Annotated in this window: 62 protein-coding genes (1 of these 62 cut by a window edge); 22 read left to right on the top strand and 40 right to left on the bottom strand. The window is 66.7% G+C overall.

The window, feature by feature from the left end:
- The 9 genes from HNP55_RS17930 to HNP55_RS17890 all read right to left on the bottom strand — a co-directional run.
- A protein-coding gene (locus HNP55_RS17930) for a helix-turn-helix domain-containing protein (RefSeq protein ID WP_184302471.1) crosses the window boundary here: on the bottom strand, positions 1 to 358 show its 5' portion. 605 nt of this gene lie to the left of the window's left edge; only the first 358 of its 963 coding nucleotides appear in the window; its start codon is at positions 356 to 358; its stop codon lies beyond the left edge, outside the window.
- Between the two features lie 186 nt (positions 359 to 544).
- Positions 545 to 2,005: an NAD-dependent succinate-semialdehyde dehydrogenase gene (locus HNP55_RS17925; RefSeq protein ID WP_184302469.1), complete on the bottom strand. Its 1,461-nt coding sequence runs from the start codon at positions 2,003 to 2,005 to the stop codon at positions 545 to 547.
- Positions 2,006 to 2,015: 10 nt separating this feature from the next.
- Positions 2,016 to 2,828, bottom strand: a complete 813-nt coding sequence (gene hpaI / locus HNP55_RS17920) for a 4-hydroxy-2-oxoheptanedioate aldolase (RefSeq protein ID WP_184302466.1) — start codon at positions 2,826 to 2,828, stop codon at positions 2,016 to 2,018.
- A 16-nt stretch (positions 2,829 to 2,844) separates the two neighbouring features.
- A complete protein-coding gene (hpaH, locus tag HNP55_RS17915) occupies positions 2,845 to 3,648 on the bottom strand; it encodes a 2-oxo-hept-4-ene-1,7-dioate hydratase (RefSeq protein WP_184302463.1) in 804 nt (267 codons plus the stop codon).
- Entirely contained in the window at positions 3,641 to 4,054 is a 414-nt protein-coding gene (locus HNP55_RS17910) for a 5-carboxymethyl-2-hydroxymuconate isomerase (RefSeq protein WP_184302461.1), read from the bottom strand. Before HNP55_RS17910 ends, hpaH begins: the two co-directional genes overlap by 8 nt.
- A 3-nt stretch (positions 4,055 to 4,057) precedes the next feature.
- Entirely contained in the window at positions 4,058 to 4,954 is an 897-nt protein-coding gene (gene hpaD, locus HNP55_RS17905) for a 3,4-dihydroxyphenylacetate 2,3-dioxygenase (RefSeq protein WP_184302458.1), read from the bottom strand.
- A 17-nt stretch (positions 4,955 to 4,971) separates the two neighbouring features.
- Positions 4,972 to 6,426 carry a 5-carboxymethyl-2-hydroxymuconate semialdehyde dehydrogenase gene (gene hpaE, locus HNP55_RS17900; protein ID WP_184302457.1) on the bottom strand — a complete coding sequence of 485 codons (1,455 nt, stop codon included), beginning with the start codon at positions 6,424 to 6,426 and terminating at the stop codon, positions 4,972 to 4,974.
- On the bottom strand, positions 6,414 to 7,196 hold the full coding sequence (locus HNP55_RS17895; protein WP_184302455.1) for a fumarylacetoacetate hydrolase family protein: 783 nt from the start codon (positions 7,194 to 7,196) through the stop codon (positions 6,414 to 6,416). Before HNP55_RS17895 ends, hpaE begins: the two co-directional genes overlap by 13 nt.
- The gene (locus tag HNP55_RS17890; protein ID WP_184302453.1) at positions 7,193 to 7,933 is read right to left on the bottom strand and encodes a fumarylacetoacetate hydrolase family protein; all 741 of its coding nucleotides are present in this window, start codon (positions 7,931 to 7,933) and stop codon (positions 7,193 to 7,195) included. The genes HNP55_RS17895 and HNP55_RS17890 overlap by 4 nt, the downstream gene beginning before the upstream one ends.
- A gap of 33 nt (positions 7,934 to 7,966) precedes the next feature.
- Here HNP55_RS17890 and hpaR point away from each other — a divergent pair, with 33 nt between their 5' ends.
- From hpaR to HNP55_RS17805, 17 genes are all read left to right on the top strand, one after another.
- Entirely contained in the window at positions 7,967 to 8,518 is a 552-nt protein-coding gene (gene hpaR / locus HNP55_RS17885) for a homoprotocatechuate degradation operon regulator HpaR (RefSeq protein ID WP_184302451.1), read from the top strand.
- Between the two features lie 90 nt (positions 8,519 to 8,608).
- Positions 8,609 to 10,213, top strand: a complete 1,605-nt coding sequence (locus HNP55_RS17880) for a GMC family oxidoreductase (protein ID WP_184302450.1) — start codon at positions 8,609 to 8,611, stop codon at positions 10,211 to 10,213.
- 28 nt (positions 10,214 to 10,241) lie between these two features.
- Entirely contained in the window at positions 10,242 to 11,069 is an 828-nt protein-coding gene (locus HNP55_RS17875; protein ID WP_184302448.1) for an SDR family NAD(P)-dependent oxidoreductase, read from the top strand.
- Between the two features lie 14 nt (positions 11,070 to 11,083).
- Positions 11,084 to 11,887 (top strand): MoaF C-terminal domain-containing protein, encoded by an 804-nt coding sequence (locus tag HNP55_RS17870; RefSeq protein ID WP_184302446.1) that lies wholly within the window; start codon positions 11,084 to 11,086, stop codon positions 11,885 to 11,887.
- 15 nt (positions 11,888 to 11,902) lie between these two features.
- Positions 11,903 to 12,292, top strand: a complete 390-nt coding sequence (locus HNP55_RS17865) for a nuclear transport factor 2 family protein (protein ID WP_184302443.1) — start codon at positions 11,903 to 11,905, stop codon at positions 12,290 to 12,292.
- Positions 12,293 to 12,587: 295 nt separating this feature from the next.
- Positions 12,588 to 13,481, top strand: coding sequence for a transporter (locus HNP55_RS17860; RefSeq protein WP_184302440.1), 894 nt, complete (start codon positions 12,588 to 12,590; stop codon positions 13,479 to 13,481).
- Between the two features lie 133 nt (positions 13,482 to 13,614).
- On the top strand, positions 13,615 to 15,120 hold the full coding sequence (locus HNP55_RS17855) for an aldehyde dehydrogenase family protein (protein ID WP_184302437.1): 1,506 nt from the start codon (positions 13,615 to 13,617) through the stop codon (positions 15,118 to 15,120).
- 42 nt (positions 15,121 to 15,162) lie between these two features.
- Entirely contained in the window at positions 15,163 to 16,437 is a 1,275-nt protein-coding gene (locus HNP55_RS17850) for an ABC transporter substrate-binding protein (RefSeq protein ID WP_184302435.1), read from the top strand.
- Positions 16,438 to 16,456: 19 nt separating this feature from the next.
- The gene (locus HNP55_RS17845) at positions 16,457 to 17,314 is read left to right on the top strand and encodes a branched-chain amino acid ABC transporter permease (protein WP_184302432.1); all 858 of its coding nucleotides are present in this window, start codon (positions 16,457 to 16,459) and stop codon (positions 17,312 to 17,314) included.
- A gap of 11 nt (positions 17,315 to 17,325) precedes the next feature.
- Positions 17,326 to 18,450: a branched-chain amino acid ABC transporter permease gene (locus tag HNP55_RS17840; protein ID WP_246448504.1), complete on the top strand. Its 1,125-nt coding sequence runs from the start codon at positions 17,326 to 17,328 to the stop codon at positions 18,448 to 18,450.
- Positions 18,443 to 19,147, top strand: coding sequence for an ABC transporter ATP-binding protein (locus HNP55_RS17835; protein WP_184302429.1), 705 nt, complete (start codon positions 18,443 to 18,445; stop codon positions 19,145 to 19,147). The genes HNP55_RS17840 and HNP55_RS17835 overlap by 8 nt, the downstream gene beginning before the upstream one ends.
- An 11-nt stretch (positions 19,148 to 19,158) precedes the next feature.
- Positions 19,159 to 19,887, top strand: a complete 729-nt coding sequence (locus HNP55_RS17830) for an ATP-binding cassette domain-containing protein (protein WP_184302724.1) — start codon at positions 19,159 to 19,161, stop codon at positions 19,885 to 19,887.
- An 85-nt stretch (positions 19,888 to 19,972) separates the two neighbouring features.
- A complete protein-coding gene (locus HNP55_RS17825; RefSeq protein WP_184302425.1) occupies positions 19,973 to 20,422 on the top strand; it encodes an MbcA/ParS/Xre antitoxin family protein in 450 nt (149 codons plus the stop codon).
- The gene (locus tag HNP55_RS17820; protein ID WP_184302422.1) at positions 20,422 to 21,120 is read left to right on the top strand and encodes an RES family NAD+ phosphorylase; all 699 of its coding nucleotides are present in this window, start codon (positions 20,422 to 20,424) and stop codon (positions 21,118 to 21,120) included. Before HNP55_RS17825 ends, HNP55_RS17820 begins: the two co-directional genes overlap by 1 nt.
- A 40-nt stretch (positions 21,121 to 21,160) precedes the next feature.
- Positions 21,161 to 21,979: a hypothetical protein gene (locus tag HNP55_RS17815; protein ID WP_184302419.1), complete on the top strand. Its 819-nt coding sequence runs from the start codon at positions 21,161 to 21,163 to the stop codon at positions 21,977 to 21,979.
- Complete coding sequence (locus HNP55_RS17810) at positions 21,976 to 24,252, top strand: helicase C-terminal domain-containing protein (protein ID WP_184302416.1); 2,277 nt, start codon at positions 21,976 to 21,978, stop codon at positions 24,250 to 24,252. The genes HNP55_RS17815 and HNP55_RS17810 overlap by 4 nt, the downstream gene beginning before the upstream one ends.
- A gap of 4 nt (positions 24,253 to 24,256) precedes the next feature.
- Complete coding sequence (locus HNP55_RS17805) at positions 24,257 to 25,318, top strand: phospholipase A (protein ID WP_221439651.1); 1,062 nt, start codon at positions 24,257 to 24,259, stop codon at positions 25,316 to 25,318.
- Between the two features lie 126 nt (positions 25,319 to 25,444).
- On the opposite strand, the gene HNP55_RS17800 is transcribed toward HNP55_RS17805, so the two are convergent.
- Genes HNP55_RS17800 through HNP55_RS17765 form a run of 8 tightly spaced genes read right to left on the bottom strand, consistent with a single transcriptional unit; the run spans position 25,445 to position 37,230 of the window.
- The gene (locus HNP55_RS17800) at positions 25,445 to 25,666 is read right to left on the bottom strand and encodes a hypothetical protein (protein ID WP_184302411.1); all 222 of its coding nucleotides are present in this window, start codon (positions 25,664 to 25,666) and stop codon (positions 25,445 to 25,447) included.
- Entirely contained in the window at positions 25,659 to 27,467 is a 1,809-nt protein-coding gene (locus HNP55_RS17795; RefSeq protein WP_184302408.1) for a hypothetical protein, read from the bottom strand. The genes HNP55_RS17800 and HNP55_RS17795 overlap by 8 nt, the downstream gene beginning before the upstream one ends.
- A 3-nt stretch (positions 27,468 to 27,470) precedes the next feature.
- The gene (locus HNP55_RS17790; protein WP_184302406.1) at positions 27,471 to 27,857 is read right to left on the bottom strand and encodes a hypothetical protein; all 387 of its coding nucleotides are present in this window, start codon (positions 27,855 to 27,857) and stop codon (positions 27,471 to 27,473) included.
- Entirely contained in the window at positions 27,854 to 28,654 is an 801-nt protein-coding gene (locus HNP55_RS17785) for a discoidin domain-containing protein (RefSeq protein WP_184302403.1), read from the bottom strand. The genes HNP55_RS17790 and HNP55_RS17785 overlap by 4 nt, the downstream gene beginning before the upstream one ends.
- A gap of 3 nt (positions 28,655 to 28,657) precedes the next feature.
- On the bottom strand, positions 28,658 to 29,851 hold the full coding sequence (locus tag HNP55_RS17780) for a hypothetical protein (RefSeq protein ID WP_184302400.1): 1,194 nt from the start codon (positions 29,849 to 29,851) through the stop codon (positions 28,658 to 28,660).
- 11 nt (positions 29,852 to 29,862) lie between these two features.
- The gene (locus HNP55_RS17775; protein WP_184302397.1) at positions 29,863 to 33,429 is read right to left on the bottom strand and encodes a hypothetical protein; all 3,567 of its coding nucleotides are present in this window, start codon (positions 33,427 to 33,429) and stop codon (positions 29,863 to 29,865) included.
- Between the two features lies 1 nt (position 33,430).
- Complete coding sequence (locus tag HNP55_RS17770; protein WP_184302394.1) at positions 33,431 to 33,835, bottom strand: hypothetical protein; 405 nt, start codon at positions 33,833 to 33,835, stop codon at positions 33,431 to 33,433.
- Between the two features lie 2 nt (positions 33,836 to 33,837).
- Positions 33,838 to 37,230: a tape measure protein gene (locus HNP55_RS17765; protein ID WP_184302391.1), complete on the bottom strand. Its 3,393-nt coding sequence runs from the start codon at positions 37,228 to 37,230 to the stop codon at positions 33,838 to 33,840.
- 43 nt (positions 37,231 to 37,273) lie between these two features.
- On the opposite strand from HNP55_RS17765, the gene HNP55_RS17760 reads away from it, so the two are divergent.
- On the top strand, positions 37,274 to 37,456 hold the full coding sequence (locus HNP55_RS17760; protein WP_184302388.1) for a hypothetical protein: 183 nt from the start codon (positions 37,274 to 37,276) through the stop codon (positions 37,454 to 37,456).
- 31 nt (positions 37,457 to 37,487) lie between these two features.
- Here the strand turns inward: HNP55_RS17760 and HNP55_RS17755 are convergent, their stop codons facing one another.
- From HNP55_RS17755 to HNP55_RS17655, 21 genes are all read right to left on the bottom strand, one after another.
- The gene (locus tag HNP55_RS17755; RefSeq protein ID WP_184302385.1) at positions 37,488 to 38,252 is read right to left on the bottom strand and encodes a hypothetical protein; all 765 of its coding nucleotides are present in this window, start codon (positions 38,250 to 38,252) and stop codon (positions 37,488 to 37,490) included.
- A 34-nt stretch (positions 38,253 to 38,286) separates the two neighbouring features.
- Positions 38,287 to 38,748 carry a hypothetical protein gene (locus tag HNP55_RS17750; RefSeq protein WP_184302382.1) on the bottom strand — a complete coding sequence of 154 codons (462 nt, stop codon included), beginning with the start codon at positions 38,746 to 38,748 and terminating at the stop codon, positions 38,287 to 38,289.
- Positions 38,749 to 38,750: 2 nt separating this feature from the next.
- On the bottom strand, positions 38,751 to 39,248 hold the full coding sequence (locus tag HNP55_RS17745) for a gp436 family protein (protein ID WP_184302379.1): 498 nt from the start codon (positions 39,246 to 39,248) through the stop codon (positions 38,751 to 38,753).
- A 16-nt stretch (positions 39,249 to 39,264) separates the two neighbouring features.
- The gene (locus HNP55_RS17740; protein ID WP_184302376.1) at positions 39,265 to 39,642 is read right to left on the bottom strand and encodes a DUF2190 domain-containing protein; all 378 of its coding nucleotides are present in this window, start codon (positions 39,640 to 39,642) and stop codon (positions 39,265 to 39,267) included.
- Positions 39,643 to 39,671: 29 nt separating this feature from the next.
- Entirely contained in the window at positions 39,672 to 40,067 is a 396-nt protein-coding gene (locus tag HNP55_RS17735) for a hypothetical protein (protein WP_184302373.1), read from the bottom strand.
- 107 nt (positions 40,068 to 40,174) lie between these two features.
- Positions 40,175 to 41,137: a major capsid protein gene (locus HNP55_RS17730; protein ID WP_184302370.1), complete on the bottom strand. Its 963-nt coding sequence runs from the start codon at positions 41,135 to 41,137 to the stop codon at positions 40,175 to 40,177.
- 44 nt (positions 41,138 to 41,181) lie between these two features.
- Positions 41,182 to 42,195, bottom strand: a complete 1,014-nt coding sequence (locus HNP55_RS17725) for a hypothetical protein (protein WP_184302368.1) — start codon at positions 42,193 to 42,195, stop codon at positions 41,182 to 41,184.
- A 110-nt stretch (positions 42,196 to 42,305) separates the two neighbouring features.
- Entirely contained in the window at positions 42,306 to 42,689 is a 384-nt protein-coding gene (locus HNP55_RS17720; RefSeq protein WP_348648727.1) for an ASCH domain-containing protein, read from the bottom strand.
- Between the two features lie 2 nt (positions 42,690 to 42,691).
- Entirely contained in the window at positions 42,692 to 43,138 is a 447-nt protein-coding gene (locus HNP55_RS17715; RefSeq protein WP_184302365.1) for a Mor transcription activator family protein, read from the bottom strand.
- On the bottom strand, positions 43,135 to 43,824 hold the full coding sequence (locus tag HNP55_RS17710; protein WP_184302362.1) for a gp16 family protein: 690 nt from the start codon (positions 43,822 to 43,824) through the stop codon (positions 43,135 to 43,137). The genes HNP55_RS17715 and HNP55_RS17710 overlap by 4 nt, the downstream gene beginning before the upstream one ends.
- Positions 43,825 to 43,969: 145 nt before the next feature.
- Positions 43,970 to 44,146: a hypothetical protein gene (locus HNP55_RS17705; protein ID WP_184302359.1), complete on the bottom strand. Its 177-nt coding sequence runs from the start codon at positions 44,144 to 44,146 to the stop codon at positions 43,970 to 43,972.
- The gene (locus tag HNP55_RS17700; protein ID WP_184302356.1) at positions 44,143 to 44,658 is read right to left on the bottom strand and encodes a host-nuclease inhibitor Gam family protein; all 516 of its coding nucleotides are present in this window, start codon (positions 44,656 to 44,658) and stop codon (positions 44,143 to 44,145) included. Before HNP55_RS17700 ends, HNP55_RS17705 begins: the two co-directional genes overlap by 4 nt.
- 70 nt (positions 44,659 to 44,728) lie before the next feature.
- A complete protein-coding gene (locus HNP55_RS17695; protein WP_184302353.1) occupies positions 44,729 to 45,328 on the bottom strand; it encodes a hypothetical protein in 600 nt (199 codons plus the stop codon).
- Positions 45,325 to 45,510, bottom strand: a complete 186-nt coding sequence (locus HNP55_RS17690; protein WP_184302350.1) for a hypothetical protein — start codon at positions 45,508 to 45,510, stop codon at positions 45,325 to 45,327. Before HNP55_RS17690 ends, HNP55_RS17695 begins: the two co-directional genes overlap by 4 nt.
- Complete coding sequence (locus tag HNP55_RS17685) at positions 45,507 to 45,656, bottom strand: hypothetical protein (protein ID WP_184302347.1); 150 nt, start codon at positions 45,654 to 45,656, stop codon at positions 45,507 to 45,509. The genes HNP55_RS17690 and HNP55_RS17685 overlap by 4 nt, the downstream gene beginning before the upstream one ends.
- Before the next feature lie 3 nt (positions 45,657 to 45,659).
- Complete coding sequence (locus tag HNP55_RS17680) at positions 45,660 to 46,883, bottom strand: AAA family ATPase (RefSeq protein WP_246448500.1); 1,224 nt, start codon at positions 46,881 to 46,883, stop codon at positions 45,660 to 45,662.
- The gene (locus HNP55_RS17675; protein WP_246448499.1) at positions 46,880 to 48,646 is read right to left on the bottom strand and encodes an integrase; all 1,767 of its coding nucleotides are present in this window, start codon (positions 48,644 to 48,646) and stop codon (positions 46,880 to 46,882) included. The genes HNP55_RS17680 and HNP55_RS17675 overlap by 4 nt, the downstream gene beginning before the upstream one ends.
- Before the next feature lie 7 nt (positions 48,647 to 48,653).
- Entirely contained in the window at positions 48,654 to 49,565 is a 912-nt protein-coding gene (locus tag HNP55_RS17670) for a hypothetical protein (protein ID WP_184302344.1), read from the bottom strand.
- Between the two features lie 20 nt (positions 49,566 to 49,585).
- On the bottom strand, positions 49,586 to 49,903 hold the full coding sequence (locus tag HNP55_RS17665) for a transcriptional regulator (RefSeq protein ID WP_184302341.1): 318 nt from the start codon (positions 49,901 to 49,903) through the stop codon (positions 49,586 to 49,588).
- Positions 49,900 to 50,139, bottom strand: coding sequence for a hypothetical protein (locus HNP55_RS17660; protein WP_184302338.1), 240 nt, complete (start codon positions 50,137 to 50,139; stop codon positions 49,900 to 49,902). The genes HNP55_RS17665 and HNP55_RS17660 overlap by 4 nt, the downstream gene beginning before the upstream one ends.
- Positions 50,140 to 50,144: 5 nt before the next feature.
- Positions 50,145 to 50,618 (bottom strand): hypothetical protein, encoded by a 474-nt coding sequence (locus HNP55_RS17655; protein WP_184302335.1) that lies wholly within the window; start codon positions 50,616 to 50,618, stop codon positions 50,145 to 50,147.
- Positions 50,619 to 50,711: 93 nt separating this feature from the next.
- Between HNP55_RS17655 and HNP55_RS17650 the strand changes: the two genes are divergently transcribed.
- Positions 50,712 to 51,008: a hypothetical protein gene (locus HNP55_RS17650; RefSeq protein ID WP_184302332.1), complete on the top strand. Its 297-nt coding sequence runs from the start codon at positions 50,712 to 50,714 to the stop codon at positions 51,006 to 51,008.
- Positions 51,009 to 51,050: 42 nt separating this feature from the next.
- Here the strand turns inward: HNP55_RS17650 and HNP55_RS17645 are convergent, their stop codons facing one another.
- Entirely contained in the window at positions 51,051 to 51,353 is a 303-nt protein-coding gene (locus HNP55_RS17645; protein ID WP_184302330.1) for a DNA-binding protein, read from the bottom strand.
- Positions 51,350 to 51,619: a DNA-binding protein gene (locus HNP55_RS17640; protein ID WP_184302327.1), complete on the bottom strand. Its 270-nt coding sequence runs from the start codon at positions 51,617 to 51,619 to the stop codon at positions 51,350 to 51,352. The genes HNP55_RS17645 and HNP55_RS17640 overlap by 4 nt, the downstream gene beginning before the upstream one ends.
- Before the next feature lie 469 nt (positions 51,620 to 52,088).
- Here HNP55_RS17640 and HNP55_RS17635 point away from each other — a divergent pair, with 469 nt between their 5' ends.
- The 3 genes from HNP55_RS17635 to HNP55_RS17625 all read left to right on the top strand — a co-directional run bounded on the left by HNP55_RS17635 (position 52,089) and on the right by HNP55_RS17625 (position 53,500).
- Positions 52,089 to 52,526, top strand: a complete 438-nt coding sequence (locus HNP55_RS17635) for a helix-turn-helix domain-containing protein (RefSeq protein ID WP_184302324.1) — start codon at positions 52,089 to 52,091, stop codon at positions 52,524 to 52,526.
- Between the two features lie 109 nt (positions 52,527 to 52,635).
- On the top strand, positions 52,636 to 52,962 hold the full coding sequence (locus tag HNP55_RS17630; protein WP_184302321.1) for a hypothetical protein: 327 nt from the start codon (positions 52,636 to 52,638) through the stop codon (positions 52,960 to 52,962).
- A 19-nt stretch (positions 52,963 to 52,981) separates the two neighbouring features.
- Positions 52,982 to 53,500 carry a hypothetical protein gene (locus HNP55_RS17625; protein ID WP_184302318.1) on the top strand — a complete coding sequence of 173 codons (519 nt, stop codon included), beginning with the start codon at positions 52,982 to 52,984 and terminating at the stop codon, positions 53,498 to 53,500.
- Positions 53,501 to 53,517 lie beyond the last annotated feature (17 nt).

The raw sequence follows: 53,517 nt of genomic DNA, 5'->3' as shown, positions 1-53,517 counted from the left end.
AATTGGTCACCGAATAGGGCACGCGCGGGTCGTAAAAACTCCAGTCGCCCGGGTGCAGCGTGAAGGCGCGCTCGCCCTGCTGGATCTCGGCATGGCCTTGCAATTGCAGCACCAGTTTGTAGAGCGAATCCATGGGCAGCTCGGTGACGCTGCCGCAACGCCGGACCCGATGCGCCGGCGCATGGATGCGCAACATGCGCAAGGGGCCCACATCAAAGGCCGAGATATCGGCCTCCAACTCCGGATCTTCCAGACGATCCACGGCCAGATTGCCAAAGTAATGGGCATTGATGCGGCCCCAGGCCGCGGCGCGGTCCGCACGGTGTTCGCCCCGCGTTGTGAAGTCAGAATGATCCATCGCTGCCTTGCTCCATGGCCGTTTTGCCTGCGCCAAGGGCCACACACACTTTGCACGCGCCGGGCGCGGCAAAACACTCAGATATTAGCAATACTAGTGCAGGCACCCCGGCCGGCTCATGAGGGAATACGCGAGCTACCCCGCGTTCTCGCCAAGACCGGGCAGCGCATCATGTCCGAGCCGGTTTCAGGATTCGCTGATGCACAGGTATTTGCTGTCCACATATTCCTGAATGCCCAGGAAGGAACCTTCGCGCCCCATGCCGGATTGCTTGACGCCGCCAAAGGGCGCGACCGCCGTTGAAATCAGGCCGGTATTGATCCCCACCATGCCCGCCTGGATGGCGCCCGCCACCCGCCAGACCCGGCCGATATCGCGCGAGAAAAAGTAGGCGGCCAGGCCGAACTCGCTGTCATTGGCCATGGCGATGGCCTCGACCTCGGTCTCGAAGCGGAACAGCGGCGCCACCGGGCCGAAGATTTCCTCCTTGGCCAGGCGCATCTGCGGGGTGACGCCGGTGAGCAGGGTCGGCTGATAAAAGCTTCCACCCAGCGCATGCCGCTTGCCGCCCAGCAGCAGGCTTGCGCCCCGCGCCAGGGCATCGGCCACCAGGGCTTCGACCTTGAGCAAGGCAGGCTCGTCGATCAGCGGGCCCTGGGTGACGCCCGCTTGCCGGCCTTCGCCGACCTGCAACTGGGCCATGGCCTGGGCCAGCTTGGCGGCAAAGGCCTCGTAGACGCCGGCCTGCACCAGCAGGCGATTGGCGCAGACACAGGTCTGGCCGCTGTTGCGGAACTTGCTGGCCATGGCGCCCTGCACGGCGGCATCCAAATCGGCGTCGTCGAAGACGATGAAGGGCGCATTACCACCCAATTCCAGTGACAGCTTTTTCAAGCTCGGCGCGCATTGGGCGGCCAGGCTGCGGCCCACCTCGGTGGAACCGGTGAAGCTGAGCTTGCGCACCACCGGGCTGGCGCAAAGCGCCGCCCCGATCTCGCGCGCAGCGCCGCAGACCACATTCAGCACACCGGCGGGCAGGCCCGCGCGCTGGGCCAGCTCCGCCATGGCCAGGGCCGATAGCGGCGTCTGCAGGGCGGGCTTGATGATGAGGGTGCAGCCCGCGGCCAGCGCCGGAGCGGCCTTGCGGGTGATCATGGCCGAGGGGAAGTTCCAGGGCGTGATGGCGGCGCACACGCCCACCGGCTCGCGCGTGACCAGGATGCGTTTATCGCCCCAGGGGCTGGGGATGATGTCGCCGTAGACCCGCCTCGCCTCCTCGGCAAACCACTCGATATAGCTGGCGGCATAGGCGATCTCGCCACGCGCCTCGGCCAGCGGCTTGCCCTGCTCGGCGCTCATCAACAGGGCCAGGTCCTCCTGGTGCTGCAGCATCAGGGCATGCCAGCGTTGCAGCAGCTGGGCGCGCGCTTCGGCGGTCTGCGCGCGCCAGGCCGGCAGGGCTTTGGCGGCGGCCTGGATGGCTTTTTCGGTCTCGGCCGCGCCGGCATATGGCACTTGGGCGATGGCGGCCCGCGTGGCGGGATTGTTCACGCTCTGGGTCTGGCCGCTATCGGCCGCCAACCATTGGCCGTCAATGAACAGGCCGGTCTTGAGCAGGCCGGGGTCTTGCAATTGCAGAGGATTCATCGTGAAACGATCAGTAAGGGCTGTGGGAAGAGCGGGCCGGCGCCGCGTTCGGCCCGGCCGGCTTGAACTGGCCCGCCAGGGCCGTGGCCGCCTTGACCAGCAGGCTGGTGTCCACGCCCACGGCGACGAAGGAGGCGCCGGCGTCCAGATAGCTTTGTGCCTGGGCCGGGTCGGCGCTCAGGATGCCGGCCGCCTTGCCGGCCGCGCGCACCGTGGCGATGCCGTCCAGCAAGGCGCGCTGCACCTCCGGATGGCCGGGCCGGCCGCGATGGCCCATGGAGGCCGAGAGATCGGCGGGGCCGAAGAACACGCCGTCCACGCCAGGCACGGCCGCGATCGCGGCGAGATTGGCCATGGCCTGCACCGTCTCGGCCTGCACCAGCAGGCACATCTGCTGATTGGCCTGGTCCAGATAGCCCTCGACCTGGTTCCAGCGCGAGGCCCGCGCCAGCGCCGCACCCAGGCCGCGCAGGCCCTGCGGCGGGTAAAGCATGGCGCGCACCATCAGCGCCGCCTGCTCGGCCGTGTCCACCATGGGGATCAGCAAGGTCTGCGCGCCCAGATCCAGGTATTGCTTGATCAAGGCCACATCGCCCTGCACCGGCCGCACGATGGGCGAGACCGGGTAAGGCGCCAGCGCGCGCAGCTGGCTCAGCACCGAGCGCGGGTCATTGGGCGCATGCTCGCCGTCCAGCAGCAGCCAGTCGAAGCCGCAGCCGGCCAGCAGCTCGGCCGCATTGGCATCGGCCAGGCCCACCCAGAGGCCGATCTGGGTCTGGCCGGCGCGCAGGGCCCGCAAGAACCGGTTTGTTGGCATCTCCATGCAGAGGGCTCCTGGTTCAGACAAAACGAAAGGCAATACTGCCCAGCGGCCCGTAGTCGGCATGGAAAACATCGCCCGCCGCCCCCGTCACCGGCCGGGTAAAAGAGCCCGCCAGCACCACATCGCCGGCGTTCAGCCCTTCCTCGTAGGGCGCGATCTTGTTGGCCAGCCAGGCCACGCCATGGGCCGGATGGCCCAGCACGCCGGCGGCCAGGCCGGTCTCTTCGATCACGCCGTTCTTGAACAGCAGAGCGCCCACCCAGCGCAGGTCCAGTGCATCGGGCTTGACCGGTCGGCCGCCCAGCACGATGCCGGCGTTGGCGGCAAAGTCGCTGATGGTGTCGAAGACCTTGCGCGGCGCCTTGCTCTCGCGGTCGAACTGCTCGATGCGGGCGTCGATGATCTCCAGCGCCGGGCAGACGTAATCGGTGGCCGCCAGCACCTCGCACAGCGTGGCGCCCGGGCCCTGAACGGGCTTGCCCAGCACAAAAGCCAGCTCCACCTCGACCCGCGGCGCGATGAAGTGCTTGAGCTCGATATCGCCGCCCGATTCAAAAAACATATCGTCCATCAGCGGCGCGTAGTCCGGCTCGCTGATCTGGCTGGCTTGCTGCATGGCGCGTGAGGTCAGGCCGATCTTGCGGCCCCTGATGCGCCGGCCGGCCTTCAGCTCCAAGCCCACCCAGGCGCGCTGGATGGCATAGCCGTCCTCGATGCTCATCTGCGGAAAACGCAGGGAGAAATGGCGCAGCTGGCGGCGCTCGCGGCGGGCGGTCTGCAGCTCCAGGGCCAGGGCTTGAATGGCGGCGGCGTCAAGCATGGGGGGCTTTCTTGAACAAATCGTGCAGATTGCCGAACTTGGCGTCGAAGACCTCGGCGCCCTCGTCGATCTGCAGCGTCAGGCCCAACGGCCGGCTGGCCAGCAAGGGGGCGAAAAAGGCTTTGGCAACGGCCGCCAGGGCCTCGCCCACCTGGGCGTGGACGGCGGCGCTGCGGCCCCGGCCCATGCGCAGATGCAGATAGGCGAAGTCGCGCCCGGGCTGGGCATCGGCCACCGCCGCATGGCTGGCGGCCAAGGCGAACACGCGGATGCCGCCCAAGGGAAAGACGGCTTGGCCCGCCTCATCGCTTTGCGCTTGCATGGCCAGGGCCAGCTCCTTGCAGAGCTGCTGCAGCTCGCAAGCCTGCCCCAGGGCGGGGCTGTAGAGGATGTGCAGATGGGGCATGGCTCAGGCTCCCGCATCGAGCGCCGCGCCGGCAGGCCGCGCCTGCAAGGGCTGGACCGGCAGCAAGGCATTGATCTGGCCCGTGCCCGAGCTGGGGAAGTAAGGCGTCACCACCTCGGCATGGCCGCGGTACTGCTCCCAGCCCAGCGCGCCCAGCAGCATGGCGGTGTCGTGCATAAAGCCCTCGCCATGGCACTTCTCGGCGTACTCCGGCAGCATGGCGCAGAAGGTGGCCCAGTCGCCGCGCTGCCACATCGCGACCACCTCGTGGTCCATCTGCTCCAGAAACGGGCTCCAGCATTTGTGCAGGAACTGCTCGGACACGCCGTTCTGGGCAAAGCGATGGCTCAGCGAGCCGCTGGCCAGAAAGGCCACCCGGCCGGCGTAGTCCCGCTCCACCGCCTCGCGCATGGCGCGGCCCAGGCGGGCGCTATCGGCCAGGGAGTGCACGGTGCACAGGGCCGAGACCGAGAGCACCTTGAAGTGCTGGTCCTCGTTCATATAGCGCATGGGCACCAGGGTGCCGTACTCCAGGCTCAGGCTGGTGTCGGCATGGGCGCGGGTGCGCACGCCGGCCGCGCTGGCGGCGGCCGCCAGCAGCTCGCCCAGGGCCGGGTTGCCCGGGTATTCATAGGGCAGGTTCTTGATGAAGTGCGGCAGCTCATTGCTGGTGTACAGCCCCTTGAAATGCGCCGCGTTATTGATGTGATAGCCCGAGTTGACCAGCCAGTGGGTGTCGAACACGACCAGGGTGTCCACCCCCAGCGCGCGGCAGCGCTGGCCGATGATGCGGTGGCCCTCGATGGCGGCGGCGCGGCAGCCCTTGTGCGGGCCGTCCAGCTCCGACAGATACATGGACGGCACATGGGTGATCTTGGCGGCGAGTGATAGCGTGCCCATTTGCTTTTCCTCCTTGCTTACCAGTGCGGGATGTGGTGCGCGCCCAGGGACACGCAGATGTTTTTGGGCTCCAGAAAAACCTCGTAACTCCAGCTGCCGCCCTCGCGGCCGGTGCCGCTGGCCTTGGTGCCGCCAAAGGGCTGGCGCAGATCGCGCACGTTCTGGCTGTTGACGAAGCACATGCCGGCCTCGATCTGGGCCGCCACGCGGTGGGCGCGGCCGATGTTCTCGGTCCAGACATAGCTGGACAGGCCGTAGGCAGTGTCATTGCTGAGCGCCACCGCATGGGCCTCGTCCCGGAAAGGGATCAGGCAGGCGACCGGGCCGAAGATCTCCTCCTGGGCGATGGCCATGCGGTTGTCCACATCGGCAAACACGGTGGGCTTGACGAAATTGCCGCGTGCCAGGGCGCCGCCCAGTTCCGGCGCCTCGCTGCCGCCGCAGACCAGGCGCGCGCCCTCCTGCTGGCCCAGCTCGATGTAATGCCTGACCTTGGCCAGGTGGGCGGCGCTGATCATGGGGCCGATGATGGTTTTCTCGTCCAGGGGGTCGCCCAGCGCCAGGGCCTGGGCCCGCTCGGCAAAGCGCTCGACAAAGCGGGCGTAGAGGGACTGCTGCACCAGGATGCGGCTGCCGGCGGTGCAGCGCTCGCCGTTATTGGAGAAGATCATGAAGATCGCCGCGTCCAGGGCGCGCTCGAAATCGGCGTCCTCGAAGATGACGAAGGGGCTTTTGCCGCCCAGCTCCATGCTGAACTTCTTCAGCCCGGCCGCCTGCACGATGCGTTGGCCCGTCAGCGTCGAGCCGGTGAACGAGATGGCCCGCACGTCAGGATGGCGCACCAGGGGCTCGCCGGCCTCCTGGCCATAGCCATGGACGATGTTCAGCACGCCGGGCGGGATGCCCGCCTCCAGGGCCAGCTCGCCCAGGCGGGCGGCGCTCAGGGGCGAGAGCTCGCTCATCTTCAGCACCGCCGTATTGCCGAAAGCCAGGCAGGGTGCGACCTTCCAGGTGGCGGTCATGAAGGGCACGTTCCAGGGGCTGATCAGGGCGCAGACGCCCACCGGATGGAATAAGGTGTAGTTCAGATGGCTGGGCGTGGGATAGGTGTGGCCGTCGACCCGGCTGCACATCTCGGCGAAGAAATGGAAGTTGTCGGCCGCGCGTGGGATCAGCTGCTTGGCCGTCTGGCTGATGACCTGGCCGGCGTCGCGGGTCTCGGTGGCGGCGATCTCGGGCACATGCTGGGCGATCAGCTCGCCCAGGCGGCGTAGCAGGCGGGCGCGCTCGCTGGGGGCCAGGCCGGCCCAGGCCGGAAAGGCGGCCTTGGCCGCCGCCACCGCGGCCTGCACCTCGGCCTCGCCGCCACGCGCCACCTCGGCCAGTACCTCCTGGGTGGCGGGATTGAGGGTCTCAAAAGTGCGTTCGCTCGCGACGCTGCGGCCGTTGATCAGATGGCTTATGTGGGGCATCTCGTCGTCTCCAGAGAAAGGGTGTTGGCCAGGCGGCCGATCTGCTCGATCTCGCACAGCACCTGGTCGCCGGCCTGCACATTCACCACGCCCTCGGGCGTGCCGGTCAGGATCACATCGCCCGGCGAGAGGGTCATGAAGGCGGACAGGTACTCGATCAGCTCAGGGATGCGGTGCACCATATTTGCCGTCGTACCGAGCTGCTTGAGCTGACCGTTGACCAAGGTGCGCAAGCCCAGGGCATGCGGATCGGCGACGGCCTCGGCCGCCACCAGCCAGGGGCCGAGCACCGTGGCGGCGTCGCGGTTCTTGACGCGCAGATTGGGCCGGTACCAGTTCTCCAGATAGTCGCGCACCGCGTAGTCGTTGCAGACCGTGTAGCCCGCCACACAGGCCATCGCGTCCTTCGCCTTGACCTGGCGCGCCGGTTTGCCGATCACCACGGCCAGCTCGCACTCGTAATGCATCATGGCCACGGCGGCGGGCCGCTCCGTCCGGCCGCGGTGGCCGAGCAGACTGCCCGGGCTTTTGAAAAAGACCAGGGGTTCGTCCTTGACCCCCACCGTCAGCTCGGCCGACAGCTCCTTCAGATGATCGGCGTAGTTCAGGCCCAGGGCGATGATGTTGCCGACCTCGAAAGGCGGCAGCCACTGCACCTCGTCCTCGGCCAGCACCCGGCCGTCCTCCAGCTGCAGGCCCCGCGCATGCGGGACGCAGGCGTGGACGGCACCGGCATAGACCACACGGCCGCTTCGCTGCGCGGCCTTCATACCGCCTCCTCCGCCAGCGCGGCGGGCAAGTCCAGCGGCGCCAGGCCCTCGATCTCGATTCGCGCGGTCTGGCCCACCCGCAGCAGCGGCGGCCGCGCCAGCGTCCCCAGCAAGAGCAGATCGCCCGGCTGCAAAGTCATGAACTCGCTGACGTCGGCCAGCAAGGCCGCCACGCCGCGCTGCATGCCGCCGGTGCTGGACTCGCACACGATCTGGCCCGCAATGCTGACGCGCAAGCCCAGCGCATCCGGATCAGCAATCTGTGCGGCCGGGCTGGGCCGCCCCACGGCCAGCGTCGCGTCGCGCGCCCGCAATCGCACCGAGGGCCGATAAAAGTCCCGGTGCGGCACGAAGAGATCGGCCACCGCGGCATAGCCGGCGACATGGTCGAGCGCATCGTCCGCCGAGACATGCCGGCAGCTGCGCCCGATCACGATGCCAAGACTGGCGCCCAGGCTCATGCCCTCGGCACCGTTGACACCGAGCGCGATACGCGGTGCCTGGCCCGCCGCCAAATGCGTGTGGACGGGCTTGAAATACAGCGCCGGTGCCCGTGGCGGCGCCTTGTACGGCGGCGCGAACACCGCCTCCCCCAAGTCCGCCAGGGCCTGCCTGGGGTTCAATAAAGCGCCGTAGACCTGGCCGGAAAAGCTGCCGGGTGCAAAGCCGAAATCGGCCAAAGGCGTGCGAGCGGGCCTTGCAAGGGCGGCCCCGGACCCCGAGTTAGTTGCTAACATATTAGTATTCAATGTAATTGCTAAGATGTGAGCATGTCAAGCCAAAAAATCCCACCGGGCAAGCGCGCCCAAACCCCTCTTGCAAGCGCCAGGCCCAAGGCCGCCCAAGCGCCAAAGAACCCCAGGACCGGCATCGCCCATCGCAATCTGCCCCTGCTCCTGCTGCAGGCGCGGGAAGCCGTCATCGGGCGCTTCCGCCCCCTGCTCAATGAGCAAGGCCTGACGGAGCAGCAATGGCGCATCCTGCGCGCCCTGCTGGAGCGCGGCCCGCTGGAGCCGCGCGAGATCGTGCGCCTGTGCGGCATCTCCAGCCCCAGCCTGGCGGGCGTGCTGGCGCGCATGGACGATCTGGGCCTGGTGCTGCGCGAGCGGGTCGACAGCGACCAGCGCCGGGTGATGGTGTCCATCTCGCCCAAGGCCCAGGCTCAGGCCCTGGCCATGGCCCCCACCATCGAAGCCATTTACGCCGGCATCGAGGCCCAGGTGGGCAAGCCCCTGGTCGATGACTTCTACCGCCTGCTGGACCAGATGCTTGACAAGCTCAGCCCGCCCGAGGGGGACGGCGGCACGGACCCAGAGCGCTGAGCACCGAGGATCAAGCAGCCGTTCCCCTTCAAGCAAACACGCAGGGTCCGATCCAGCAACACTGCGCCTCAGACAAAGCTGAGGACAGGCATGGAGACAAGACAAGCGCAGCAAGCTTTTGAATACCTGGTGATAGGTGCCGGCTCGGCCGGTTGCGTGCTGGCACATCGGCTGGTGAAGGCGGGGCGCTCGGTCTGCCTGCTGGAGGCCGGCCCCAAGGACGACACGCCTTTTGTGCATATGCCCGCCACCTTTGTGAAGGTGATAGGCACGGAGCGCACCTGGCTGTACGAAAGCGAAGCACAGGCCGCTGCGCAGGGCCGCAAGATGGTCGTGCCCCAGGGCCGCACCCTGGGCGGCGGCAGCTCGGTCAATGCCATGGTCTACACCCGCGGCACGCCCGCCGACTACGAGGACTGGGCCGCCCAGGGCGCGCAGGGCTGGGGCTGGGACGAGGTGCTGCCCGCCTTCAAAAAGGCCGAGAACAACCAACGCCTGGCAGGCCGGCTGCACGGCACGGAGGGCCCGCTGCGGGTCAGCGATCCGCGCTGCCGCCACCCCCTGAGCCTGGCTTTTGTGCGCGCCGCCCAGCAAGTCGGCCACAGCTATAACGACGACTTCAACGGCGAGACCCAGGCCGGCGTGGGCTTCTACCAAAGCACCACCATGGACGGCAAACGCGGCAGCACGGCCGCCACCTATCTGGCCGAGGTGCTGGGCAATCCGCTGCTCTCGGTGCGCACCGGCGCCCAGGTGCTGAAAATCCTGCTGCAGGACGGCCAGGCCTGCGGCCTGCGCTACCGCGACGCCCAAGGCCAGGTCCACGAACTGCGGGCCCAGCGCGAGGTGCTGCTCAGCGCCGGCGCCCTGGCCTCGCCCAAGATCCTGCTGCTCTCGGGCCTGGGCCCGGGCGAGCAATTGCAGAAACTAGGCATCACGACCGAGCGCGATCTGCCCGGCGTGGGCGAGAACTTCCAGGATCATCTGGAGGTCTCGGTCTACGGCCGCTGCCGCGATCCCATCAGCCTGCTGGGCCAGGACCGCGGCTTGGCGGCCATGCGCCATGGCCTGCAGTACGCGCTGTTCCGCCAGGGCCTGCTGAGCTCCACCGTGGTGGAGAGCGGCGGCTTTTTCGACACCAGCGGCGCGGGCCGGCCGGATGTGCAATTCCATGTGCTGCCCACGCTGGTGGGCGATGTGGGCCGCGAACCCCTGGCCGGCCACGGCATCTCGCTCAACCCCTGCGTGCTGAGGCCGCAGTCGCGCGGCACGGTGCGCCTGCGCAGCCCCGATCCGCTGGCGCCGATGCTGTTCGACCCCCGCTCACTCAGCGCCGAGGCCGATGTGCAGACCCTGATGCGGGGCCTGAAGCTGGCGCGGCAGATCCTGCGCGCACCGGCGCTGCAGGCGCTGATCAGCGAGGAATTGGCGCCCGCCAAAGAGGCCTTGATCGACGACGCCACGCTGGAGCGCCATGTGCGCAGCCATGCCAAGACCGTCTACCACCCGGCCGGCACCTGCAAGATGGGCGTGGACCCCATGGCCGTCGTCGACCCCCAGCTGCGGGTGCACGGCGTGGGGCGGCTGCGCGTCTGCGACGCCTCCGTCATGCCCACGCTCAACAGCGCCAACACCAATGCGCCGGCCATCATGATCGCCGAGCGCTGCGCCGAGTTCGTGTTGGGCAGGCCCTGAATTTCCAGTCTCAACAGGAGGAAGACCCATGCATAAGCATACGAACGAAGCGGACAAGGACTGCTTCAAAAACCAGGTGGTATTCATCAGCGGCGGCGGTACCGGCATCGGCGCGGCGGTGGCCCGGCAGATGGCCGAGGCCGGCGCCAAGCTGGTGCTGATGGGGCGGCGCACAGCCCCGCTGCAGCAAATGGCGGCCGCCTTGGCTCCGGCCGATGTGCTGCTGCTCAGCGGCGATGCCGCTAACGCCGCCGATGTGCGTCAGGCGGTGGCCCAGGCGAGCGAGCGATTCGGCGGCATCGACGTGCTGGTGGCCAATGCCGGCGGCCATGGCCTGGGCAAGCTGACGGACACCGACGATGCCAGCTGGGCGCAAGCCACGCGCCTGAACCTGGACACCGCCTTCGTCTGCGCCCGCGAGCTGATGCCGGAGCTGCTGAAGCGGCGCGGCAATATCGTCATCCTCTCCTCCCTGGCCGGGCATTTCGCCGGCCCCGAGGTGCTGGGCTATGTGACGATGAAGCATGCGCTGCTAGGCCTGACGCGCTCGCTGGCGCGCGACTACGGCCCGCTCGGTGTGCGGGTCAATGCCGTCTGCCCCGGCTGGGTGCGCACCGCCATGGCGGACGAACAGATGCAGGTGCTGATTCAAAAGCATGGGCTGAGGGACACCGAGGCCGCCTACCGCCTGGTCAGCCGCCACGTCCCGATGCGCCGGCCGGCCGAAGCGGCCGAGGTGGCCGATGCCGTGCTCTTCCTGGCATCCGGGCGCGCGGCCATGATCACCGGCAGCTCCTTGATGGTCGACGGCGGCGCCTCCGCCGTCGACCTGCCCACCATCGCCTTTGCAGACTGAATCGGGAGACCCGCATGCAACAGAATCAAGCCGCCCCGGCCGAGTGGAAGAACTACGAGGACTTTGCCAGCGGCATCGCCACCAACCGCCTGCCGGCCAGCCCCGCCCTGATAGGCCAGACCCTGCAGCTGAACCTGCCCGACTTCAGGCTGAGCCTCAAAGCCCTCAGCCTGCACCGCCTGCAATGGCAGGAGCAAGGCGCGCGCGGCGGCAGTGGGGAGGATGTCTACGAGGCCGTCGAGGTCGCACCCGACACCTTTTTCATCGACCTGCTGCAGGCCGCGCGGCCGCAGGAGGCGCTGACGCTGATCGTCAATCTGCGCAGCCACCGGGTGCTGGCCGTGCGCTGCCGGGTGATCAGCGCCGACGAGGCCGCCGGCCAGCCGCGCGTGCCGCAGGACTTCTGGGTCGGCAGCCTGGGCGATGATCCGGCCCTGCTCAGCGGCCCCGTCCCGGCCCCCAGCCGCGACCTGATAGGCCTGCGCACCTTCCAGACCTACAGCCCCGAGCACACCTATGAACACAGCTATCTCAGCTCCACCCGCTATGCCTGGCAATGCCTGGTGGGCGTGCAGCGCGGCCATGGCGATGTGGACCTGGCCAGCTATTACAAGTTCGACGAGGATCAGTACATCTTCACGTTCCGCGAATTCATCATCCCGGTCGCCTCGGTGTTCTTCTTCAACTTCGCCAGCGGCCGCTCCACCGGCAAATTCCTGGGCCTGACCGGCGCCGGCGAGATCGCCAACAACCCCGCCGGCGCCTTCATGCGCCTGGCCTCCAGAACCGAATACCCGGCCGATGCGGCCCCCGTCTGAAACAAGGTTCAGCCCATGCGCAGCAATCACCAGATCATTCAAGAACATTACGCCGCCTCCGACCGCAAGGACGTGGCGGCCATGATGGCCGATGTGGCCGAGGACGTGCGCTGGACCGAGGCCGCCGGCTTCCCCTGCGCCGGCACCCATATCGGCCCGGCCCAGGTCATTGACAAGGTCTTCAAGGTGCTGGGCAGCGAATGGGAGGGCTATCAGTTCAAGCTCGAAGCCCTGTTCGACGCCGGCGAGGTGCAGGTCGGCATCGGCACTTACAGCGGCCGCTACCGGCAGACCGGCAAGGCCATGCAGGCCCGCGTCGCCCATGTCTGGCGGCTGGAGGGCGGCAAGGTGCGCGCCTTCGAGCAGTTCACCGACACCTTGCTGGTGGCGCAGGCGATGCGATAAAGCCCCGCCCGCTCCGGCCCTTCTGCCTGGATCAAGGCCGCCTTCGGGCGGCCTTGTGCTTGCTGCATGCCCACGGCAGGCGCTACCGGCTCTTGACCCACAGTGCTCTTTATTGCCGGCCACCGGCACGGTGCACCGAGGGCTCTTTGGCAGTGCGTCCACAGTCAAACCGGGGCACCAGCCCACTCCTAGGATGAATTGTTGCCAGCGATGCAGCGCCACGGCATGCCGCCGAACAGCGCTCGCCGCGGGCATCACCCTCCCCCCTTCCATTCATCCAAGAGGAGACAAAGCCATGAAGAATTCCAAGCCCCAGCACAAGCCCTTGCTGGCCCTGAGCCTCGCGCTGCTGAGCCTGGGCGCACAGGCCACCGAAGGCGGTGGCGGCATCTACCCCAATGGCAATGAGAACTTTCTGGTCGGCGCCATGCCGCCACCCGGCAGCTATGTGCTGGCCTACGCCGGCCATGACCATCTGACCAGCTTGCGCGACAACAGCGGCAACAAGATCGACCTGCCCTTTGACGTCAAGGCCACCTTTCTGGCCACCCGCATCGTGCGCGTCACCGACACCCAGGTCTTCGGCGGCCAGCTGGCCTGGCATGTCATCTTCCCGCTGGTCAATCTGAACGTCGATGTGGCCGGCAATAGGGAAAGCAAATTCGGCCTGGGCGACATCGTCTTCGGCCCCGGCATCGGCTACCACGATGGCAATCTGCACTATGTGTTCGCGCTGGACATCAATGCCCCGACCGGCAGCTACGACAAGAACCGCATGGCCAATCTGAGCCGCCACTACTGGAATCTGGAACCGCTGTTCACCGCCAGCTATGTGCAGCCCAGCGGCGTCAATGCCGACATCAAGTTCATGTACGACCTCAATGCCGAGAACTCGGCCACCAAGTACAAATCCGGCCAGGAATTCCATTTCGACTACGCCCTGGGCTGGGGGTTTGGCAATGGCTGGGTGGCCGGCGTGGGGGGCTATGTCTACCGGCAAATCACGGCGGACAAGCTGGAGGGCGCGAGCGTGGCGGAAAGCAAGGGCCAGGCCATGGGCTTCGGGCCCTCGATCAAGTACGACAACGGCAAGGGCTTTTTCATCACCGCCAAATGGCAGCAGGACTTCAATGTGAGGAACCGCGCCGAAGGCGGCGGCCTGCGGCTGAAGTTCTCCATCCCCTTCTGATTCCGGCTGCCCCGGAGGGCCGGGCGCCCGCAGCGGCGGTGCGTCTGCGCGCAAGCCCGGCTGCGCTGCCAGTCAAGCACGGGCGGCCCGCCCTCCCTACAGTGAACCCGCCCATCCAAGGAGTCACTTCACCATGCGTCCGCGCGAACTCTCACAAGAATTTCTGGCCAAGCTGGGCTTTCTGGCCCGGCTCAAGCACGACAACTTCATCGACGGCCGGCCCTGGCCCAGCCGCAGCGGCCGCAGCATCCCCGTGGTGGACCCGGCCACCGAGATGGTGGTGGCCGAGACACCCGACAGCGATGCCGACGATGTGGACGCCGCCGTCGCCAGCGCCCGCCGGACCTTTGAGAGCCCGGCCTGGGCCGGCATGCTGCCCGCCGAGCGGGAGCGCCTGCTCTACAAGCTCTCGCTGCTGATCGAGGAGCATGCCGACGAGCTCAGCGCCCTGGAGACCCTGCAAAGCGGCAAGCTGCAAGGCATCGCCCGCATGGTCGATGTGGGCAGCGGCGCGGCCTTGGTCAGGTATATGGCGGGCTGGGCCACCAAGCTGGAGGGCCAGACCCTGCAGCCCTCCATCCCCGGCCCGCCGGGCCTGCAGTACCGCAGCCATACCCAGCGCGAGCCGGTGGGCGTGGTGGCCGCCGTCGTGCCCTGGAACTTTCCCCTGGCCATCGCCTTGTGGAAGGTGGCGCCGGCGCTGGCGGCCGGCTGCACCGTGGTGCTCAAGCCCTCGGAAGAGACCCCGCTGACGGCGCTGCGCCTGGCCGAGCTGGTGATGCAGGCCGGCTTCCCGCCGGGCGTGCTGAACGTGCTCTGCGGGCGCGGCCACACGGCCGGCGCGGCCCTGACCCAGCACCCCGGCATCAACAAGATCAGCTTCACCGGCTCGACCGCCGTGGGCAAGAGCATAGGCCGCGCCGCCGTCGACAATATGACCCGCATGACGTTGGAGTTAGGCGGCAAGTCGCCGATGATTGTGCTGGCCGACGCCGACCCGCAAGCCGCGGCCCAGGGCGCGGCCATGGGCATCTTCTTCAACCAGGGCCAGGTCTGCACGGCGGCCTCGCGGCTCTACATCCATCGCTCCATCTTCGAGCCGGTGCTGCAAGCCCTGGTGGCCATCGCCCAGGGCATGAAGATAGGCTCGGGCTTCGATGCCAGCACCCAGCTGGGGCCCCTGGTGTCCAAACGCCATTTCGAGCGGGTGATGAGCCATATCGACGCGGCCCGCCAGGCCGGCGCCCGCATCCTCACCGGCGGCGAGCGCGCCTTGCCGGGCGGCTATTTCGTCCAGCCCACCGTGGTGGTGGACGCCACGCCGCAGATGGCCATCCTGCGCGAGGAGGTGTTCGGCCCCGTCGTCGTCGCCCTGCCTTTTGACGAGATCGACGAGGCGGTGGCCATGGCCAATGACAGCCCCTACGGCCTGGCGGCCAGCATCTGGTCGCACAACCTCTCGGCCGTGCACCGCCTGATCCCGCGCCTCAAGGCCGGCACCGTCTGGGTCAACACCCACAACATGCTGGACATGGGCCTGCCCCTGGGCGGCATCAAGCAGTCCGGCTACGGCCAGGACCTGGGCCGAGCCTCGGTGGAGAGCTTCACCGAGTTGAAGAGCGTTTGTATGGCGGTCTGAGCCGCCCTGTTGACGAGCAAAAAAACGAACGGAGACAACACCATGAGTACCAAGCATCTGCGTCCCCAAACCTCCCTGCCTCTGCGCCTGCTGGGCGGCTTCGCCCTGCTGGGCCTGGCCGCGGCCGCCCAGGCCAACCCGAGCTGCGGCCTCGGCAATGGCAAGCCGGCCACGGGCGAGCCGCTGGCGATCGGCGCGGTGGTGGGCAAGACCGGGCCGGACGACTTCAGCTCCGCGGCCAGCGCGGCGGCGGCCTACTTCAAGTGCGTCAACCAGAACGGCGGCATCCATGGCCGGCCGGTGGACTACATCGTGGCCGACGACCAGTGGAACCCCGAGACGGCCACCCAGGTCGCCTCCAAGCTGGTCAAGGACCGCAAGGTGCTGGCCATGGCCGGCAGCACCAGCTTTGTGGAATGCGGCGCCAACGCCAAGATGTATGCGCAGGAAGACGTGATGGTGATCGCCGGCGTGGGCGTGCCGCGCGAATGCTTCAATGCCAGGAATTACGCGCCCATCAACTCCGGCCCGCGCGTCTCGGCCACCATCGCCGCCATGTATGCGGTGCAGAAATACCAGGCCAAAAAAATGGTCTGCATCATCCCCAACATCCCCAGCCTGGGCAACTGGGCTTGCGAAGGCCCCAAGGAATGGGGTGCCAGGCATGGCGTGGTGTCGGAGACCATCGCCATCGACCCCGGCTCGGCCGACGCCACCTCGGTGATGCTGCAGGCCGCGGCGATGAAGCCCGACGTCATCATCATGAATGTGCCGAAGGGCATTCTGGTGCCCATGCTGGCCGCCGCCGAGCAGCAGAACCTGGGCAAAAAGATCCACTTCGTCTCCTCCGCCCCGGCCTATAACGTCGATGTGCCCAAGGCCATAGGCCCTTACTGGAAGGGCCGCTTCGACACCAATCTGGAGTTCCAGCCCCTGGACTCGCAGGGCGCGGACAACAGGAACTGGCTGGCCTTGATGGACAAATACGCCGCCAAGTCCGACCCGCGCGACAGCTTCGCCCAGTCCGGCTATCTGGCCGCCCGCCTGCTGACCGAGGCCTTGCTCAAGATGGACCCGAAGAAGATGGACCGCGCCAGCGTCAGCAAGGCCTTGCGTGCCGTCAAGGGTTTCCAGAGCGACATCCTCTGCAAGCCTTTCTACGTCGGCGAGGGCCAGCGCCATAACGCCAATAACAGCGGACCGATGGCCAGCAGCAATGGCAGCGGCTGGAGCGTGGCCGCCGGCGGCTGCCTGACGGCGGAGGACCCGGAGCTGGCCGATATCCGCGCCGACGAAGCCAAGATGGGCGTCCGCTGAGAACGCGAGGCCGAGCGCGATGTCTGACTATCTGCCCTTTCTGGTCTCGGGCCTGGGCCTGGGCGCGGTCTATGCACTCTCGGGCGTCGGCCTGGTCGTGCTCTACCGCTCCTCCGGCGTGCTGAACTTTGCCTTCGGCGCGCTGGGCGCCATCGGCGCCTATGTGGCCTGGTCCCTGCTCGACGCCGGGCGGCCCCAGGCCCTGGCCTGGGCCGCGGCCCTGGCCACTGCCATGGGCCTGTCCCTGGCCTATGGCCGCCTGCTGGCGCCGCGCCTGGCTCTGCGCGACCCCACGATACGCAGCATCGCCACCCTGGGCTTTGCCCTGATCGTGATGGGCTTCACCGAGTGGTTCTGGGGCGAGCAGCCCCGCCGCCTGGTGCTGCCCACCGATGCCGATGGCCTGGAGTTCGGCGATGTGCGCCTGACCTATACCCGCGTGCTGGGCCTGGCCCTGGCCCTGGCCATGATGGCCGGCATCGGCCTGCTGCTCAGCAAGACCCGGACCGGTCTGAAGATGCGCGCCCTGGCCAATGACCGCGAGCTCAGCGCCCTGCTGGGCCTGCGGGTTTTGCAGGTGGACACGGTGGCCTGGGTGCTGTCGGGCGCCTTTGCCGGCGTCTGCGGCCTGCTGCTGGCCAATATCGTGCGCCTGCAAGCCACCTTGCTGACCTTTCTGGTCATCCCCGCCTTTGCTGCGGCCATGCTGGGCCGGCTCAACTCCCTGCCCATCACCGTCGCGGCAGGGCTTGGCATCGGCGTGCTGGAGGCCCTGGCCATCACCGTGCCGGGCTTTGCCCCCTTCCGCAGCTCGGTGCCCTTCCTGGTGGCGCTGATCGCCCTGCCCTTCTTCCGCAACGATGTGCGCAAGGCCTGAGAGCCGCCAGCATGAATACCCGAGCCCCTTCTTTCTCGCCCCCCAGCTACATGAACGATCCCGCCCTCCTGCCCCCCGCCAGCGCCCAGGCGCGCTTGCAATTGCAGCAAGACCTGAGCGCCGCGGCCCAGCGGGCCCGGCGCTCCTGGCTGCTGATGCTGGCCGGCCTGGCCCTGCTGGCGCTGGCCCTGCCCGGGCTGGCCAATGCCTTCTGGATGAAGAGCCTGATCTCCTCGCTGGCCTTGTCGGTCGCGGTGGCCGGCCTGGCCCTGCTCTACGGCCAGCTGGGCCTGCTCAGCCTGTGCCAGCAGGCCTTGCTGGGCGCGGGTGGCTGGGTGGCTCTGCGCTTGAGCCATGGCTTCGGCCTGCCGTTTGAGCTCTGCCTGCTGGCGGCGGGCCTGAGCTCCTGCGTCATCGGCATGCTGGCCGGCCTGCCGGCGCTGCGGCTCAAAGGCCTTTACCTGGCCCTGGTCACGCTGATGATGGCGGGGGCTTTCCAGGTGCTGGTCAGCGCCACCGGCTTTCCCGATGGGGGCGGGGGCTGGCTGGGCCGGGTGGTGGGCAGCGAGCGCCTGATGATGGCCCGCCCCGCCCTGGCCTTGTCGGACGAGGCCTATTTCCGCTACGTCGCCGCCTGCCTGGCCGGCGTGCTGAGCCTGATCGAGCTGCACCGGCACAGCCGCGCCGGCCGCTCCTGGGCCCTGATACGGCGCGGCGAAGCGGCCGCCACCGCCGCGGGCGTCAACATCCTGCTCTACCAGACCTGGGCCTTTGGGCTGGCGGGTTTTTGCGCCGGCGTCGGCGGCGCCCTGCTGGCCGGGGGCGTGGGCCAGCTGGATGGGCGGGCTTTCGGCGCGGGCGAGTCGGTGATGATGCTGGCCCTGACCGTGGTGGGCGGCGTCTACCACTGGCTGGGGCCCATCATCTCGGGCCTGCTGATGCGTGCCGTGCCCTCCTTGCTGAGCGATTTCAATGTCAACGGTTTTCTGGCCGACATCTTTTTCGGCGCCGCCCTGCTGCACGCCCTGATCACCGCGCCGCAAGGCATTGCCGGCCAGTTGCTGGCGGCGCTCGCCGCCTTGCGCCAGCGCTTGCGGCCGGGGCGCAAGACCACAGAGGCGGAGCAGCATGATTGATATTCAAAATCTCAGCGTCGCCTTCTGGGGCGTCAAGGCCATCGACGGCCTGACGGCCCAGCTCAGCGCACCGGTGTGCGGCCTGATCGGGCCGAACGGCGCGGGCAAGACCACCCTGGTCAATCTGCTCAGCGGCCTGGTGCCGGCGGCCGAGGGTCAGGTCTTGCTGAACGGCCAGGCCCTGCTCGGCAAGACCCCCATCCAAAGAGTGCGGCTGGGGCTGCGCCGCTCCTTCCAGACCGAGCAGGTGGTGGAGGATCTGAGCGTCTGGGACAACGTCCGCGCCATGCTGGACCATGTGCCCCACGAACGCGGCAGCGTCAAAGCGCAATTGACCGAGGTGCTGGAGTTCACCGAGCTGAGCGCTGTGGCCACCCGGCTGGGCCGGCAGCTCAATCTATTCCAGCGCCGCATGGTGGAGGTGGCCAAGGCCTTGGTCGGCACGCCCAGACTCCTGCTCTTCGACGAGCCCGGCGCCGGCCTGACCGAACAGGAATCGCTGCTGCTGCGCGCCGCCATCCTGGCCATACCGCAGCGCTTCGGCGCCCAGGTGCTGCTGATAGACCACGATGTGGACCTGATCAAGGCAACCTGCAGCCAGACCCTGGTGATGGACTTCGGCCAATGCCTGGCCCTGGGGCCGACCGCCCAGGTGCTGGACGACCCCGCGGTGCGCCGCGCCTATCTCGGCGGCTGAGCCAGGATCGAATCATGTTGAAAGTCAAGAATCTGCGTTTGCAGCGCGGCGGCAAGCCGGTGCTGCACGGCATCGACCTATGCCTGCGCCCCGGCCAGATCAGCGCCCTGGTGGGCGCCAACGGCGCGGGCAAGTCCAGCACGGTGATGGCTGTTGCCGGCGTGCTGCCCATCAGCGACGGCGCCATTCTGGTGGACGAGCAGCCCATGCATAACCAGCGCCCCGAGCGGCTGCGTGCCGCCGGCGTGGCCGTCGTGCCCGAGGGGCACAAGGTGCTGGGCGATCTGTCGGTGCTGGACAATCTGCGCGTCGCCGCCGCCGCCCTGCCCGCCGCGGCGGTGGCGGCGCAGATCGAGCGCGTGCTGGCCATCTTCCCAGAGCTGCATGCCAAGCTGGGGCTGGCGGCCAAATCCCTGTCCGGCGGGCAAAAGCAGATGGTCTGCATCGCCCAGGCCCTGGTCGTGATGCCGCGCTATCTGCTCATCGACGAGCTGTCCCTGGGCCTCTCGCCCCTGATCGTCAAACGCCTGGCCGATGTGGTGCGCGAGGTGGCGGCCCAAGGGGTGGGCGTGCTGCTGATCGAGCAGTTCACCAGCCTGGCCCTGGACCTGTCGACACAAGCCTATGTGCTGGAGCGGGGCCGCCTGGCCTTCAGCGGCACTTCGACCGCCTTGCTGGCCCAACCCGAGATACTGCACAGCAGCTATCTGGCCTCGGGCCAGGCGGCAAAAGTCCAATAACAAACTAATTTATTGATTTGATCCACTGGCGAACTTATACTGCAAGCCATGCCCACCCGGCATCCGATCCGCTTCAGGAGTTCCCATGTCTCTCGGCGCCCAGGCCCTCAAGCCCAGCAAAACCGGCAAGCCCGGCAAGGCGGGAGCGTCTCCCGGCGATCTGCACAGCCCTGTGGCCGCTGAGGCGGCGCTGCGCACATTTTTCCGCATCGCCCAGGCCTGGGGCCTGAGCAATGAGGAACAGCAAAAGCTGCTGGGCTGCGGGCGCAGCACCTTCTTCGACTGGAAGGCCGGCCGCATCAAGGCCGGCCTGGACGCCGCCACGCTGGAGCGGCTGTCCCATTTGTTCGGCATCTACGCCGGCCTGCAAATCCTGCTGCCCATCCCCGAGCGGGCCGATGCCTGGATCAAAAAGCCCAATACCGCGCCGCTCTTCGGCGGCCGCAGCGCGCTGGAGCGCATGCTGGCGGGCCAGGTGTCCGACCTCTTCGTCGTGCGCCAATACCTGGATGCCCAGCGCGGCGGTGTGGCCTGATGGCTGATCTCGCGCTGTGCGAGCTGTTCTGGGCCGACTCCTGCCGCCTGGTGCCCAGCCGCTTTCCGCCCATCTCCCTGTTTGAACGCGTGGGCGATCCGGCCGATCTGGAGATCGTGTTCGCCATCGAGTCGCTGGGCAACCCACGCCTGCGCGACGAGGCCGGCGAGCTGATGCTGGTGCCGCCGGAGCAGCGCATCAGCGGCCCGGGCTGCAGCCCCATCATGGCGGCCTTCACCCATCTGAACCCCGAGGGCAGCCGCTTCTCGGACGGCAGCTATGGGCTGTACTACGCCGCCGCCTCGCTGGAAACCGCGGTGGCCGAGGTCAGCTACCACCAGGCCCGCTTCCTGGCCCGCACCCAGGAGGCCGCCATCGATGTGGACATGCGCTGCTACCGGGTCGGCGTACGCGCCCGGCTGCACGATTTGCGTGGCCTGCAGGCACACAGCCAGTACCAAGCCCTGTTCGACTCCGACAACTACGCGGCCGCCCGTCTTCTGGGCGCCCGGCTGCGCGGCTCGGGCAGCCTGGGCCTGGTCTATGACAGCGTGCGCCATGCCGGCGGCCAATGCCTGGGCCTGTTCAACCCGCAAGCCACCCAGCCCCCGGCGCGGCAGGCCGAGCATGTCACGCTGCGCTGGAACGGTCAGGGCATCCACGAGTGGTATCTGAAGTCCGACCACCACCGCATCTGACAGAGAACGGCGCGCGCAACAACTGTACACTTATACAGTCATGCAAGCCGATCTTCCCCCTCTGAATCTCAAGCCCAGCCGCGTCCATCTGAATCGCTTGATGCAGATCTGGCGCTCGGCCGGCTGGCCCAGCCAGGACGCCGTGGAAATCGATCTGCTGGCGGCCCAGTGGGTGGAATGGGCGAGCTGCGAAGGCCAGCAGACCTTGCGCCTGACGCCCAGCGGCATCCGCTTGCTGGCCGAGGCCCGCCAGCAGGGCAAACGTGCCAACAGCGCCCATGACAAGCTGGCCGGCCTGGTCGCACAGCAGTTGATGGACGCGGGCCGCATCGTCTGGCAAGAGCTGTCGCTGCGGGCCCAATTTGGCGAGGAAGCCGAGGCCGCCGAAACCCTGGCCCCGCAACAGACATTTGCCTTGCTGGCCGACCCGCCGCCCGCGGCCCCGCCCAAGCATTGGCGCATGGCGCGGCCCGATGTGTTCTCGCTGCGCAATACCTCGGTGGCCCGCTATCTGCACCCGGTCATCCACGAGATCAAGGTCAGCCGCGCCGATCTCTTCTCCGACCTGCGCAACAAGGCCAAGCACGAGTCCTACCAATGGCTGTGCAGCGAGCTTTACTACGTCTTCCCGGCCGGCACGGCCGAGCCCAAGGAGATCCCGGCCGCCTTCGGCATCTGGCTGCTGCACGGCAAACCCGAAGACGGGCAGTTGGAACTGCTGCGTCCGGCCCGCCACCGGCCTTGCGAGCTGCCCTTCCCCGTGTGGATGGCCCTGGCCAAGGCCACGCCCAGCCAAGGTCCGCAGGCGCAAGCCGCCGACCCCGAACAAGCCGGCCTGCAGGACGAGAGCCCGCGGTGAAGCCCTATACCGTGGCGGTGCGCGCCCTGTGCGAGTTCAGCGCCAAGCGCGGCGACCTGGACCTGCGCTTCACCCCCGCCCCCAGCGCGCTGGAAGGCATAGAAGGCCATGCCCTGGTGGTGGGCCGGCGGGCGGCGGGCTACCAATCCGAAGTCAGCCTGAGTGGAGAGTTTGAGGACTTGCGGGTGCGCGGCCGCGCCGATGGTTACGACCCCGAGCGCCTGCGCCTGGAGGAGATCAAGACCTTCAAGGGCCGGCTGGAGGCCATGCCGGCCAACCACCGCGCCCTGCACTGGGCCCAGCTCAAGGTCTACGGCGCCCTGCAATGCCAGGCCCTGGGGCTGGAAAGCATAGAACTGGCCCTGGTGTATTTCGACGTCAAGCACCAGACCGAGACGGTGTTCACCGAGCGCGCCGCGGCCGACGATCTGCAGGCCTTCTTCCAACAGCAATGCGAGTTCTTTCTGGGCTGGGCGCGGCTGGAGTCGGCCCACCGAGAAGCCCGCGACGAGGCCTTGCTGGGCTTGCGCTTCCCGCATGGCGAGTTCCGCGCCGGCCAGCGCGCTCTGGCCGAGGCCGTCTACAAGGGCGCGGTGGCCGGCCGCTGCCTGCTGGCCCAGGCGCCCACCGGCATCGGCAAGACCATCGCCACCCTCTTCCCCCTGCTCAAGGCCGCACCCGCCCAGGGCCTGGACAAAATCGTCTTCCTCACCGCCAAGACCTCGGGCCGCGGCCTGGCCCTGGACAGCCTGGCCAGCCTGCAAACCCCGGCCCGGCTGCGCGTGCTGGAACTGATCGCCAAGGACAAGGCCTGCGAACACCCCGACAAGGCCTGCCACGGCGAGTCCTGCCCGCTGGCCCAGGGCTTTTACGATCGCCTGCCCGCCGCCCGCCTGGCCGCCATCCGCCTGAGCACCCTGGACCGCCAGGCCTTGCGCGACTGCGCGCGCGAGCACGCGGTCTGCCCCTACTACCTGAGCCAGGAGCTGGCGCGCTGGGCCGATGTGATCGTCGGCGACTACAACTACTACTTCGACCAAACGGCCTTGCTGCACGGCATGGCTCAGGCCTATGGCTGGAAGCTGGCCGTGCTGGTGGACGAGGCCCACAATCTGGTGGAGCGGGCGCGCAAGATGTATTCGGCCGAGCTGGATCAGCAAGCCCTGGCCTGGCTCGGCAAGAGCGCCCCCGCCGCGCTGAAGAAGCCGCTGGAGCGGGTCAAAAAGGCCTGGGCCCAGCTGGCCAAGGCGCAGAGCCAGCCCTACCAGGTCCATGCCGAGATCCCGGCCCAGCTGTTGACGGCCCTGCAGCAAGCCGTCAGCAGCATCACCGAATACTGGGTCGAACACCCGGCCGATAACGACGAGGCCTTGCAGGGCTTTTACTTCGAGGCCTTGCACTTCACCCGCATGGCCGAGTCCTTCGGCCCCCATGCCTTGTGCGATACAACGCTGGAGGCGCCTGAGCCCGGCGCTTTCGCGCGCAACAAGAAGAACCTGCGCCTGCATCTGCGCAATGTGGTGCCGGCCGCCTTTCTGAAGGAGCGCTTCGAGACGGCGCACGCCATCACCCTGTTCTCCGCCACCCTGCAACCCAGCCAGTTCTATCGGGACCTGCTGGGCCTGCCCGACAACGCCGCCTGGGTGGATGTGGCCTCGCCCTTCCGGGCCGAGCAGTTACAGGTCCGCATCGCCGGCCATCTCTCCACCCGCTACCGCGACCGTGAGGCCTCGCTGCAAGCCCTGGTGCAGCTGATGGCGGCCCAGTACCGGGCACGGCCGGGCAATTACCTGGCCTTTTTCAGCAGCTACAGCTATCTGGAGCAGGCCTTGCAAGCCCTGCAGCGTCAGCATCCCGAACTGCCCACCTGGACGCAATCGCGCCGCATGTCGGAGGGCGCGCAGCAGCAGTTTCTGGATCGCTTCAGCGCCACCAGCCAGGGCATTGCCTTCGCCGTGCTGGGCGGCTCCTTCTCCGAGGGCGTGGACCTGCCCGGGGCCCGCCTGATCGGCGCCTTCATCGCCACCCTGGGCCTGCCCCAGGTCAACGAGGTCAACGAGCAATTCCGCCAGCGCCTGGACGATTTGCTGGGCCAGGGCTACGACTACACCTATGTCTTCCCGGGCCTGCAGAAGGTGGTGCAAGCGGCCGGCCGGGTGATACGCACGGTGGACGACGAGGGGGTGATCCATTTGATGGATGATCGCTACCTCAGCCCCCAGGTGCAGCAACTCCTGCCCAGCTGGTGGGGCCTCAAGCATCACGGAACATAGGCTTATGAACAAAAAGCACAGCCTCCGCCTGGCCTCGGCGCTGGGTCTGGCCCTGAGCTGGCCGGCGCAGGCCCAAACGGCACAAGACTGCCGCGACATCGACGAGGACCGCGCCCGTCTGGCTTGTTTTGACCAGGCCAGCGGCCGCAACGCCAAGCCCGCGGCCGCGGCGCCGGCTCCCGCGCCCAGCCTTGCGCCGCCCAAGGAAGGCCCCGTCGCCGCGCTGGAATCCTCCCGCCACCGCAGCATGCTGGAACGCTGGGATATGACGGATGACTTGCGCCCGCACGACTTCATCCCGCGCACCCACAAACCCGTCTATGTGTTGCCGCTGTCCTTCACCGACCGCGTCAACGAAGCACCCTTCCGTGAACAAGGCCTGGTCGCGGGCGGTGTCAACACCAACCAGGAGCCGGCACGGCTGCAAGGCCTGGAGAGCAAGTTCCAGCTCAGCCTGAAGACCCGCGTCTGGCATGGCCTGATCGGCTCGCACGGCGATCTCTGGTTTGGCTACACCCAGAGCTCGCGCTGGCAGGTCTATAACGGCGCCATGTCGCGCCCTTTTCGCGAGACCAATTACGAGCCCGAGGCCATCTTCGCCTTCAAGACCCCGTATGAAATCTTCGGCTGGAAGGGGCGCATGAGCCATCTTTCGCTGACCCACCAGTCCAATGGCCGGGCCGACCCACTGTCGCGCAGCTGGAACCGGGTGATCGCCGAGTTCGGCCTCGAAAAAGGCGACTGGACCCTGCAGATCCGCCCCTGGTGGCGCATCCCGGAAAGCAGCGGAACGGACGACAACCCCGCCATCAGCGACTACATCGGCCGCGGCGAAATGCTGCTGAGCTATGGCGCCGGCGGCAAGGTGCTGACCCTGCAGGCCCGCCACTCCCTGCGCGGCGGCGCCAAATCGCGCGGCTCGCTGCAGCTGGAATGGGCCTACCCCCTGGCCGGCCAGCTCTTCGGCTATGTGCAACTCTTCAGCGGCTATGGCGACAGCCTGATCGACTACAACTTCCGCCAGACGCGTTTGGGCCTGGGCGTCTCCCTGGTCGAGTGGTTATGAATATCGGTATGACTTTTCGCATGATGAAGCGCGCCGCGATAAACCGAGCGCGTGAAGCGCGATAAACAGTTGGGCTGAGACTTGCTCAGCATGCAAGAGAATTGCGCCAACTGTAAACGGTGGCGTTCAGACCGTGATGTCGACGTCAGTCAGCGTCGGGGCATCGCCCTCGATCACGCCGTCGCGGAAGAACACCGAGCCGCCCACCGTGCCGGTACCGCGCGCCTGGACCCGCCCGCCGCCGGGAAGTTCCAGCGTCGCCACGCCGTCAACGATTGCGATCACTTTGCCGACCTGCAGGGCCGGATTCGGAAGTAGGCGCCGGAACGCCGCAAATAAGTTAGACACGGGTTTCGACTCCCAGGGTTTGCCAGACTTCGGGGAAGCCGGCGTCGACTGCCACGCTTCGGACGATGCCGGTGCGAACGTCGGGGCCGTCCGAATACTGGACGACCTTGCCGGGACGGAGGATGCCGGTCTGAGCCAGCACCGGCAGCTTGAGCGAGGCCAGCACCGACCGGCCGCCGGCGGAGAGTTCGGCAATGCCCCGCATTCGGGCCGCAGTAGCGTGGACGATCAGCGGATCCGTGACCATGGGCGCCAGCTGATCGCCTGCAGTCCCGCCGATCGTTACCCGGCCCCGCACGCCAGCGCGCGCGCCCTGCACGAAGATCCGGTTGAACGCGGGCTTGCTGATCCAGTCGAGGCCCTCCTGGGTCACGACGGCGCTGGGCAAGGCCACGCCGCCGGCCAGATCGCCCCACTTCCAAGCGGCCACCGGATAGCGCGGCTTGATGTAGAGCGTGCGGTCCTGGGCGTGCGGCTGCACGTAGGCGCCGACAGCTGCAGCAATCGAGTTCAGGGCGCCCATGCGCGAGCCCTGGAACGACCAGGCCCCGGCGGGCACCAGCCAGTTGTCGATGCCCCAGTCCACGGTCCAGCCGGTCGTCGCCAGCGCATCCTCGGCCAGTTGCCGGGCCGTACGGTCGGCGGGTGTGCCCAGGTTGATCGGCGGGCTGTAAGGCGCGTCAAGCTCGGCAGACCGGCCACGGCCGCGCAGGGTCAAGCCGCTCTTACCGTGGGCCCGAGCGCGGCTCAGGCTGTCGGCCATCACGCGGTAGATCTCGCCGTTGATGTGGGCCAGAAGCTCCACCGGGTCGCCGCCGGCCGCTGGCGTCACCAGGGCCAGGGAGGAGCCCGGCAGCGAGGCCGAGAAACCCCAGGTCCACGAGTCAGCGTCCAGGCTCAGTGCCATGCCGTCGACTGGCACGGGTGTGCCGTCCACCAGGGTAAGGGAAACGTTGTTCTGCACGATGTAGGTCCTCCGAACCGGGACGACGATCTGGGTTGCCTTGCCGCCGCACTTGAACTCGATCAGCGTGTCGGTCGAGGCCGGGGTTTTGAACTCCACCACGACCGCACCGCCCGGTGGCGGGCGGTAGCAGACATGAGGCTCGGGGCCAGGCGGAACCCAAGGCACGATGACCGAGGCGCCGGGATCGGGCAGCTTGCCCAGCTGCCACGGGCTGCGTTCGTCCAAGCCTAGGCCGCTGCCTTCACCCCACAGTGCCCGGGTCGCCAGCGACCGGCGATCGCCCTGCCCCCAGGTGCCCAGCTGGTCCTCGGCGATACGGGCCAGCTCCTGCCAGCGGCTGAGTGTCAGGGCTGAGCGCTGCTCGGCCAGGGCCCATGCGGTCGACTTTGCAGCTCCCGCCCTGGCCGAGGCCTGCCACCCCGGCCCCGAGGCTGCACCGCGGCCCTGGCCGATACCCCAAGCGCCCGCAGCCTGTGGGGAGGCACGGCCAGGCCGGTCCCAATCCGCTCGCAAGCCTGCGGGATTCGGGCGCCCGGGCGCCCAGGGCAGGCCTGCAGACGTGCGGTAAGGCGTGGACTCGGCGGTGGGCAGCGAGGCGCCCTGGCTGCGCTGCTGGCCGGGCTGCCATGGGTTGCTGGTCTGCGCGACGACCTTGCGCCAGCTCGGGCCCGGCGCGGTGTCGCCCTGCAGGGCGATCACGGGCGGGGAGAACATGATGGCGATCGAACCCGAGGCGTCGCCTGGGCTGAGCCCGTCGTCAGGCTGGCCGAACACCAGATTAACCGGGTGCGACGTGTCGAGCAGCCGCCTAAATTTGAGGTCGTTGTCGGCCATGGCCTACTCGCTGAACACTGCCGACTTGATCCGAACCAAGGAGCCGGGCGCTCCTACATAGGAGTCCAGCACCAGGCCGCCCGGGCCGGCGATGAAATCGAGCAGCACCAGGCCCGCGCCATTGACAAGGCGGCCCCATGTGATCTGCCCGCCGCCGATCCGAGCGCCCTGGACGTTTGGCTCCAGCGTGAGCGTAGAGCCCGAGACCGTGCCAGAGGGGTTCGGCAGAACGATCACGACCTGCAAGGCCTCGACGGTCACGTCGCCAGGTGTCGCCGGCCACTGCCCCGAGTACAGCCAGAACTCGCCAGGCGACCCTCCGCCATCGATGGCGGCCAGTGTCGCGGCCAGCCGCGCAGACTTCCAGGCGAGGGTCGGGTAGAAGCTCATGGGATTGGCTGAATCCGGTCTTTCACTTCGGCATTGAAAACACCCGTGTGATCGTGGGACAGCACGAAATAGCCGTCGGGCGCAGCGGGCAGGTTCTCGAAGGCATAGGCGCCCGTCACGGGGTCGGACCACCCCTCGCGCACCATGCGCGCGCTCTGCCGGTCGAACAGCCGCACGCGGCGCGACACTGGCACGTCGGGCGTGCCGTCGATGAACACGGTGCCGGCAATTCTGTACGGGCCAACATCGAAGCCGTAGCGGGCCTGGCCGTAGCGGGCCCGCCCCGGGCCTCCTGCAGGCCAGGATGTCGGCAAACGAGCAGACCGGCCGGCTGCCCGTATTGCTGGCGTAAGCGGAGACTCGACGGTGAGGGCCACCGCGGAGAGCGTGTTGCCCACCAAACCCTGCCCTGCCCCGAACGTTGGGCCGAACACGGTCCATTGCTGCAGGTCATTGGAAGCAGACACCCACGAACCTGCCAGCGGCCCCGTGTACTCAATGCTGCCAAAAAGCAGGGCGACCTCAGCAACGACGGTCGGCACGCCGAAGTCGTATGTACCCTCCGCGACTCGCCCTGCAGGCCCAGGAGAACCAGAGTTCCAGGCAGTCGCCGGGTCCCCATCAATCGCACGCAGGCCCACCTCGGTCACGTCTTGACTATTGACGGTGAACGTGCCGCCCGGCACGGTCAGATCGGGCCCGCCCGGAACCCCGCGCAGCTCAAGATCCCGCAGCCAGGTGCGCCCGTTCGGGTTACCGGTGAGGAGGTTGACTCTCCAGTATCTGTATGCGCCCATTGTTTACGCCCACGGGCCCGAAATATCGATCAGCAATCCCGCAGGGCTGGCGTAGACCCCGCCCGGGCTGCAGGGCACTACGAGAAACGTGCGATCCGACCCCGCGAGGTTTGTCAGCTTCCGCAGTCTCATCATGACCGCGATGTTCCCAAGGGCCGCGGCAAAACCTCGTACTTCGCCGCGGATGGGGTTCTGGAACGGGGCATTGAGTTCTGACAGGAAGACCGGCATCCGAACGACCAAGCCGTTATCGACCGGGCTCGGGTATCCCGGCGAGTTGCCGCCGCCGGAGGTCGAACCGTTCTCCCCGATCAGAGCGAAATATGTCGACCCACCGATCCCGTTGCTTGAGCGGGCGAGCAGCGCAGATCCGTCCTGAGACGGGGCCGCCCCCAGTTGTCGGGTGCCTCCCAGGCCGGCCGCGTTCAGGCTGAGGTCATACCCTCCAGTGAGGATGCACCCGAACGGGTCACCTGCTCGGTACGACGCGATGTCCCCAAACCCCAGGCCGGCCAGGGTGCCGTAGCTGGTAAAGGTGCTTACGTCACCTCCCGGGAACGAGTCTGTGAAAAGGTAGAACGTCCGAGAATCGCCGACCAGGATCCAGCGGTATACCTTTGTCGAGTTGCCGCCCTTGCCCCAATACTGACCGCCAGCAGGCCCGACCGCACGCCCCGAACCAAAGTCCACATCGGTCATCGACTCGTACATATCCGCTCGGGCGATATTGTTGCCCGGCATCGCTGCCCCCGCATCGTCAATCCGCAGCACCATCGCCGTCGCAGCCGGATCCATGCGCTGATAGACGGCCTTGGTGTTCCCATTCGCGAACTGCTTGGCCCAGCCCAGCGGCGCCCGCTTGACCGAGAGCGTTCCTGCGGCCGAGCCGTTGGGCACGCCAGTCGCGTCGAACGTGAACGTGTTCGCATTGACAACGGTGATGCGCTGGCGACCGTTCAACGCAGCCTTGTCGGTCACGCCGGCGATCAGGTTGACCGAGTCGTCCGGCAGACCGTGTCCCGCGCAGCTCGCAGTGGCGAGGCCGCCGCTAACCGTGATGCTCTGGACGGTCTTCAGGTTGTAGCCGTTGATCAGGCATGCGTCGAGCACGCCGATAAGGGAGCCTGCCGCGTTGTTGAGCGTCGGCGCGCCGGCGTCGGTGGAGTCGAAGTAGACGACGGAGGTGGGTGCTGGCATATCTTTGGTCCTTATGGGGTGTCCACATCGCCGCGCACGGCGAGGGTAAAGCTATCGGAAGCGAGCACCGGGGTGCCCTGTTGAACCACGCGGGCGAGCCACAGCGGTGCGGCTGCCCCAACTGTGTTGAGGCGGAGCACGTTGTCCACGCTCCAGCCGGCGTTGAAGCCCCTTTTGTCGAGCTTGAAATAGGGCGTGCCGGTGGCGGGGTTGATGGGGTTGCAATCGCTGGCGGTGTTGCCCACGCCGATTTGGCCCAGGTGCTCGCCGATGATCGTGAAGGAGGTCGAGCCGTTGAACCTCAGCGCCCAGCGCTCCGTCACCGCCCCGGCGTTCTGCACCTCGACCGGGTAATTGATCGTGTCGAACGTCGGGCCTGCCGCATTGCCGATCTGGTTGTCGGACCAGGCTCCCGTCCACGTCTCCTGGTCGAAGAAAAGCGACACGCGGGCGGCCATGTCGCCCACCAGCAGGGCTGAGCTGACCTTCGAGCCCGCCGGATAGGCGCGGGACAACGGGCGATTGAGCTTCACCAGGCCTGAGACCTGCACGTCGGTCATCAACGCGGCCTCCTCGATGCGGTCGCGGATCTTGATCGGTTGCGAGGCCGGCGCGGCGGTGAAGGTGACGGTACCTGCTACCCGGTCCACGGTGTACCCGCCCACGACCGCCGCCCCGTTGGCGCCGATGACCGTGACCTGGCCGACGTTCGGGCGCCCCAGGTTCACGGTCTGCCCGCTGCCCACGGTCATAGGTGCCGAGGTCTGGGTGTGGTGGATGACAGCCACGCCGCCGTTGCGAAACACAGGGACGCGGCCATCGCTGGGCAGCCGCACAGGGTCCAGGCCGAGCACCGTCGAATCCAGTGGGACATAACTGTAGGCGACCGCGTTGTAGCGCAGCGAGTCCGCGCGAACCTGCCCCGTGAACCTCAGCGACACCACGCCGGTCTCGTAGTTGATCGAGCCGGAGGCGATGCCCGTTCCGGTGACTTCCCCAGCTGCGTTCGCTACCCCCGAGACGTTGCTGCCGCCGGCGGTCTTCCCCAGGATCGAGAACCCGCTGGGGGCGACCGGGGCCGCAGCGATGCGGAAAGTGATCACGTCGACCAGGCTCGCGCCGACGCGCGCAGTCTCTGCCGGGGCCGCCGACGCAACCCAGTCCGTCACCGCGTTCTGCAGGCCAGGCGCCCAGGAGTCCAGACGCACATAGCCAGGGTCGACAACAACGCGGCCCCGGGGCGTGCCTCCGCCGGCGGCGAGCGAGGGGTTCTCGCCCAGCAGGCCGTCCGCGCCAGAGCACATGCGGGTGCCGCCGATCTTGAACGCGACGACCGGCGAGAGCGTCTTGCCCGTGCCGGGCCGGCAGCCGATAGACAGCGTGTCGAGCGAGACGGTCTTGGACGCGGGGGCGCTGGTGCCCGAGACCCAGCTCGCCACCATGGCGAAGCCCTGCTGGAATGGGCTGCCGGCATTGAGGACCGGCACGGTCACGGTGCGCGTTTCGACGCCGGTGATCGCGGTGCGCTTGGGGCCGGACGGGGTGCCGTCGATCGACACCTCGGCGAACACCGAGTCGCGCTGCGATTGCGAGAACGCCTTGACGAACGTCAGCGCGCCGGTCGCGTAGTTGATCGTGCCGACCTGGATGCCGGCGTACATGATCTTGCCGGCGCCATCGTCTGCGACCCAAATTCCCGTGTCGAATGTCGAGTCGACGCCGGGGTGGACGCGTTGCGTGCCGCGCACGCTGATCGAGGCCTTGAACGAGCGCTGCTTGACCGGCAGGGTGCCGACCAGAGTCGTGCTGTACTCCGCACCGGCGTCGGTGAAGGCCCCGAGCGTGTAGTCGGCGGGCGTGCCTCGGGGGGACGTTATGAAGTTCAGCGTGATCTGGGTGCCTTTGGGCGGCAAGACCTTGGGCAAGAACCTCACGATGCCGTCGGAGTAGCTAACACCCCCGTCCGCGTCGCCGCTCAATACCCCGGCCGCGCCGGTGTCCGTGGCGGTCTTCCCGGCCCAGGTCACCGTCAGCGTGCCGGGCGAGATGCCGGCCCCGGGGCTGGCAACCGCAAGCAACACCTCGGCGCTGGATGACGTGACCGCAGTTGGCGCGGTCGGGAGCGGCTCGCCGTTGGCGGTGGCCGTCGCGCCAGGACTCTGCAGCGGCGCGGCAGCCACGGCGGCAGCGGGCGCCCAGGCCAGCAGGATCGCGCTAGGGACATCCGGTAGCGACCCCAAGGTCAGGCTCAGCGTGCCGGTGCTGAAGTTCAGCGAGCCCGCGCCGAAGGAAGCGTCGGCGCCTCGCACGGCGCCAGACCCGTCTTCAGAGAGCACATACCACCGCCCCTGCGAGCGATAGCTGACCTGCAGGCTGCCGGGCGCTGGCGCAGGCGTAACGGGCAGCACCCAGGTCAGCCGGCGGGTCGCGTCCGTCACGGGGATGCCGACCGACTCGGAAGCAATCTGAACCGGCGCGCAGGGCGAGTAGGTCGCCGACACATTGACCGCACCCGTGCCGAACAGGTTGGTAGCCAGGGAGGCGATGCCGTTGGCGTAGTCGACGATGCCGACACTAACGGCCCCGCTCATCAGCTTACCGCCCGAGTCCGTCAGCACCGAGCCAGAGACGGTGAGGCGCAGCGAGCCGGGCAAGATGCCGCCGCCGATGTAGAGGGCGCTGGCCGCCGTGAAGACCACCGCTGCGGCAGTGATGGTGATCGGCTCGACCGTGCCCGCCTGCAGGGCCGCCGACTGCTGGTTCATTCGGGCGTCAGCGATGCCGACTTCGGTACGGCTGGACGGCACGAGGGGCACGAAGATGCCGTCGGCGGAGATCGTCCGGTCGCCTGCGCCCACCGGGGTCAGCAAAGGCTTGACGCCGTAGTAGCGGGCTGCATCGGCCACCGTGGTCCCGTAGACCTTGGCCTTGCCGGCGGCGTCGCCAGAGTCCGTCCGACTTGCTTGGTAGCCCCGGTGGTCGGCGCGCAGCTGATCGCTGACCGACATTGTGACGATGGCGCGTTCAAAATCGCCTTTGTCGTCGGTGAATGTCCGCTTCGTTGCCGTCCTGTCCAGCACGCGCAGGTACTGCTCGAACTGGGTAGGAAGGCCTTCATTCGAGCGCACAAGCAAGGTCTCACCGACCGATGGAACGGGGGCCTCGACGCGCTGCACCACGGCAACGGTCATCTGGCCGGCGATGTGGTCGCCGAAGAGCTGGCCGGCATAGGCCGGGCCTTGGATCAGGTAGGACTCGATCCGGTTTTTGGCGGCGTTTCGAGTATCAAACGCATCGTTCGTCGAGAACAGCAGGCACGACACGCCGGGATCGTCTGGCTCGTCGGCAATGATGGCGTGCGCGCCCATGAACACATCGCGGCTCGCTGTTTGCACGCTGGCAAACACCTTGCGGAGAGCAACACGGCCGTAGACATGATCGAGCTCCGAGACGTCGGGGAACAGGTTGTTGCTGACACCATCGGCCACCACGATGCCGGTGGCCGCGCCGCCCCCTTCAGGCACGTCGGCTAAGACCTGGCTTGCCAGGATCTTGATGTCGTTGTCGAGAATGGGCACGTCAGATCTCCATGAATTTGAGGGTGGCGGTATGGGCGTCGTCGGGCTGCACATCGTCGAAGTGCTGCACTGGCCTGGCCACCATGACTTCGCCGTCCTGGTGGCGCCAGATCACGGTGCGCGCCATGCCGCGTAGGGTCAGCGTCATTTGCTGGCCAGGTTGATCGGCCCAGGCCTTGAGAAGCTCGATGGTGAAGCGCGGCATCCAACTGGCCAGCGCCACGGGTGGCTCCAGCGTGATCGGCCGGCCGCCGCTGCGCGCCTGGATACTGATGATGGCGGCGCCCGTCAGCGAGCGCTCGACCGACTGCGCCACCGGATGCCAGGCGGTTTCGTCTGACCAGTAGAGGTCGCCAGGCAGGGCCACCGAGGTGGTGCCGACAGTCAGGGTGATAGGGCTGCTCATGATCAGTTCGGGTTGCTACGCTTGGCCAGCGTGGAAAGGTGTTCGACAAAGCTCTGGATGGCGCCTGCGCCCTGGTCGTCGGTGGGCACGGTGCCGTGATAGCTGCCGTTGAGCGTCAGGGTCACGTTGACATGCACGACACGGGGCGCGGGCGCCGGCGCCGGCGCCGGCACCGGGCGTGGGCTGGGCGTCGGCGCAGGATCTGGCCGTGGCGGGCCGGGTGCCGGTGGGGGCTTGGGCCCGAAAAGGGAGTAGCCGGCATTGCCGTTTCGCTCCGCCGGGTCGCGGGCCCTCAAGCTGGCCTGGTGCTCGGCCTGCTGCTGCCGCTCTTCTTCTTCCAGCTCCGGGGTCTTCTTGATGAACTCAGAGCCATCGGACAGGCCAGCCCGGAAGCGCGCATTCTGGTTGGCTGCCACATGGTCAAAGTAGTAGCCCTCTGGAATCTTGAGCTGGCCCCCCATGGTCTGGCGGTTGCCATTGGAGTCCAAGGTGAAGCCGTCCTTGTCGACGTTGAGGCGCTTTCGCTCCAGCGCCAGAGCCTCTTCACGTGCAGCATTGGCCCGCTTGATGGTGGCGTTCTGACGCTCCAGGGCGGCGGTCTGGCTTTCAATCGACCCGGTCAAGGAAGCGGCGGCCTTGGCGCCTTCGGTCATGCCATTGACGATGGCCCGGCCGGCGTTTTCGGCCGAGAGTTCGACACCGCGCAATGCCGCCTCTGTCTTCAGCGACTCGCTGGCCACGCCGCCATTGGCCTTGATGGCGGCCTCGGCGTACTTAAGAAAACCGTCTTGCAGCTCGCGAGCAGTCGCGGTACCAGAGCTGCGCATGGTCTCGTAAGCAGTTCGGAACTTGGTTGCCGTCTCATCCAGGGACTTCTGGCTGGTTACGCCCAACACCTTCATGGCTTCGGCCAAGCTGTTGATGCCCGGCTTGGCCCGGTCGAGTTCGTCATTAAGCGCCTTGGCGCGCATGCGAGCATCGTCCAGCAACCCGTCTGTCACTTTGTCGCCGAGCTTGCTGCGCAGCGATTCGATGCGGGCTATCACCGCGTCTATGGACTTTTGCGAGTCAGCGCTATTGATGGCCTTGCTGATGCTGGCGCTGAGTACAGTGCCGGTGTCAATGCCCTGGGCCTTCATGCGATCCAGGCCAGCCACAACCGCCTCGATGTCGTTGAGCGCGCTGACTGAGGCCTTGGACATGCCGCCGCTGATTACAGCAAAGTCCAGGCCGGCGCGCTGGATGGCTTCGCGCAATGTTGCATCCATGACCTGGGCGGTGCGTTCCGTCTCGCGCCCGACAGCACTGAGCGCTTCGCGAGCGGCAGTCTCCAGTGCCTTCAGCTCCGCACCGGCCACACCGCGCTCGATCGCGCTTTTGAGTTTGGCAGCCGCTTCCTCGGCCTGTTGTTCCAGCACCAGCATGCTGGCGCGAAACTTGGTTTCAAAGGCCAGCAGGTCCTGGCCTTTGAGTGCATCCGCCCAGGCCTGCTGGAACTGCTCGGCCGACAGCTTGCCATCGGCCTTCAGCTTGTCCAGCACGGCCGCAGCGTTCTGGATTCCAGGCAGACTGGCCAGGTCGAACTTCTTGCCGATCTGGCTGATGGCCTCATCGACGTTTGTGCCCTTTTTTGTGAGCTCGTCAAACTGGGCAATCAGCCCGGCGCCGGCCTTGGATACGCCAAACAGCGCGTTCTCATGGGCCTTAGCCAAATCCATTTCCCGCTGACGCAAAGCCTGACGTTCTGCCAGTTCCTTGTTCAGCGCGGCTTCCTGCGCGGCCAGCTCGGCGGTGCGATCTTTGTATCCCATCAGCTTGGCGGCGCTCTCGCCTATCCAGGTGCCGATGTCCTTGAAGTTCGTGACCAGGCCAACCAAGGTAAAGGCTCGCAGACCCGCCAACAAACCGGCAAAGCGGCTCACGCCAGCGCCCGCACCGACAGCCGCTGCTTCGGCGCCTTTCATGGCTGTCGCACTGGCAGCTACCTGTACGGCGGCCGCCTGCGCTGCCGTGCTGACACCCATGAAGTGCTGTGCGAGACGCAAGGCAATGAACCCGGCGCCGGCTTGTGCAACATCGCCCAACAATCCGATCAGCCCATCCAGATTCTTCGCCAGCAAATTGATCGCCTGCGCAGCGGTCTTGCTAGCACCCGAGGCCTTGTCGGTTTCGCCGACATAAACCATCCAGGCCGTGGACAGGTTTTGCAGTGCGCCACCAATGGTGGGCGGTAGCTTGGCGAACTCGGCCGCCACGCCTTCGCTTTGCATGCGCATCGCCCGCAGCACAGCCTCGGCGCTGAGCTGGCCTTGCTCGGCCATGCCACGCAGCTCGCCCTTGGTGACACCCAGGCCGTCGGCCATGGCTTGAGCCAGGCGCGGCGCCTGCTCCATGATGCTGTTGAACTCATCACCGCGCACCACACCCAACTGCAGACCTTGCACCAGCTGGGTGATGGCTGCGCTGGCCGAAGCGGCGCTGCCGCCAGTGATCTGGATCGCCTGGTTGATGGTCTGGGTCAGAGACAAAGCCATTTCCTGGCTCATGCCAGAGGCCTTACCGATCTCCAGGATCTTGGTGAAAAGCTGAGCCGTGGCGTCCAGATCAGAGCGCGTTTCTATCGCCACCTGCTGCACGCCTGCCAGGGCCTGCTCGAATGCTTTTCCCTCACCCGTAACGAGCTTGATGCGGCCCGCCAGGCTGTTGTAGGCGTCCGCCGTGCGGGCGACGTCACCAATCATGGCGCCCAGGCCACCCAGGCCTTGCAGTGCCAGGTAGCCGTTCTGCACGCGTTGCAACTGCTCGCTGATGGAGCTGACACCCTCGCCCACCGCGCGGTGGGTGCGCACCATGGTCTCACCCGCTGCTACAGAGCTGGCCGCAGCACTCTGGTAAGCCGGCGCCAGGGCGGCCGCGTTCGCACGAGTTTGGGCCAATTCGGCGGCCAGACGCTGTTGAGCGGCCTGGGTGCTGGTAGCTGCCACCCCATGACGCTGTAATTCAGCGGTAGCCTCGGTCAGCGCAGCGTTTTGCCGCTGCACCGCCTGACGCGCGGTATCAGCGGCAGTCTGCAGCTTTTGCAAGGCAGCGGCCTCTTGGGCCGTTGGTGGGCCAGCAGCGGCAATCTGCCGGCCAAACGCCTCGACTTCTTTCTCGGCAGATTTGAGTGCTGCCGCTGCGGCGACTGACTCGCGTTTGAGCCGCTCGAAGGTGTTCAGCGCCTCTTGCTGCTGGGCCAGCTCACGCAGCTTCTGTGCCGCTTGCTGGGCCTGCAGCTGAAGGTCGCCCTTCAACACCTTGGCCATATCGTCCAGGCGAACGGTCAGTGCGGCCACGGACTCCTGGCCCTGCACGCCGGCCTTGATGTCGATACCGATGGAGTGGTTGCTGCTCATGCTGTGCCTGGACGATGGGCGGGGCCTTGTTTAGAATCTGCCCATGCCCCGCCTCATCGCCTTCGTGTTATGCCTGTCGGTCCTGTCGTTTGCAGGGTCGTTCTGGCTGGGCGCCGCATTGATGGGAATGGCCGTCGTACTGACAGCGGGTTATGTGATTTGGCTGCTGGGGCAGATCGTCACAGTCCAACCCGCTCAGTTGCCACGGCGCACCCTGCGCCGCTAAAAGCCGGGTCGTGTGACCCGGTGTGGTTTCATCAAACCATCGTGGTCCGATAAAAGCGGCTGATGCCCGCGCCGATCTTGGTCTGGTCGGCCATCAGGGTGCCGGTCACATCCAGCTGTCCGAACTTGCCGGTCAGCAGGCCCAGGCTCTTGGTCACGCCCTGGCTGGCGCGCCAGATGTCCACCACCACCGGCTTGCCTTCGTCGGCCTCATTCAGGCCGCCGAAGCGCAGTTGCAACTCGGCGGCCTTGGTGGTCAGCGCCTCCAGCACGGCCTGACCGGCAAAGCTGTAACTCAGCTTGGCGGCGTCGCCATCCGTCACGCCAGGCGCGTTGTCGTAGACCCAGATGCCCTCGGGCCGCACCTCGTAATTGCCAGCCGCAGCCAGCGGTGTGCCAGGCGCTGTGTCCTTGGTGATCACCACGGACGACAGCAGAACATGAGGCAGCGGGATCAGGCCACCGCGGTAAAGCGTGATTGGTTGATCCGCCGCAGTGCCCGCATCGGTTTCAGCAACAGTGGACAAGGTGGCACGCGCCAGATTGACGACGTTCAAATCGGCCAGGGCGGCGCTGATCGTGACATCGCTGACGCGGCGCACCTCGGCGTAGGTACCGCCGCCCAGGCGTGTCAAGTCCGGTTGCTTCTGCACGTCTTCGGCATGGGCCAGCTCCAGGTTCAGCACATTGCCCAGCGGCAGCATCAGGCCGGTGCTGCCGTAGGCACGGGCATAGAGCTGGCCCACGGTCAGGGCAGGTTTGTAAACCTTGCGGGTGATCACTTGCGGAGTTGGCATGGAGAATTCCTTGGTTTGAAGTAAGACAGTTGGGTTACTGGCCGCTGCTGAAGATCGTCTCGACCGTGAAAGCCAGCGGCACATACATAAAGCCCTTGCCTGCGCTGCCGCGCGGGCCAGGGGCCAGTTGCATGGGCGTGGCGGCATTGGGCGGCTTGAAGCCAGCCAGCGCGGCGCCTGCCCGCGCGATCAGTTCCCCGGCTTCCTGGCGCGCCGCCGCGCCGTGGCGGGCCCCGGCGACGTTACGCACCGCGACCACGCACAGCCAGCTGTGCTCCAGCCGAGCCTTGCGGCCCAGGGCCCCAGCCTCCAGCACCCGAAAGCCGTTCCAGATCACATGCACGGCGGGCACGAGCTGGCTTTGTTCCTTCACGTCGGCCAGCTCGGCCTCGGTCAGCACATGGACGGCTGGCTGCAGGCCGGCCAGCGCGGCCTGGAGCCGGGCCACGATGTGAGGCTCCGGCGCCAGGAAGTTGTTCGGGTGGACTGCGCTCATGCTCAGCGGTAGCCGGCGAGGCTGTCGTCGGTGATGTAGCGCGGTGAAAACGAATGCATCACCTCGCATTCGCCCGACACCGCGCCGGTGATCTGCGGGCCCGGCTCGCCACCCCAGGGGCAGGCCAGCACGGCCTTGCCCGCAGCGATGGCTTCCAGATCTCGCTGGGCGGTCTTGAAGCGCACGAACACCTCATGCTCGGGCGCCACCTGGTCATACAGGTAGTAGCGCGCCACGTCGCAGGCCATGCGCACCAGCAGTGGCGGCGGCACCAGCTCGGTCGCGGTGGGTTGCTGTGGCGTGGGCGCCGGCTTTACGCAGCCGAGCAGCGGCAATGCATAGACCAGGCCGACGTAGCCGTCGATATGCGCCTGGGCGTCGGCCAGCATGCGCTCCAGCTTGGTGGCATCAACCACCACAGCGCCCGCGCCGGCGGTGAGCTGGATCAGCTCCAGTTCACCAAAACGGTCGATCATGTCCTGAACGGTGGCGTAGTTCATCGCGGGTGCCCTGCGCTTAGGCGTTGCGGTGAGTGACGATCTGCGCCTCGACCAGTTGGCCGGCCGCAGCAGCACCCAAGGCACGGGCGCAGTGCACCGTGGCGGTTCCCACTGCAGCGCGGCCAGAGCCGTCCGCCGCTGGCTTGAGGTAGTCGCCAAAGGCCACGGCCTCGGACACTTCGACCGGGAAGCTGTAGCGAGTGACGGCCTGGAAGGCTTCGTTGACCGCCGCTGCGCTCTCACTGATGCCTTGGCTGTCTTTGACACCGCCAGCGGCCGTGGCATAGCCACCGTCGTAGGCGACGAATCGGTTTGCGGCAATGGCCACCATGGCCACGATGGTGATGGCATGGCTCTTGTCGTACTGGCGGCCGCTGTTGTTTTGAGAAGGCATGGTGTGGGGCTCCTAACGTGGGCGTGGGATCAGCGCTTCTTGGTGGGCTTGTCGGCAGGCGGCGTGCTGGGCGTCTGTGGCTCTTGCACTTGCTCCTGCGCGGGCGTCTGTGGCTCTTGCACTTGCTCCTGCGCGGGCGTCTGTGGCTCTTGCACTTGCTCCTGCGCGGGCTCGGTGGCGGTGGACGCAAGCTCGGCCTGCACGCGCTCACGCTCGGCCTGGAAGGCGGCAGCGTGGCGCTGGGCCGCGTCGGCGGCGGCCTGCTTGTCCAGATCGTCCCGCGTCGGATCAGCGGCCGCGCCGCTGGCTTTCAGGGCCTGGGCATCGTGCTCGCTCAAATCAGGCAGGGGCTGGCCAGGCTGGATGACGACTCGGGCACCATTCACGACTACGGCCGTGGCGACCAGGGCAATCAATAGCGTCATTGCAAAGTCCTTTCTATGGGTCAATCGCTTCGCTGGGCCACCCCGTGGGCAACCGGGCCCACGGGGTGCCAGCAGGCCCGTGAGGGCCTTGCGGCGGCGGCGAGGTGTTACTTCGGATTGGCGAACAAGAAGGCGGCGTTGTTGTAAGCCACGTTGGCCTGGCGCTCATAGGTGGCGCCGTAGATCCAGCTCTTGGCGCCAGGGTCGTAGTACGGCGTCTCGGCGAATGGGTGGCCTTCCAGCACGTTGGTGAAGCCAAAGGCCGGTTCGGCCAGGCTGATGTCGCTGCTGCCGCCAGCACCGATCTTGGGCACATAGGCCAGCACGGCGTTATTGCCCCAGACGTCGGAGCCCACGCCATCGCTGCCAATCACCACCGCATCGCCGACCTGGATGGTCTGCACATTCAGAATGGTCTTGAGCTGATCCAGCGTGGCCGGGCCCATTTGCGTGCTGGGCAGGTAGCTCTTCACCTCGGCGTTGGTCTGCAGCGCCTGGGCAGCATCAGCGCTCAAGGTGAGCGTGTTGGGGCGCTTGCCGATCTTCTTGCGGATGGTCTCGGAAGCCGCACGAATGTCGGTCACCGGCGTGCCGGTCGCGGCACTCCATTTGGTGGCGCCGGCCAGGGCCAGCACATGGCCCGCCGCGTAGCTGCCCACGGTGGTGGCCAGGCCCGCCACTTCCAGCTCGTAGTCCAGCAGCAGGATGTCGTTGGCCGTGGCCATCGCGATACGGCTCACATCCAGATAGTTGCCCACGTTGAGCTTGCGGCTTTCGTCGGCTTCGCGCAGCAGCTCACGCGGGATCGGCACCTCCACGCTGTACTGGTTGACGGTGTAGGTCTTGTCGTCGTAGCGAATGTCCACGCGCTTGGTTGCGCTACCGGGCGCGCGGCGCAGGTTGTAGCGGCGCAAGCGCTCATCGCCAGCCTGGGCCAGCGTCACGGCCGACAGCGTTTGCGGCAGGCGCGGGAACAGCGCCTCGGCAATGAAGGTGCCTTGGCCCAGACCCAGCAGCAGGTTGGTCAGGATGGGGTTTTGTTTCAGGCGAATCTCGGCGGGCGTCATCATGGCGATGCACTCCTTTTGTGTGGGTATAGAGGTGGGTCAGGTGCTCAGGCGGCGAACGAGGTCACGGCGCGCAGGGCTTCCGAGTAATTGACCTTGTGCTGGGCGGCATAGGCGCGTGCGGCCTGGTCGATTTCGGCATCGCTCTTGCCCTTGGCGCCGCCGGCCTGGGCCGTGGCATTGCCGGGCGCGAACTCGCCGAACTGCACCTTGGGCGCGGCGGCCGTGATCAGGTCTTGCAGCCATTGGCCCGGGCTGAGCTTGCGCGTGGTATTGCCTTCGCTGAACTCGACGGGCGCGGCTGCGTCCAGCGCCACCAGCGTGGCCACGGCCATGTCCTTGTCCTTGGGCAACAGCCGGCCGGCCTGCACCTGGGCCTCGGCAAAGCTCACCAGCTGCGCCTTGCGGTCGGCCCGGGCCTTCTCGGCAAACTGGACGGCTTGTGCCTCGGCGTCGGCCGCCTTCTTCTTGGCCGCCTCGGCGTCGGCCTGGGCCTGAGCGAGCTTGGCGTTTGCCGCGTCGAGCTGGGCCTGGAGTTCCGTGGTCATATCGTCTTGCTCCTGAGTGGTTGGGGTGGGTTGAGTAGATTGAGCGATGGGTTCGGAGAACGAGACTGCCGGGGCCGCCTCGGAAAACTGAACGTCCTTGAGCCCCTTGACCGCCGGCGGCTGCGCGCCGAGCCAGGCCACATGGCGCGGATACCAGATGCCCGGCTTGGGGTTGGTGGTGTCGGTGGGGTGATAGAAGGCGGCGCTGCGCTTCTTGAAGCGGCCGGCCTGCACCATCTCGGCGAACTGCGGTTCGACCTGGTCGTGCTCGGCGATCTTGAGTACACCGTCTTCGGCGACCAGGCGGCGCACCCAGCCATAGGCGGGATGGTCGCCTTCGGGGTGGCCGACGGTCAGCGGCGCTTCGTGCAGGGAGGGGTCGTAAGCCGCAGCGGTGGCGGCTACGTCGGCATCGGTGATGGTGTAGACCTGTCCGTTCTCAGCGGTGCGGGTGCCGGAGCGGAAGATCTCGATGCCGTCGGGCAGTGTGGGGTTGGGCTTGGCGGCTTGCATGCCCCCAATGTCGTGCCGGGCGGGCGCCGGGGCCGAGTAAAACGCTTTAGTGTTTTTGGGCGCTGGGCTTCACAGCCGGGCGCAAAGGAATAGGCCGCTGCGCAGCAGTCCTAGAACGGGAATGGCCAAGCCTGACCGCGTGCACGCCTGACTTCCAGCGATCGCTTATTGGCCGAATCCTCGGCGGCGTGGCTGTAGTCATCATCCGGATTTAGCGGGGTCTCGGGGGCTACGCGGATTGCGTAGACCAGCACCGGGGCGGGGCCAAAATGCGAGTGCGTGATTGTCGTCACCCGCATGCCGCGCCAAGGTAGGACAAGACGGCGCGATTCATCGCCCTTGCGTGGGTAGCCCAGGGTCAGCACCACACGGTCAAATGTTCGGTGCTCAAGGCGGCGGCGCCAGTGTGGCGAGCAAAGGCGATATTCCTCGACCTTGGTCCCGTTCTTGATGGCGTCGAAGTACTCCGCTTTGAGAGGCAGCGTCAAGTCCATATTCAGTTCTCCTCCAAGCCAGGCAGGCGGGCCTGGCGCGCGGCGAACTGTTCGCGCTGCCAGGCGTCAACGATCTGACGGACGCGCATCTCGGTCAGGCTGTATTCGTGTGCCAGTTCGCGGTAGTTGTTGCCGCGGAACTTGCCGCACATCTCGCGATCGCGCACCGACAGCTGGGCAATCAGGCCTTTGGCAATGTAGATGCCGCCACGGCCACCCATTTCCTGCGCCAGGTGCTGCATCTGAGCCAGCACCTGCTGCGTCCAGGTGCCGAGTTGGGCCAGCCAGGTGTCGGTCGGTGCGGGTTGGCCCGCGCGCACATCGACCAGCACCAACGCCTCATACAGGCACAGCGCCAGGTCGCGCATGCCCTCGGCCATGCCGGCGGGGAGCTGGGCTTCCAGCACAGCCATCTCGGCTGCGGAAACAAAACGGCGCTGGGCATTCATGGCTGGTCTCCTAGGTCCTGCACCTGCGTCAGCACCTGCACCAGCGCCTGTGCCTTTTCTTGCGCATCGTTCAAGGCTTCGGTCAGAGCCGCCCACGCAGCCCTATTGGCATCAAAGCTGCCGTCCAGAGCGCGCTGGACGGCGCGCTGCAGGCCCAGGGCCAGCTCTGGGTCGAAGGGTTGGCGGCGATGTTCTGCGGCGGCCTGAACCTTCAACGCCTCAATGGCGGCTGGCAGGAAACGCATGGCCCATTTTTTCAAAGTCTCGATCAAGTCATGCATTTGGTCGGGCCGGGCCCAGTGCAAGTCATCGACCTTGGCGATGCGTTTGCAGTAGGCCGCCAGCGCCCGCTCAGACGGGTCGCGCACGACGCCCAGGTCGGCCAGGAACAGCCACAGCGCACGGACCTTGCGGGCGCTCACGCTGCTGTCTTGGCGGCGGTCGGGCCTACCTTTCGCACCGGCCTTGGCCGTCGCTCGCACCTTGAAGCCCTTGCTCTTGAGGTGAGCCAGCACCGCATCCAGGGCTGGAATGTCCATCTCGCTGGTGGAGCTGGCGCCGCCCGCGCAGACCAGCAGCTCGCGGTAGGTGCCTTCCTCCAGCTGCAACTCGCGGCGGGCCACGTGGATGATCTTGACCAGGCGTGCGCGGGCGTCCGTGGCTTGGGTGAGGGGCTTGCGTTCCATGTTCTTTACCTTTGCAGCTTGTTCAAACTGCCCACCGGGCGAGAGCAGCTTGAAAAAACCCCAGCCGTACTGCGCCGGGAAAAACCGAGGGCTGGCTGGCCACTCGATCAGGGAGTTCGGTTTGCGTTCGGGTGCAAGTTGGGGGTTAAACGTCCAGCGGCCCGATCTGGATCTTCTTGGGCTCCGGCGCGGGCGGCGCCACGGGCCAGCAGAGTTCGCAGCGGAAGGCCAACAGGGCGCCGTGCTCGCAGCGCAAGGGGCCGTAAGCGCCCGTCACCCGGGGTTCAATGACGGCAGCTTCGTCTTCGTAGTGGCCGCTCACGCCGCCACCTCGGTCCCAGCCTCGAAGGGGGTGATGACGAAGTCCTCAACGCCCGACACGATGGCGATGCCGGCGATGCCCTTCACAGCGTCGGGCTCATTCAGCATGGCTTCCTTGTTGGGCTCGTTCTTCACACGCACAAAGCGGCCCAGGCCCATGCGCAGCAGGGTATCCATCACAGAGTCGGCACCGCGAATGCTGACGCTGGGCGGGCGCTGGCGCCAGCACACCTCGCCGGTGACCAGGTTGGCGGTCTTGCCCTTGCCGCAAAGCGTCTCGCGGTGGGCTTCGCAGAAGGACTGCACGCCCTCTTGCAGCACCAGCAGTCGGCCCTGCAGGGCTTCCAGACCGGGCTGGTACTGCTTGGTGATCTCGGCGATCTGATCGTTCATCTCGGCGCGTTGGCGTTCGAAATCACGCTGCAGGTCGCCGATCAGCTTGATGTCAGCCGCGCAGTCGGTCTTGGTTTGGGGCACCTGAACGGCGGCTTTGGCTTTGATGCGGGTTGCCATGAGTTTTGCTCCTTGGGTTGGTGGTGATTGGGTAGAGAAATCAGGGTTTCAGTCGGTATTCGTGGGGGCGTCAACCAGGTCGGCGCTTGAGCAACTGGGCGCGCAGGGCCTCGGGCATGGGCACGGCTTTCTTGATCTGCTCGTCGCTGCACAGCGGCACCGGGCCACTGCTCGCTGTGGGCATGGTGGGCAGCAAGGAGGCCAGGCTGGCCGCGCCCTCGGCCTGACCCGGCCGGGTCTGCGCTTTGCGTGCGGCTTCGCGTTTGCTCTCAGCCTCGCCTTCATGGCGGTCGGCCAGACCGGCCAGGATGGCGTAGAGATAGGCATGACCCTTCATCGGCAGGTCCAGGCGAGCGGCATCGCGGGCGGCCAGCATCTGGTCGATGCCCTGGGCCCAGAGCGCGTGCGGCACGGTCCACTCCCGACCCTTGGATGCAATGGCCTGGCGCTCCAGGTCGGGCAGCAGGCTCAGCACCAGCTTGACCTGCTTGGCCACGGTGAGCCGGGACTTGGGCGGCGTGAACAGGGTCAGGTATTGCATGACCCGGGCGCCCAGCGGAATGCTCACGGCGGCCAGGCGGGCAAAAGCCTGCTGGGCATCGGCCTCGGCAAACAGCACGCCCAGGCTCAACTCCGTGCCGCAGACCGGGCAAGACAAATCACCGCTCACGCCGGCACTCCCAGGTTCAGCAGCGCCAGGTGACCGCCCGCGGCCAGCAGGGCCAGGCCCAGCGTCAGAGCCAGCAGCACGAGACTGCAGCACCAGGCTTGCACACGCCGCCGGGCAGAGCGGCGAGCACAACAGACGATGACGCCCGGGGCGAAGGGGTGGCGCTTGGCTGCAGGGTTCATTGAGAGATCCTTCTGGCGCTGATGCGCTTTGCATCGGGGAAAACTTCCATGACACCGATCACGGCGTCGATGCCGCAGGCATACAAGCCCTGGTGCTCGCGTTGCGAGCCGTCGCGCAGAGTGAAGGTGATCAGGTAGAGGACCATGGCTCAGCACCCCGCGATCACCTGGGCGTCCACCTGGGGCCAGGCGGCGCGGGCGGCGGCATTCATGGCGCGGGACACTAGGTTGTTGACCACCAGCGGGTGGCAGATGCTGCGCGCATCACCGAGCTTGCCGCCGCGCGGCATGTGCACCAGGCGGGCACGGATCGCATCGGCCGCATCGGCCGCGAACACGTCTTCGAACTTCAAGTCGAAGCGCGCGAACTTGTGACGCAGGTAGCCTTCGAGGTCGGCATCCAGGGGGCTGAGCTCAACGATCTCGCAGCGCTGCATCACCTCGCGCACCTCGGCGTTCTGGCTGCCCAGCCGGTCGCGCAGCTCAGGCTGGGCGATCAGGGCCACGCCCAGCAAGCGCTGCATGCCATCCTTCAATTCCAGAAAACGCTTCAGGTGCTTGAGCGTGGCGGTGGGCAGGCAATGAGCCTCCTCGATCAGCAGCAGGTGGCGGCGGCCCGCGCGGCGGCTGGCCTTGAGCAAGGCATGCACCTGGGCGAAGCGGGCCTCCGGGCTGCTCTTGACCTTGAGCTGCGGATCCAGCGCGGCGGCGATGGCCTCGGCAATGTGACTGCTCTTGAGCGTCTTGCCCTTGGCGTCGTTCTGCTCCATCGCCAACACATAGGGGCGGATCACCAGCACCTCGCGGCCAGCAGCCTTGATGCGTTCTTCCAGATCCTCGGCCAGCGTGGACTTGCCCGCGCCGCTCTCGCCCACCACGGCGATGAAGCCGTGGTGGTTGGCTGCGTCCATCAGCGCGGCGCGGACATAGCGCACGCTGGGGCTCTGGAACACATCGTCGGGCGTTTGCACGTCATCAACGAAAGGGCTGCGCGGCAAACGGAAGTGCTCGCGGGCCTCGGGAGTGAGTGATTGATTCTGCAGTAGCATGGTTGCGTCCTCTTGTTGATTGGGTTCAGCGGATGGATCGGCCTCGGCGTGTTCCACCACGTCGGGGCCAACTTCTTTCAGGGCGGCCATAGAGCCGTTTTTTTGCTTGGGTGCGACCTCGGTATGGGCGGCGGCTTTTGCGGGCTTGCAGGGGGTTTTTCCCACCGGTAAAAAGGCATTGCGGTAGCGGTCGCCCGCAGCCTTCCTGACGGCGTCGTAGGAAATGCCCAGTTCGGTGGCAACTTGACGATGCGTGAGTCCCTGCTCACGCAGTTGGCGCGCCCGTTCCAACACCGTCGGCGTGATCTTTATCGGCCGGCTCATGCCCCACCTCCTGCCACCACGCGCAGGCCGGCGCGCACGGTGAGCCGATCAGCCAGGGCGTCAAGCTGGTCTTCGGGCACGCCGTCGGGGTGCCAGGCGCGGATCAACGCATGGCGCTCTGCGCTCAGCTGGGTGCCACGGCGCGCCAGCTCGGCGGCCACCTCGAAGTGGCTGAGCACGCGGGCTGGGGCGGCCTGGGTGACCACGGCCGGCCGCAGCTCGGTGCCGCGGCGCGGCAAGAAGGTGCGTTCGGGCGCCTGCTCGATGGGCTTGTAGGGGTCGATGCGGCCACCAAAGGGCACGGCCCTGGCCTTCTTCTTGGCTTCGGCCTCGGCGTCGGTCTGGGCGTCCCAGGCGAAACGCTCCACCTCCTTGCGGTTAGTGTCGAGCTGGGTGTCGGCCGGGCGGCGGTAGTCCTCGCCGATCACATTGCCGTCCTCGCGGAAGCCGGCGTCGTCGCGGGCCACCAGCGGAATGGTGTGCAGCAGCTCATTGCCCTCGGCATCCACGTTCACGATGGCGGCGGTGTCGGAGGCGTAGGGGCTGAAGGTGATCAGCACCTTCTCGCCCACCATGGCACCGGGCACACCGCGCACATCGAACTCGCGACCCTTGAACTGCACGGTCAGGGTGTCGCTGACCTTGCGCGACTCGGGCTCATGCGTCAGCAGCTCGCGGCACAGCTCGGGCGCCGGCGCCAGGCGCAGCTGGGCGGGCTGAATCGTCATCCACTGTTCGGCCCGGGTGCGGCCATGGCGGCTGTGAACCTTGTGGGCGTTGTACCAATCGGACCAGCGGCGGGCCTGGGCGTTCAGCTCGGCCAGGTCGGCCACCGGCATCAAGCGCAGCGCGGGCTCGAAGCTACGCTCGATGATGTTGCGGGCGTTCTCGACCTGGCCGGTGGCGCGCGCATTGCCCGGCATGTGTGGGATGAGCTTGACCTGCAGGCGGCGCGCCAGGTTCTTGAACAAGCCGCTGGTGTTGGCCGAGCCCATGTCCATCATCAGGATCAGCGGCACGCCGTGAATGACCTGGCGCTGCTGGATGAACTCGATGAAGCTCTCGGCCAGGTTGGTGCCGCTCTCGGCGCCCAGCACATAGTTCAGCATCAGGCCGCCGCTGTTGTGGTCGGTGCCCTCATAACTCCAAACCCGGTCGCGCTCGATGGCCTTGAGGTTGGCAGGCTTGTTCTTGTAGAAGCGCTCGCGCTCCATCACCTGCAGGCCGGCTTCGCGCTCGGTCTCGGCATGCAGGTAGTACAGCACGCACAGGCTGGCGTCGATCTGCCAGACATGGTTGGGATGCAGGCTTTTGAGTTCGACGGCGGGCGTGGGGCGATTGAGCTGGTCTGGGTGCATGCCATGCACGCGCAGCGCACGGGCTATTGCCGAGTCGGACAAGGGGCGCAGCTCGCCTGTCGCCTCGTCCAGGAACTCAGCGCGGACTTCGCTGTTGGCGCGCAGGATCTCCACGGCCTGGCCGATGGAGAGCAGGCGCTTGTTGTTCTTGCGCTGGCTGGTGATCAGCAAGGCGCTGATGGCCTTGGCCTCATCCCGGGTGAGCGAGACGGCGCCGGCGTCGGATCGTTGCTTGCGTTCGGGCTTCATGGTGACCTTGTTGAGGTGGCGGTGCAGCGTGGCCAGGCTGATGCCCAGCTCGGCGCAGGCGGCGGCGTAGATGTGACCCTTGCCGCCGGGCCCCGCCGCAGCAGCGGCCTGGGCCACCGCGACCAGGCGCTGCGTGGTGACGGCGTTCAGAGCCATGGATCGCTCAGTCCTTGTCCTTGGGGAAGGCCCACTCGGCCACTTCGGCGGCGAGCTCCTGCTGGGCCAGGCTGGAGGCATCGGGCAGGTTGAACTCAGCGCGCAGCGCGGTGAGCTGCGCCTGCACCTGGCCGACCAGGCCGGCCATGAAGACGTGTTGCGGGGCGCTGTCGCCGTGATTGCTGAGCTTGATCAGCGCCTGGCGCAGGCCGCCGAGGATGGCGCCCTCGGCATCGGCCGCGATGGCGGTGGCTTCTTTCTTCACCAGGGCCAGTTGATCGTCGGGTGCCAGCTTGTTGACGCGCTGCAGATCGCGCTCCAGCTTGTCAATGCGGGCGTTCTTTTTTTCCAGCAAGGCAGCGTCGGCGTCTTTGTCGGCCTTGGCTTCGCGGACTGCGGCGCGCAGTTGCTTCACGGACATGGTGGCCACGTCGTCCAGGGCCAGTTCACCGGTCTGACCTAGCTCGGTCAGGTCTTCGAGCTGCTCATCGTCGAGGGGCAGGAGTTCGACCAGTCGGGTCGAGTTCCCGCCACCCAAATGCGAAGTCAACTTCGTATTTGTGGCGAACCGCCGTACTACGGCCATGTACTGCTGAGCTGCTCGTGGCGCGAGGTTGAGCCGCTCCAGAGCAGGCAGGAATTGACCATGCCCGCACGCCTCTTTGAGCAGCAGCAAGTAGCCGCCTAGTTCGAAGATGCCTGCGCCAATGCGCTTGATCGCATCCCTTGCCGAGTTCTCCAGCACGGCCGCGTCAACGCCGCCCTCATAGTTCAGGTGCTGAGCCATCGCGATAACGCGCTTGCCCTGTTCGAGGCGTGCCAGCGCCAGCGTGTTGGCGGCGGCCGTGTCAGCCTCCAGGGTGCCGGGCACGATGGCGGTTTCGGTGATCTCGGGGGCGGGTGTGGGTTTGCGGGCCATGATGTTGTGTGTGTTGTCAGTCAAAGTGGGGTTGCGTAGCGACGGCTCAGCTCGTCGAGGTTCTGGCGGGCGGCGTTGAGTTCTGTAGCCACGGTGATGCCGATGCGGGCCAGGGCCGGGCCCAGGCGCCAGCGATTGGTGCCGGGCACTTGCTCGACGAAGCCGGTTTCAGCGGCCAGGGCGGGCAGGTTGACCGAGACCCAGCTGGGTGACACGTCCAGCCCCTTGGCGATCTCGCCCGGGGCCAGGCCCAGCACCACATGGCCGGCCAGCAAGCGGAACAGATCGCAGCTCTTGCGGATGGGGGCGGACAGGGCCTTGTCGCTGGAGGCGCTCATGCGGCGGCTTTCGTCGGCAAAGCCAGCACGCGCTGCAGTTCGGCGAGCAGGGCCTGGGCCTCGTCGCGGGTGAACTTCAGTGAGATGTAGCTGCCATCCGAGTAGTTGCACAGGTTCACATCGCCGCTGCGCTGGTGATGGGTCACGCCCACGGTGCGGCCGGCATTGAACATCTCGGTGGTATCAACCGCCACGGGCACGAAGGCCGGCGGCAGGGGCTTGTAGATGTCGGGCATGGCGTTCAAAACTCCAGTTCAGGCGCGGCGTAGGCGGCCACGTTCTTGTGGTGATAGGCCACCTGCTCCAGGTGGGTGCGAAGCGCCTCCAGCGTGGCGGCCGGGTCGGCCTGGCCGTTGGCGGCGTAGAAGTTGGTGAGCAGCTGCAAGGCCTGGGCGCAGCCGGCGTTGAGCGCCATCAGCTCGCCCGCTTGCGGGGCCTTGCCGCGCGGGATGTCCACCAGCAGCTTGTTGCCCGTGGCCGCCAGCCAGCGCGTGACGAAGCAGCAGCCGCAGGCATGCTCATAGGCATGCACATTCACCAGGGGCATGCGGCCGTTGGCAATCCATTTGTAGAGCGCCCAGTGATCCTCCAGGCCCATGCGTTCGGCGATGCGCTCCACGCTGAGTTGCTGGCGCTCCAGCGCAAAGTCTTTGCAGGCCTTGAGCGCATCGCGCAGGCTGGCGGGTTGGTAGGTCTTCCAATTGCGGCGGCTCATTGGAAAGCCCTCCGGGCGGGCAGCAACAGGGCGTCCAAACAAATCGCCTGGCTGCATCTGGTTGTGGCGCAGGCCTGCTGCCACAGTGGCGACATGACTCGCAAAACACACGGCAACCAGCCACCCAAGGAGACCCCCACCATGACCAAGGAAGAAGCCCTGGCGCAAGCGCTGGCGGAAGTCCACAAGCAGCTGCAGCTCATGGAGGCCGAGCGGCTGGCCTTGCGCAATGCCTTCAAGCTGCTGCTCAAGCGGCTGGGTGCGGCGCAGGAGGTACGGGCGGACTTGCTCATGCTGGCCTCGGTGCTGAAGTCGCCGGACGCTGAGGCGCCGCGAGCAGCGCTTGAAGCCCTTGCAGACGAGCTACTTGCGCTCGGTGGGCGGCCATGAGCTGGGCGGCCAAGGCCTGGGCTTGGAGGCGGGTGAGCGCGCTCATGCCTGCGCTCCGACCAGGCGGGGCTCAATCAGGCGGCCTGCAGGAGCCACGCGGCCGGGGCGCGTGGTGATGAGGCCTTCTTTCATGCCTAGCAGCACGGCGATGTTGCGGCTCATGCCGCGCATGCATTTCTTGCGGCCGGCCAGGATCTCCCGCACCAGGCTGTGGTGCACGTTGTTCTCGCGCGACCATTGGGCGATGGTGATCCCTCTGAACAGCATCTCGCTGCGAACCTGTTCGGGCGACTTCCCCACGAAGACCAGAGTGCCGTCCAGGCGGAGCTTGAAACGCGGCTTCATGCTGCCAGCTCCAGCTCAGCGGCATCCTGCGGCTGGGGCTTCAGGCCCAGCACGATGGCAGCGCGGTGGGCCTGGCCATAGTTGCCGACCAGCTTGCCGCGCAGCAGGTCCACCAGGATGGGGCGCGGCAGGTCATGGGCACGGGCCAGGCCAGCCACCGTGATGCCCTGGGCCTTGCACCAGGCGGCGGCGGACTGCGGCGTCTGTGGAAATGGCACGCGCAAGGGTGCGGCGGGCGTGCTGGCGGTGGCGGGGTGGCGCTTCATGTGTGGTGGTCAGTGGTAGATTGCGGTTTGAAACAAATCAAAGGTCAGGGGACGGCGTGGCGGAAGAACAAGTCAGAGCGCTCGCTGCCGCAGTTGGCGTGCAAGGCGGCGAACTCGAATACCAACTAGGGCAGGCGTCGGTACTGCTCTGCGCGATAAGCGCTTTGGTGGCGACACATCCAGACGCCAGGGCATTTGCACAGGTGTTCCGAACGCAATGGCAAGGGCTTGGCTCGCAAAACCAAGCGCAGCCAGACGGCTCAGCTGCCGCTGAAGGTATGGATGCGGCACTGACTGTGCTGGAACAGGCGTGCCCTGTGCCGCTGGGAGTTCGCCCGCCTGACGTGGCTGAAAAACCTGGGATTCGCTAGAGGTCATTTTTTTGGCTTGGCGCGTGGCTGTTGGTTGGTGTTCGCCGTGGTGTGGGGTTGATTGTGGGACTTATTGATCTCTTTTGCAAGGAGTATTTGTGATCAATGGATTACTTTTTTTCGAGCGTCTAAAGGAGGCCCGGAAAGAACGCGGTTGGAGTCAGGCGGAAGCCGCCGAAGTCGGAGGGGTGTCCCGCGAGTACTGGGGCCGCTGCGAACGCGGCTCGTCGATTCCTGGCGGAGAGGTCTTGGCTGCTCTCGCGGCCGCAGACTTCGATGTGATGTTTGTCCTAACGGGCAAGCGCCGCGACCCGTGTTCACCGAACCTGACCGCCGAAGAACAAACCATGCTGGACTATTTCAGAGAGGCCAGCAAGGAAGTGCGGCGTGCCGCTTTGGGCGCACTCTTGGGCGCGGCGTCTGGCCCGGGGCCAACGGTGCGGATCGGCGGCTCAAACAGCCAGCACAGCACTGGCGCTAACGCAGTGAACATTGGGTCTATTGGAGAAACGCCGCCATCGAAGCGGCGTAAGTAGCAGGGAGTGAGCGAGATTGGGAGTAATTCCGAAGTGGGTGCGCGACTGGGTTGTAAAACTCAGGCCTAGCCAACATAGCAGTGGAAAGAACGCAGTCAACATCGGGCAGATGCGGGACAACAAGGTGACCCATGTCAACGTCACCCTCAACCACATTTATCAGGCATTGCCGACGCCTGCGCCCGTACAGGCGCGGCCTAGATTTGCCAACGAACAGCAGCGCGAGGTTTTGAGGCTGCTGGTGTCAATACGGCCACATGATCGAGGCGTGTTCGATTTCATGGAACGGGAGTTCGGCACGCGCATGGTGATCGACCTAAATGACTTGCAGCTCAAGCGGGCACGGCGTTATGCAGAGACGGTTCAAGCAAAGGCGACACGAAGCGCCGGGTGGAGAGGGCAGGACGATGAGAAGAAACAACACGAGGTTCATTAGTTGGGCCATAAGCTTGGTCGTGTTTCTTGCCGCAGCGCCGAGCTGGGCCGTCAATAAATGCACCTTGGCGGACGGCCGAGTGGTTTACCAAGATGCGTCTTGCGGCAACGAAGTAAAGTCCACCGAGGCGGTGAAGACCTGGGTGTCGAACGGGATAGAACCTGGTGCTCGCAGTCGGAGTAGCCGGGACGTCGCGCCCAACCTCAAACTGGCAGGCCCAGCTCAGGCCAAAGGCCTGCTGGACCTCTACCGTCGTTGGGCAGATGCCGACAGACTGGCTCGCACGACGGGCCGTATCGCACTGGCTGGGCCGGTAGCCAACTTGCAAAGCCTGCAGCGGGAGGCTGAGGCTGTCGTGGTCCCAGAATGCCTTTTCCCTGCCAGCAAAGCGCTGACCACTCTCATCACCAAGAGCACAGAGGCCATCATCGAGTTCATGGGTAAGCAGGAAATCAAGAACATGGTCTACGAAATTGTCGATAAGCCCAAGCTGATCCCAGAATTTGAAAACGCTGTGTCAACGGCGCGATGCGGGTAGTCACGAAGGCAGGAGCG

Origin of the sequence: Roseateles oligotrophus, from assembly GCF_014204525.1 — a bacterium.
Classification (GTDB): domain Bacteria; phylum Pseudomonadota; class Gammaproteobacteria; order Burkholderiales; family Burkholderiaceae_C; genus Paucibacter_A; species Paucibacter_A oligotrophus_A.
The sequence above is the reverse complement of the archived record's forward strand: the minus strand, read 5'-3'. Positions and strand labels throughout refer to the sequence as shown.

Bases quoted from the DNA above. Each gene is read 5' to 3' on its own strand.
- HNP55_RS17680 (WP_246448500.1), bottom strand. From the start codon at position 46,883: ATGAGCCGGCCGATAAAGATCACGCCGACGGTGTTGGAACGGGCGCGC.
- hpaD (WP_184302458.1), bottom strand. From the start codon at position 4,954: ATGGGCACGCTATCACTCGCCGCCAAGATCACCCATGTGCCGTCCATG.
- HNP55_RS17665 (WP_184302341.1), bottom strand. From the start codon at position 49,903: ATGAGCGCCTCCAGCGACAAGGCCCTGTCCGCCCCCATCCGCAAGAGC.
- HNP55_RS17840 (WP_246448504.1), top strand. From the start codon at position 17,326: ATGAATACCCGAGCCCCTTCTTTCTCGCCCCCCAGCTACATGAACGAT.
- HNP55_RS17660 (WP_184302338.1), bottom strand. From the start codon at position 50,139: ATGCCCGACATCTACAAGCCCCTGCCGCCGGCCTTCGTGCCCGTGGCG.
- HNP55_RS17780 (WP_184302400.1), bottom strand. From the start codon at position 29,851: ATGCCAGCACCCACCTCCGTCGTCTACTTCGACTCCACCGACGCCGGC.
- HNP55_RS17670 (WP_184302344.1), bottom strand. From the start codon at position 49,565: ATGGCCCGCAAACCCACACCCGCCCCCGAGATCACCGAAACCGCCATC.
- HNP55_RS17785 (WP_184302403.1), bottom strand. From the start codon at position 28,654: ATGGGCGCATACAGATACTGGAGAGTCAACCTCCTCACCGGTAACCCG.
- HNP55_RS17750 (WP_184302382.1), bottom strand. From the start codon at position 38,748: ATGAGCGCAGTCCACCCGAACAACTTCCTGGCGCCGGAGCCTCACATC.
- HNP55_RS17820 (WP_184302422.1), top strand. From the start codon at position 20,422: ATGGCTGATCTCGCGCTGTGCGAGCTGTTCTGGGCCGACTCCTGCCGC.
- hpaE (WP_184302457.1), bottom strand. From the start codon at position 6,426: ATGCCCCACATAAGCCATCTGATCAACGGCCGCAGCGTCGCGAGCGAA.
- HNP55_RS17925 (WP_184302469.1), bottom strand. From the start codon at position 2,005: ATGAATCCTCTGCAATTGCAAGACCCCGGCCTGCTCAAGACCGGCCTG.
- HNP55_RS17720 (WP_348648727.1), bottom strand. From the start codon at position 42,689: ATGGACTTGACGCTGCCTCTCAAAGCGGAGTACTTCGACGCCATCAAG.
- HNP55_RS17760 (WP_184302388.1), top strand. From the start codon at position 37,274: ATGCCCCGCCTCATCGCCTTCGTGTTATGCCTGTCGGTCCTGTCGTTT.
- HNP55_RS17740 (WP_184302376.1), bottom strand. From the start codon at position 39,642: ATGCCTTCTCAAAACAACAGCGGCCGCCAGTACGACAAGAGCCATGCC.
- HNP55_RS17725 (WP_184302368.1), bottom strand. From the start codon at position 42,195: ATGCAAGCCGCCAAGCCCAACCCCACACTGCCCGACGGCATCGAGATC.
- HNP55_RS17685 (WP_184302347.1), bottom strand. From the start codon at position 45,656: ATGGTCCTCTACCTGATCACCTTCACTCTGCGCGACGGCTCGCAACGC.
- HNP55_RS17645 (WP_184302330.1), bottom strand. From the start codon at position 51,353: ATGAAGCCGCGTTTCAAGCTCCGCCTGGACGGCACTCTGGTCTTCGTG.
- hpaR (WP_184302451.1), top strand. From the start codon at position 7,967: ATGTCAAGCCAAAAAATCCCACCGGGCAAGCGCGCCCAAACCCCTCTT.
- HNP55_RS17835 (WP_184302429.1), top strand. From the start codon at position 18,443: ATGATTGATATTCAAAATCTCAGCGTCGCCTTCTGGGGCGTCAAGGCC.
- HNP55_RS17865 (WP_184302443.1), top strand. From the start codon at position 11,903: ATGCGCAGCAATCACCAGATCATTCAAGAACATTACGCCGCCTCCGAC.
- HNP55_RS17870 (WP_184302446.1), top strand. From the start codon at position 11,084: ATGCAACAGAATCAAGCCGCCCCGGCCGAGTGGAAGAACTACGAGGAC.
- HNP55_RS17895 (WP_184302455.1), bottom strand. From the start codon at position 7,196: ATGAAGGCCGCGCAGCGAAGCGGCCGTGTGGTCTATGCCGGTGCCGTC.
- hpaI (WP_184302466.1), bottom strand. From the start codon at position 2,828: ATGGAGATGCCAACAAACCGGTTCTTGCGGGCCCTGCGCGCCGGCCAG.
- HNP55_RS17770 (WP_184302394.1), bottom strand. From the start codon at position 33,835: ATGAGCAGCCCTATCACCCTGACTGTCGGCACCACCTCGGTGGCCCTG.
- HNP55_RS17825 (WP_184302425.1), top strand. From the start codon at position 19,973: ATGTCTCTCGGCGCCCAGGCCCTCAAGCCCAGCAAAACCGGCAAGCCC.
- HNP55_RS17880 (WP_184302450.1), top strand. From the start codon at position 8,609: ATGGAGACAAGACAAGCGCAGCAAGCTTTTGAATACCTGGTGATAGGT.
- HNP55_RS17715 (WP_184302365.1), bottom strand. From the start codon at position 43,138: ATGAATGCCCAGCGCCGTTTTGTTTCCGCAGCCGAGATGGCTGTGCTG.
- HNP55_RS17745 (WP_184302379.1), bottom strand. From the start codon at position 39,248: ATGAACTACGCCACCGTTCAGGACATGATCGACCGTTTTGGTGAACTG.
- HNP55_RS17640 (WP_184302327.1), bottom strand. From the start codon at position 51,619: ATGAAGCGCCACCCCGCCACCGCCAGCACGCCCGCCGCACCCTTGCGC.
- HNP55_RS17755 (WP_184302385.1), bottom strand. From the start codon at position 38,252: ATGCCAACTCCGCAAGTGATCACCCGCAAGGTTTACAAACCTGCCCTG.
- HNP55_RS17890 (WP_184302453.1), bottom strand. From the start codon at position 7,933: ATGTTAGCAACTAACTCGGGGTCCGGGGCCGCCCTTGCAAGGCCCGCT.
- HNP55_RS17700 (WP_184302356.1), bottom strand. From the start codon at position 44,658: ATGGCAACCCGCATCAAAGCCAAAGCCGCCGTTCAGGTGCCCCAAACC.
- HNP55_RS17675 (WP_246448499.1), bottom strand. From the start codon at position 48,646: ATGGCTCTGAACGCCGTCACCACGCAGCGCCTGGTCGCGGTGGCCCAG.
- HNP55_RS17855 (WP_184302437.1), top strand. From the start codon at position 13,615: ATGCGTCCGCGCGAACTCTCACAAGAATTTCTGGCCAAGCTGGGCTTT.
- HNP55_RS17845 (WP_184302432.1), top strand. From the start codon at position 16,457: ATGTCTGACTATCTGCCCTTTCTGGTCTCGGGCCTGGGCCTGGGCGCG.
- HNP55_RS17910 (WP_184302461.1), bottom strand. From the start codon at position 4,054: ATGCCCCATCTGCACATCCTCTACAGCCCCGCCCTGGGGCAGGCTTGC.
- HNP55_RS17765 (WP_184302391.1), bottom strand. From the start codon at position 37,230: ATGAGCAGCAACCACTCCATCGGTATCGACATCAAGGCCGGCGTGCAG.
- HNP55_RS17860 (WP_184302440.1), top strand. From the start codon at position 12,588: ATGAAGAATTCCAAGCCCCAGCACAAGCCCTTGCTGGCCCTGAGCCTC.
- HNP55_RS17650 (WP_184302332.1), top strand. From the start codon at position 50,712: ATGACTCGCAAAACACACGGCAACCAGCCACCCAAGGAGACCCCCACC.
- HNP55_RS17795 (WP_184302408.1), bottom strand. From the start codon at position 27,467: ATGGCCGACAACGACCTCAAATTTAGGCGGCTGCTCGACACGTCGCAC.
- HNP55_RS17875 (WP_184302448.1), top strand. From the start codon at position 10,242: ATGCATAAGCATACGAACGAAGCGGACAAGGACTGCTTCAAAAACCAG.
- HNP55_RS17735 (WP_184302373.1), bottom strand. From the start codon at position 40,067: ATGACGCTATTGATTGCCCTGGTCGCCACGGCCGTAGTCGTGAATGGT.
- HNP55_RS17805 (WP_221439651.1), top strand. From the start codon at position 24,257: ATGAACAAAAAGCACAGCCTCCGCCTGGCCTCGGCGCTGGGTCTGGCC.
- HNP55_RS17655 (WP_184302335.1), bottom strand. From the start codon at position 50,618: ATGAGCCGCCGCAATTGGAAGACCTACCAACCCGCCAGCCTGCGCGAT.
- HNP55_RS17690 (WP_184302350.1), bottom strand. From the start codon at position 45,510: ATGAACCCTGCAGCCAAGCGCCACCCCTTCGCCCCGGGCGTCATCGTC.
- HNP55_RS17850 (WP_184302435.1), top strand. From the start codon at position 15,163: ATGAGTACCAAGCATCTGCGTCCCCAAACCTCCCTGCCTCTGCGCCTG.
- HNP55_RS17710 (WP_184302362.1), bottom strand. From the start codon at position 43,824: ATGGAACGCAAGCCCCTCACCCAAGCCACGGACGCCCGCGCACGCCTG.
- HNP55_RS17790 (WP_184302406.1), bottom strand. From the start codon at position 27,857: ATGAGCTTCTACCCGACCCTCGCCTGGAAGTCTGCGCGGCTGGCCGCG.
- hpaH (WP_184302463.1), bottom strand. From the start codon at position 3,648: ATGCTTGACGCCGCCGCCATTCAAGCCCTGGCCCTGGAGCTGCAGACC.
- HNP55_RS17630 (WP_184302321.1), top strand. From the start codon at position 52,636: ATGCGGGACAACAAGGTGACCCATGTCAACGTCACCCTCAACCACATT.
- HNP55_RS17815 (WP_184302419.1), top strand. From the start codon at position 21,161: ATGCAAGCCGATCTTCCCCCTCTGAATCTCAAGCCCAGCCGCGTCCAT.
- HNP55_RS17730 (WP_184302370.1), bottom strand. From the start codon at position 41,137: ATGATGACGCCCGCCGAGATTCGCCTGAAACAAAACCCCATCCTGACC.